Source organism: Halobacillus sp. Nhm2S1, assembly GCF_019599545.1.
GTDB lineage: Bacteria > Bacillota > Bacilli > Bacillales > Halobacillaceae > Halobacillus.
In genome coordinates this window covers 746189-803859 of sequence record NZ_JAIEZV010000002.1, presented here as the reverse complement: position 1 = coordinate 803859, position 57671 = coordinate 746189, and the positions used below count along the sequence as shown (strand labels likewise).

The window sequence follows — 57671 nt, the reverse complement described above, 5'->3', positions numbered from 1 at the left end:
GCGTGTTTCGTTTGAAGTCGGCATGGTTCAGATGGGCGGTCATGCCCTTTATTTAAACACAAGGGACATTCAGGTCGGCCGCGGTGAAACCATTGCGGATACGGCACGTGTGCTCTCTGGATACGTTGATGCCATCATGTTCAGAACGACCTCCCACGGAAGGTTGAAAGAGCTAGCTGAACACGCCTCTGTACCTGTCATTAACGGCTTATGTGATATCTATCACCCGTGTCAGGCTTTAGCTGATATCTTCACCATTTTAGAACTGAAAGGTCGCTTGTGTGGAGTGAAGGTTGTTTACATCGGTGACGGGAACAATGTCGCTCATTCACTGATGATTTTAGCGGCTATGATGGGGATGGAAATGGTCGTCTCAGCCCCTGATGGATATCAGCCTGATCCTTTGATTACCGAGAAATCACAAGCATTGGCGAAGCGGTATGGCGGATCCGTTGTACTAGAGAAGAATCCAGAAAAGGCTGTGAAACAAGCGGACGTCATTTACACGGATGTGTGGACAAGTATGGGGCAGGAAGAGGAGAGTGAAAAACGCTTGTTGGATTTCAAAGACTACCAAGTGAATGAAGCATTGGTGAACAAAGCTAAATCGAATGTCTCCTTTTTGCATTGTCTTCCTGCCCATCGAGGGGAAGAAGTAACAGCAAGCGTCATTGACGGGAGTCATTCGGCGGTCTTTCAGCAGGCTGAAAATCGGATGCATGTCCAAAAGGCCATTTTACAAGCGGTCGTCGGTTGGAAGTGAATTTATGAGCATAATTCAGACGGAACCAACAATAGGATATAGGAATAGGACCTCATAAATAAAATCATGTAAAAAGAAGGTCGAAAGGCTACGAATTTCATCGAACACACAAATTTTACAAGGAAATCTAGGATCGATGTGGAAGTAGTTAGGGAGAATATTCAAAACCAAAAGGAGTGGCCATGCAATGAGTAAGCAATTGACAACCGCTGTGGAACCCCAGGTTGTTCGTAGGTCCAATATCAAGGTCGTGGGTGTCTCTTGTCAAACCATGATGGATGAACGGGAATATAAAATTCCGCGATTGATGGAGCAGTTCCATACGACCAATTTGCCGAAAGTAAGAAACAGGGTCAACGCCCCGCGTTCCATCGGAATGTTCGTCGATCCGCCAAATTGGAATGAGATGACCGATGCCTTTTATTGGATTGCTGCTGTAGAGGTCGATAGCTTCGAGAAAATTCCGCCAAACATGATTACAAAGACCATCCCTGCTCATACGTATGCCATGCTTGAATATGACCCTTCGGTTCATGACTTTAATCCTTACGCTTATCTGCATAAGTGGATCGAGGATGAAGGCTATCAACAGGTGGAAGGATTCGGATTCGAGGAATACAAACCTTATACTGGTGCTGAAACAAGTTACCGCTTATTCCTTCCAATTAAATAGTAAAAAGGAAAGCAAGGGTGCACTTCAGAGTGTATCCTTGCTTTTAAGTGACTTCAAATATGAGTTGGTGCCAGGCACCGGCGAATCGGCTGCATGTACTGGACGTTCTGTTCATAACTTTACAATCATCCATTACTCTTGATTACGCTGATTTCCCAATCGATTCAGTTGGTTGGAAATAAGAATTAAAAGAGCGATTACAGGTATGGCAAAAGCCCCTGTTCCTACTAAAGGGAATAGACCCCAACCTAACATTGAACTGAGAAACACTGTAGACCAAAGGTAAATAGGATAGTCTTTCATTGTGGAACCCTCCCCAAACGTTTCATAATTTTTCGCATGGAAGAAGGTGCGGATTAAATAAAAAGCACTCCCTGACAATAAAGGGAGTGCTTCCTTCTATTTATGCGACATCTGCATTACTGTTTTCTTCGGTTGTTTTTGATTTGCGGCCGAATAAAAAAGGGATGGCCAGAAGAAGAATGATCACTGCAAAAATGGCCATGTTGGAATCAATGAGATTAATCATATTTCCTAAAATGACTCCGATTACACTAAAGTCAGCATCTCCGAAAGTTGTTCCTTGGAAGCCTAAAGATCCCAGTACCGGTAATAATAGAGCCGGAAGGAAGCTGATCATGACACCGTTGGCCATTGAGCCGATCACCGCTCCTCTTCGACCGCCAGTAGCATTACCGAATACTCCGGCAGCGGCACCAGTGAAGAAGTGTGGAACCAACCCTGGAACGATAACTTTCAAACCTAGTAAAGGTAAGAATAACATGCTTACAAGGCCCGCAATGAAGCTGGATAGAAATCCGATGATGACAGCATTCCCTGCGAAAGGGAAGATGGCTGGAGCATCAAGCGCGGGTTTAGCGTTAGGGACGACTTTATCCGCAATACCTTTGAACGCAGGAACGATTTCACCAAGAAGCATACGCACTCCGGCTAAAATAATATAGACCCCGGCTGCGAATGTCAGTCCTTGCATGAATGCGAAGACTAGAAAGTTCTGTCCGGCGCTCAGTTCACCTTCAACAAAAGCGGGACCTGCTGCACCTGCAACAACGAAAAACAGAATGATCATTGTTAAAGATACAGAAACTGATGTGTCTCTTAGAAAACCTAGTGACTTTGGCACTTTGATTTCTTCTGTTGATTTTGATCCTTTTCCGACGCGCTTTCCTACAAAAGAAGCAACAAGATAGCCGATCGACCCGAAGTGCCCGATGGCAAAATCATCAGAACCCGTAACTTTTCGTGTGAAAGGCTGAAGCATGGCAGGGAAAAGAACCATCAATGCTCCAAGGATCATAGACCCAAGGATAATCAGGGTGATGCCTGAAAAACCACCAGTGGATAAAATGACAGAAATCAGGCAGGCCATGAACATCGTATGGTGGCCGGTCAGAAAGATATATTTAAAAGGGCTGACTCTTGCAAGAATAATATTGACGACCATTCCGAATAACATGATCATCGCAGTTTCTGTCCCGAAGCTTTCCTGGGCAAGGGCAACAATCGCTTCATTGTTCGGGATGACTCCATCTACAGCAAAGGCTTCATTGAACATACTGCTGAATTGTCCCAGGGACTGTACGAGAACATTCGCACCAGCCCCCAGGATGACGAAGCCCATGACCGTCTTAAGCGTTCCGGAGACAACATCCCCTGTATTTTTGCGCTGCACCAGGAGTCCAATCAGGGCAAATAAACCGACAAGGATCGCAGGTGTACCTAAGATGTCTTTCATTATTAAATCAATCATGGGAGACGCTCCTTTGTAGTTTAATAGGGTTATGGGACTTTATAAATTCTGCGCTTCCAATGCTTCACGAAGCTCGTTCTTATCCATAAGGTTCCTTAGTTTCACGACATTTTTTTGTCCGTCTTCCAGACTTTCTACGATATCTTCAGAACCTAAATAGACATCTGCTTGTTCCGTTTTGGCTGTTGTTAAATCGGTGTGAGATACTTCTGCTTCTTTCCCCATTTCGTTCAGTGCTGCTTTAATATTCATCTCCACAATCATGCTGCTTCCTAAACCGTTTCCACATACAACTAATACTTTTTTCATTACAAATTCCTCCTCTATGAGTTTAAACTTCTACTGTTTGGTTGATAAGATCTATGACCTGATCTGAGTGATCAGCCTCTATTAAACGCTCTACCTGGCTGTCATCAGACAGCAGTTCTGTAAGCTGCGCTAATGCTTTTAAATGGGTTTGATTATCAATGGCTGCCAGTACGATGACAAGCTGTGCCCTGTGCTTATCTTTGTCAGAAAAATAAACCGGGTCTTTTAGTCTTAACAAACTCATCCCCAGTTGTTCAACGCCCGCTTCCGGACGTGCGTGGGGAATAGCAATTCCTGGCGCAATGACAATATAAGGACCTAGTTCATTCACGTTATCGATCATCGCCTGGACGTATTCCGGACGGATGTGCTGTTGATCGAGCAATGGCTTGGAGGCCACTTGAATCGCTTCTTCCCAATTGGAGATCTGGTCTCTGAACTGTATCGTTTGTGCTGTCAATAATTCATTGAGCATGGGCTTTTTCCGCTCCTTTGTCTGCGGGGTATTTTTTTCTATAAGGTAAGACAATTCTTTTTTTAGTTCGTCCTTTCGATGAACCGTCGCATGGCGTTCAATGACATCCATCAAGTCGTCCGCCGGATCGTTCTCTGTCGAACTCGAACCGAAAAGTTCATTCATTCGCTGAATGACTCGTTCTTTCTCAACATTGGTTAAAATCGCGGGAACATGGACCACAGGAATGTCTTTCGTTTTTATGAACTTTGTTGAAAAAATAACATCCGCCTGATGAGTGTTTCTTTGGTACTCTCTCATGGATAAGGTATCCGTGATGTTCAAGCCGGCAATTAAATTTTCAAGTTGAGTTCGTAACATATTGGATGTGCCGATACCGTTTTCGCAAACGATGATGGCTGTATGCTTTGTCTCCACCTGTTTCTTTTCTTTTGTGAGCCACCCTCCGAAGTGTAAAGTGATATAGGCAGCTTCCTCATCTGGAATCACCTTCCCGACATAAATCTCTAAGTGCTTCACCACCCGTTTTGTCAGGTGGAAGATATCAGGATAGGTCTCTTGGATGGTGTCTGCTAAATCGTTGGCGATTTTCACGCCGTATTTCAATCGGTAATAGGTGGGCTTGATGTGAGAAATCAGGTTTTCTGCCAGTCCTTCCTTATCATCGAACACCACGCAGGAATACAGTTGGAAATCGTGGATCATCTGATAAATGACTTCTTTCAACCCTGATAATTCCTGTTCGGAATATCGGCTGAAGTCATCATGTTGAACTTTAGAACCTAATAGATTCATAGTAATGAAACAAACTTCATCCTCAGGAAAATCGATTTCCCACCATCCTTCAAGGGCGTTTGTAATGAGTAAAGCCCCCTGGTGAGCTTTGGTCTGTTTAAGAACTTGCTTTTCTGCTGTTTGGACGGTGATATACTTCTCATCATCGATTCGTTTTTTTATCATCAATAATTGGAAGCAAAGGATTTCTACCATTTCATCTGTAAGTGTCAATCCTAATTCCTTTTCGGCTTCGAAAAGGATTCTTTTTACTTTGCGCCTATGTTCTGTTTCTTTAGACCAGGTGTCGGATTCCGGCTGAATCATCTGATGAACTTTATTTCTCACGTTTTGCCAGTCGGGTTGTGAGAATATGGTAGCGAGAATATTGGAAAGCACCGTTCTCTTTATATCCTCGGGGCCATTCAGCCGATAACCGATATTTCTTTGGTAATAAAGCTCGAGGCCTACATCTTTAAAGTCCTGTCTGATGGTTTTAATCATTTTGGCGATGGTCCCCCGGCTCATGCTGGTCAGATCCATAAAATGCTGCATCGTTGCTTCGTGTTCTTCCAGTAAGATTTTTGCTTTGATGAGAATCTCACGTTCCTGCCTGGATAGTTGGTACTGCCAGTCATCAAAGCTCTCCTCCTGATTTTCCTTCAGATGGGCTTTTGATGAATGAGGTAGAAACAATCCCTTTCCATGCTTGCTTTGAATCGGATCCAGGTTTTGGGCAAGCAGCCAACTATTGATTTGATCGATATCATAGTAAATGGTCCGCTGGGACACTTTCATTTTATCGACTAGATCCTTTGTGGGAATGGGATTGGTTGTTTGCTGAATCATAGATAATAAGTGCGCGCGTCTTTTATCCAATACCATGGGGATCCCCCTTGTTCGAACTTATTGGTGCATTTTTGCAAAAATATAAATTATGGTTTGTTTTGATGATCATCTTGTGAGTTTAGTATAACCGCTATCCTTGGGTTATGTAAGGGGTTTCAGTGTGTGGTTTTTGTAGTTGTTAATTTTGCAAAATTGAACAGAAAGAAAATGAGGGTATAGATGGGGGCTTTTCAAGATTGTGCGAGTGACGGAAGGGAAGGGTCCTTGAATTGAAAAAAGCCCTTTGGCGGAAGGACTTTTTTTTCGAATTCTATTATAAAAAGAAAGATAAACCAAAATAGAGGACAGAAGCGAACCCGGCCGCAATGAGAGCCGGTTTCAGCTTGAATTTTGCATACTTAATCGGATTCAAATTCAAAATTCCAGCTGTCGTATTCGTATCATCACTTAAAGGAGATGCGAAAGCCCCGAATGTTCCACTGGCAAAAACAGCTCCGATGACAATGGGCAGTGAACTTCCGGCTACAGTGGCGATCGATATTCCAACCGGCATGAGAATCCCCCATGTGCCCCAGGAAGAGCCGATGAAATAAGAAAGCCCGCAACCGACTACAAATAGGATAACGGCTACAAAACCTGCGGGAATCCAATCGAAAGACTTAGAAATGGTATCTGCAAATTTTAATGCTTCGGATCCGCTGCTCAATCCCCATACCATGGCAAGGAGAACGATGACGCTCATCATTTCGTTTCCTCCATCAACAAGGGTATTCATCATTTTCCTAAGCTTCTCGTTACGAAATTTCAAATACACGACAAATCCAATTAAGGTAAGGACAACAGCTAGCACCATAGCATCAAGAACATTGGCATTGATCAGAGCATCAAACCCTGATTTTCCATCTCTGATCCCCACCATATACATAAGAAAGAACGTCAGGGCGATGACACTGATCAACGGAACAATTAAATGCCATGGTTGAGCAGGGAGGTTTTTCGTAACCGCCGGATGGCAGTCTTCCCACTGATCATCATCTTCCTTTTTTTCCTGATCCATGTTTTCTGCATCGGTTGCAGGCTTCTTGTTTTTATGGAAAAAACTCATGTAGAAACCTACAGCCAGCATGGAAAAGGCGAAGAAATTAAACGGAATGCTGCTGATATATAAGGAATAAGCGTCTCCTTCCGTGTTCGCCTGCTGCAAAGACAGCTCAATAACCGAAGTCATGTATCCAACAAATGCCGTGGCAATTGGAATTAAAACAACGAGGGGAGAGGCTGTCGTTTCAATGACAAAACCAAGCTCCTGTTTTGTCATTGGGATGTTCCTTCTCAAAGCTTTCATCACAGGTCCGATGGTAACGATCCGAAAGCTTGGGGCACTGAAAGTCCCTAATGAAGATAACCAGGTGAGGATGAATGCGCCCTTTTTATGATCAATCCGTTCGGTTGCTTCTTTGACGAATCCTTTGATGCCTCCGGACATTTTCACAAGTCCAATGAGAGCGGAGAAGGCATATAGAAAAAGGATGATCTTCAAGTTGGCTTCATCTCTCAATCCTTCAATGATAAACCCTAAGGCGGTCATCATTCCGCCCAGCCAGTGCGGGTCGATAATGTAACCAGCCACGACAACAGCGAATAATAGACTGGGGATAACTTGTTTGGTCCATATAGCTGCAATAATGACCACGATGAAAGGAACGACGGAGATCCAACCCATATACATATACCTCGCTTTTCTTGAGTGCTTCCTTTAGCTTGTGTGTGTTTTGCCAGGATATTCTTGTCACGTAAAAAAGGAGTCGGAGTGTGGAAAGCGAATATAGGGGATAGAGCTTTTTACAGAGGAGGATGTTTATGGCTTTTATGAATCAGTCCATCATCATCAAAAAGCCGGTAGAAGAAGTTTTTGAGATGGCTACGGATTTCAGTAACAGTCCTGAAATTATGGATACAGTCATTGATGTACAACTCTTGAGTGAAGGTCCTGTCAAAGAAGGATACAGGTTCCAGGAAACTCGTGAAATCAGAGGCAGAAAAGCACGATCAATCATTGAGGTCACCGACTTTGATCCCAATCGTAAATACTCTGTCCGCAGTCATCAGCATGGATTGGATTTACGGTATCATTATGATTTCGTTCAAACTTCAGAAGGAACAAGGGTAGACTTCCAAGGGGAGCTTTACACGGAGGGCTTACGAAACAAATTGATGAAACCGCTCATCAAGCAGATTATCAAAAAAGAAGATCAAGACCATCTTCAGCATTTGAAGAAGTTTATCGAATCTTCTTCTTAATGGTGGTATAATAAGAATAAGCTATGGATCATGTATGAAAGGCCTCTCCATTATCCAATATGGAAAGAGGTCTATTTTTTATATACAAAACTCCCTCTTCAACTAAATGGCAGGATTGTAGAAGACTCGATCACAAGAAGTTTCGGGGTTCGTTGCTTTGTTGAGCGTCAGGGGTGGCTGGAAAGCGAGCTATTCCCCGCAGCCCCCACCCACTCAACCAAAGTCTCGAAACTGAGTCTTCCACAATCGGGAGCTTTAATTGAAGGGCGGGGTGGGTAATAGAAGGGTATAGTAGGAATTTAAAGATATATGGAAAGGAAAGATTATAGATGACAGAGATCAATCAATCGTGGTTTGAGGAATTATCCCCATCTACGAAAGAGGCTTGGCAGGTTTCAGGATATGAGAGCTTGACGAAAGTTCAGGAACAGGCCATTCCTTTCATTTTACAAGGAACAGATGTGGTAGCTGAAGCTCCGACCGGCAGTGGGAAAACTCTGGCTTATTTACTCCCGCTCATTGAAAAAGTAGATCCTGAGCAGAAGCATACACAAGTATTAATCATGGCTTCTTCTCATGAATTAGTTATGCAGATTCATCAGGAAGTCCAGACTTGGACAAAGGGAAGCGGCATCACCAGCATGACGATGATTGGTGGAGCGAATATCAAGAGACAGATGGACAAGCTGAAGAAAAAGCCGCACATCGTGGTTGGCACACCAGGTCGAGTGTATGAATTGATACAAAAGAAAAAATTGAAGGCACATGAAATCAAAGCCGTCATTATGGACGAAGCAGATCAACTACTTGTTCCGGAACACATCCATACCGTTGAAGATGTGTTGAAAAGTACGATGCGTGATACGCAGACGTTGTTGTTTTCCGCGACATTGCCTGATGAGGTCATTGAAATAGCTCAAACTTTCATGGATGAAGAAGCAGAAGTGATTCGGGTTACAGAAGAACTAAAAAAACCGGATGTGACTCATACCTATATTGTTTGTGAAGACAGAGAAAAAATCGAGACATTAAGAAAACTGGCGCGTATGGAAGCATTCAAGGGTCTTGCGTTCATGCAGGATATTGCTAAGTTGAACGTCATGGCCGAGAAACTTACGTACAAACACCTGGATATTGGCTTGTTGCACAGTGATGCCAAAAAAGAACAACGTGCGAAGGCGATTAAGGAATTCCGAAAAGGGGAATATCCATTACTACTTGCAACAGATGTGGCTGCCAGAGGACTGGATATTATAGAGATCAACCATATCATTAACCTTGATGTTCCTAAAGATATAACATCCTATATCCACCGTGCAGGCCGGACCGGGAGAATTGGTTCTCAAGAAGGAACGGTGGTTTCCCTGGTGAACCCTGTAGAAGAGAAACGTTTGAAGAAGTTTGCGCGTGATTTGGAGCTGCCCCTCCACAAAGCAGAGATTTATAAAGGGAAATTAAGGTTCTCCCAACGTTAAATATTGCCGTTTGCCTTCAGAGCGATGCCATGGAATACTGGAAGAGAGTACTTCTAGCGTGAAGTAAGGAGAGAATCCATATGATTAAAAAGTTTTTTCTCTTTCTTGTGGCCTTGTTTGTGATCATCGTCATTGCGACACCAGTATCTGCCCAGGACTTTTGGAAAGAAGGCCCGCGGGCTTCCTATGAAAGGGTATCGCAACATGTGCAGGGCTTAGTAGAGAATACAGATATAAAAAATGAGTTTCAAAATTTTGCAGTAGATGTCCAGTCGTTCTTTAAGTTCCTTGAAGATGTGGAATGGAAATACCCCGACGTACCTCCTGAAGAGCAAGCCGCTTCAGATTCCCCGACTGAACGGGTATCAGAGGATTCACTCTCTGGATATGAATTGAAAGAATTCGAACAAGAGGTTGTTGCGCTGGTCAATAAAGAGCGGGAAGAGCGGGGACTCGAGCCATTACAAACGCATAATCGTTTGAGCGCATTAGCCAATGTGAAGTCACAGGATATGGCGGACAAACGTTATTTCAGCCATACCTCACCGACCTATGGCTCGCCATTTGATATGATGGACGAGTTCGATTTCCGTTACCAGGCAGCGGGGGAAAACATTGCCGCCGGTCAACGGACCCCTGAGGAAGTTGTAGAAGGATGGATGAACAGTGACGGCCATAGGGCTAACATCTTACATGAAGACTTCACACATATTGGTGTAGGATACATGGAAGGTGCAGGGCCTTATAAGAGATACTGGACACAATTATTTATGACCCCTCGTTAATGAATGAAAAAAGCCGGATTCCTAATTAAAGGAATCCGGCTTTTTCTATCCTTTTCCTGCATGTCAGAGAAGGCTGTGCAACCCTGTGCTTCCTCAGGTGAAAGCACAGGGGGCAGACTATTCACCAGGATGGCTCTCCGTTTCCCTCGTATCTAACATTGAACAAACGGAAACAGCCTAAACATCTCGCGTTTTTATGTAAAAAGGAAAGCGTTGGGAGATTAGTTTTTGGAGACGGATTTGAAATATCCTTTTACGTTTACAGGATCAGTATTTTTCTCTGCATCGGCCCACTCCATGATTAAGGCGAACAGCTGGATAATCATGATTATCACACCTGTGTAAAAAAAGGCCTCAGATTCATACACGCCATTGAAGTAGGAAGAAGCTTCATGATAGAGCACAAATAATAGGGATGTCAGCATGATATAAAGAAAGCGTCTCATGTAGTTTGGGAGTTTGATGAAAGAGCACTGCAGCAATAAAGGTGCCCAGTAAAAGAAAGACCCGAACCATAAAAGGAAGAGGTGAACATACGGACTAAACGGAAGATGAAAAGCCAAATCGAAGCTTGCGAGTGCCCCCACTACGAAGAGGAATGAACTTAAAATCGGGCGGCGGCTTACTTTTATGACCCAGCGGAGACTGAAACGGAACCAAAGTTGTTTGTCATTCGCATAAAGGATTAAAGCAGGGGCTAATCCGAAGCAAATGATACTCCTGACATATTGAATAGGGGGTGGCGATAAAAGGTGATGAATCGCCGAAGCAGTGAGAATGAATAGGGAGTATAGAAGGAGTGTAAGAACAAAATTTTTAGAGATCTTCATTTGGCTCATCTCCTGAAAGCTTTCGGTTTATTTACCCTCCCCGAATTCAGATAAACCTATGTAGGAAATGATTGTCATTATTGAAATGAAATAAAACACAGGATGTTGGATTTGATGGTCTATTAGAGTATGTAAGGCGGATGATTAAGAAAAATGTAAAAAGTCTGTTTATAAATGGAAGGAAATAATGAACTAGTGTTATAATTTTTTAAGTTAATACATTATTTTCTAGTTCTTTTCACCTTATTTTTTAACAGGAAAGAAGTGCTTATATATGAATGCCATCCATTCCTTAATCAACCAACCATCACTATTAAAAAACATATCTCATCATTTGAGTGATGCGCTAGCCATCATTCAAAAAGTAAAAGGGAAGATGATTTTCACCTATATCAATGCCACGATGCAACGGGTGTATGGAGACTTGGAAGGATATGCTTTAGGTGACCTTTATTGTGAGGCGAAACGGCAACATATTGAGGAGACGATGAAAAGATCGGAGAACTTTAGCGGCCATTTAGCGGAGAGCTCTGACCTTTCCCCTAATCCGTTTCAAATTTCTTATTCTATTCAATCAGTAGAAGTGGGAGAGACTTATCTGCTATACATAAAAATGGAATCTGCCCGGATGATGAAGCTGATTGAAGAGAAAGAACGTCAACGTATAGAAAGCGAAAGTCGTTATGAATCGGTCGTCGAAACTTCTCCGGACTCGATTTTTCTTCATGACGAAGAAGATCGCATCATTTATGTGAATCAGGCAGGAATGGATTTACTGGGAGCGGAGAAAGCTGTAGAGTTACTTGGTCAGGATATAAAAAAATTCCTTTATAATGAGCCGTGTGAAGATGTACGCAAACGTCTGAATACGTTATTGTCAGGTGGATATGTGAAAGGTCCCATCGAACGCCAGATTCAAAGAATGGATGGGTCGATCATTGATGTTGAGTTGAATGGAGGTCTTGTTGAATATCACCAAATTAAGGCCGTGCAGACGATTTGCCGCAATATTTCGGAAAGAAGAAAACAGCAGCATCAACTAAAAGAGATGGCTTACCATGACCAGTTAACAAATATTCCGAACAGGCGGTACTTTTTTGAAAAGCTGGAGGATGAGCTGAAGAGGGTAAAGCATCAAGACTCGATTTTTGCCTTATTGTTCTTTGATCTGGATAATTTCAAACAAATCAACGATCGTTATGGACATCAAATCGGTGATGAATTACTTGTCATTTTCACAAAACGTCTTAGTCAGGGATTAAGGAAAACGGATACGCTCTCTCGTCTGGGTGGCGATGAATTTGTTATTCTTTTATCAGACTTAGCGGACACCGTCCACCCTCGTAAAGTGGCGGATCGAATGCTGGATCGTGTGCTCCAACCCATTCACCTGCAAGGGTGTGAGATTGAAATCAGTGTGTCGATTGGAGTTTCCATATATCCCGAACATGGGATGGATCAGGGAGAACTTCTTACCAAAGCAGATCGAGCACTATACAAGGCGAAAGAAAATGGGAGAAGTTGTGTGTCGGTTTATACTTATGGTTCATGAAAGGAGAGTCAGCCTTGGAAATCCAAGAGCTTCATCAGTTTGATGCCATTGCATTAAAAGCGAAACTAGAAAGCAGAGAATTGAACATATCGGAAGTCATTCATCACTATAAATCAGTCATGGAACGTAAGAATCCTGAATTAAATGCTGTTGTCCACTACATAAATGAACCTGTCAATGCAGACGGGTATTTTCGGGGCCTTCCTTTTCTGGTCAAAGATTTGAATGCTGTCGAAGGACATCCATTGTCTTACGGCTCTAAGATGATGGAAGGTTTTGAGGCGAGTGGGGATGATGAAATCGTCAAACGCTTCAGAAGGGGAGGACTTACCTTTATTGGGAAAAGCAATACACCTGAATTCGGCTTTACGCCTGCTACGGAATCTGTTCATTTAGGGTTTACGAAAAACCCATGGAACAAGAAATATTCACCTGGAGGTTCAAGCGGAGGAGCAGCTGCTGCTGTTGCGTCCGGTATGGTTCCTTTTGCACATGCCAGCGACGGAGGAGGATCGATTCGAATCCCCGCTTCCAACTGTGGTTTGTTCGGATTGAAACCGACGAGGGGGAGGACTCCGTTTTCCATGCATTTGAACAGTCTTGCCGTCAGCCATGGGGTAACGAAATCAGTAAGAGACAGCGCTGCACTCCTAGATCTACTAGAAGGACCTCAAAAAGGTGATCTATTTGCAACCCCGGCCAAAGAGGACCCTTATGCCGGAATTTCTCATGAGGATCTGGGCTCATTGAAAATTGCTTATATGGCAGACTTCGGAGAACGGATGCCCATCCAGGAAGATGTGCAAAATGCCATTCGTAATACGGCGGATCTTTGTGAATCGCTCGGCCATGAAGTAGAAGTTGCGTATCCAGATTTTGACCTCCATCGCTTTATGGATGCATTTGTTACTGTATGGGTCGTAGGTGGCGCATTGGCTGTCAAAGGGGCAGCGAAAATGAACGGGCTTAAGCCTAATGAGCAGAATTTGGAGAAAATGCTTTCGACATTGATTAAAAAAGCGGAAGGCTACACCGCAATGGAATACGAGCAAGCGCGTATGTTCCTAGCCACTGAAAGTGTGAAATTCCACTCGTTCTTTGATCAGTATGATGTGCTCTTACATCCCGTCAATTCCAAGTCCGCTTTACCTTTAGGTTGTTACAATGGGGAAGAAAAAACAATCGATGAGATCTTGGCTGTGTCGGCCGACTATGCCCATCTTTCACCTGTAGCAAACGTAACTGGGCAACCGGCGATGAGTGTTCCTCTCTATTGGAATGAAGAGAATGTTCCGATTGGTTCTCACTTCACTGGGAGGTTTGGGGATGAGCGAACGTTGTTGAAGTTAGCTGCCCAGCTTGAAGAAGCAAGGCCCTGGTGGCACAAATATAACGAAATCATCTAAAAAAACCAGAAGTCCCTGCAACGGGATTTCTGGTTCTTTACTTTTGTCCCTTATTTAACAATTTGGCAGGTTTCTTGAAGACTCAGTTTCGAGACTTTTATTGAGTGGATGGGGGCTCCGGGGAAGAGCTCGCTTTCCGCGGGAGCGCGATGAGCCTTCTCAGGCTGACGCCTTGCGGGGTCTCACCTAGCACTCTTTTCCCGCAGGAGTCTCGCCATTCCCCTCCGCCCCTTTGCTATATAAGTGTCTCGAAACTGTTTCTGGAAAAAAACAGCTTGTATGGTTGATGGAAGTGGATGGTATCACCTCTTCCTAATGGGCATTTAGAACGTAAATGCTTGATGCAGAGCGCTTTATGCCTGCTTAGGCGGGACGAGCGGGAGCCCTACTTCTCGGTACGTCGGTTCGTTTCTCACCTACATTGAATGGGGTGGTTGGGAAGCTGCGAGACTCCCGTGGGAGAAGGAGACAGGCGAGATCCCGCAGGACGCAGTCCGAGGAAGCTCGGCGCTCCCCCGCCACCCCTGACGCGCAACTCGTTCAACGAACTCCCAGGTATGTCGAAACTGAATCTTCTACTATAGGGAGCGTTAGTTAAAAGTGTTTGTGGAGCCAGTTGATTGCTGCTTTTTCAACGTGGTCAAGGTAACCCTCGAAGCTGTGGGGGGCTCCTTCAATAATAGTCAACTGTGAGGAAGGCGGGAGCCATTTCATTCCCTTTTGGGTCAATGGCATTAAAATTTCTTCTTCTCCCTGATCCCCATGCACAATCAGGACAGGGCATTGGATGGAAGACAACATACCCTCCTGATCTACTTGTTCAAAGTCTATTAACATCTGCTTTGATATGACAATCTCTTCACGATAAGGGTCTTGCACGGGTTGTTTCAGATAACCGGTTTCCTTTAGTTCCTCTAGTTGAGAGGAAGTGAATTCTTCTGTCCAATCGTATGTAACAGGACCGGTCCCTGCTCCTGTAAGAATCATGGTTTTAATATAAGTAGGTTGGTAGCTTTCCAGACAGACGCGTGCTCCCAAGCTGTGGCCGTAAAGAGCGATTTCAGCAAATCCCCTGGAAACGGCACCATCAATGGCAGCTGTGAGATCACTGATTTCAGCTTCGAGGGTTAACGGGCGGTCTTCACTTTCTCCACATCCACCAAAATCAAACCGCATCACGTTGTATCCGAGGTGTTGGAAACGTTCTGCAAAACGATCGAATCGACCTCGCGATGAGCGGTTGGAACGAAAGCCGTGGCACATTATGATCAACTTGTCATTTGTCCCCTTTTGAAAAACCCCTCTTAGTTTCAATCCTTGGTTATTTCGAAAAGTAATCTTCTCCATTTCCGTACCTCCAAAGCTTTCTTAACAGTTTACCATAAAATAGTAAATTTGGTTTTTGATTTTAAGGTAATTTAAATTACTTTTTAAAGTAAAAAATGTTGCTTTTAAAGGTAATTTACATTACTGTATAAAGTAACAAAGGAGGTAAATGATGGAATCTATTCACTTGAATGTTGCGCTTTTAAGAAGACGGGTGCCGAACTTAACGAAAGCGGCAAGGTCTGTGGGGTTAAGACCTGCAACGGTTTCGAATCTTTGTACAGGTAAAATTGCGTTGGGTAGAACCGAAGTACGGACGTTAGTCGCTTTGGCAAGCTTAGCGGAGTGTAGTGTGGATGAACTGATTATCAGAGGGGAGAAATTCGAAATGATTGAAACGGGAATCAAGACAGTCGATTTGTTCGCGCCATTGGCTAAAGGTGGAACGGCTGGTTTAGTAGCCAGGCCGGGTATGGGGCAGTTGGTAGTTTTAGCAGAAATCTTTCATCGCTTGAAAAAAGAAGGATACTTCATTGTCATGCTTCAGCCCAAAGGAGATCATCCGGAGGTTTCGGACATTACAGCTGATGTAGATTCCATCCACCTCTCTATAGACGAAGCGGAGAAGGCAGTTGTTCAAGCGGGCAAAACCCATGAAGTCATCTTTGTATCTGATCGTTCTCATGTGCAGAATGGAAGTATCTATCAACTTCAAGAAAAATGGGCAGGGGAGGCGTCCGTTACTACATTCCTCGTGGATTTGAAAGGGGAAGCTGTGGATGAAGATTTGCCATATGGACCTCTTGAGACCTTATGGCAATTTGATATGGACTTGTCTGCGCGTCATATGTATCCCGCGATCCATCCGATCTACTCCACGTCTTCCGTTTTAGAAGGTGCCAACTTGGATCAGGAGCATTTTTCAACTCAACAAAAAGCTCAAAAAATGTTGCGTCGGTACCGTGAATTGAAATCTATCGTCCGTGCGAGTGGGATGGATCCTTTGTCAGATGCAGATAAGCAGCTGTTTAAGCGTGGAGAAAGGTTAGAGTCTTACCTAACGCAGCCATTTTTTGTAGCCGAGGCATTTACAGGTGTGAAAGGGACACATGTTCCAATTAAAAAGATGCTTGCAGACGTAAGGAAAATTACGGATGGGGGCTACGATCACAAAGGAGTCGACGAATTCACTATGATCGGCAGTATGGATTAAATTGAAATATGTGGAGGATAAAACAGTAGCATACGGTAAAATAGAGGGAAGAAAAAAATTTTCATGAAAAAACGTTTACATGAAAAAAGACAGTTTCAGCTATAAATCAGCGGGGAATCTCCTGAAAACGTTCGAAATATAAATCACGTTTCAGGAGGTACCCAAATGACAAAGGGAAAAAGTATACATGCATTAATTATTCTTATGTTCACCCAATTTATTTCGGGTGGTGTAACCAATACAAAAGGAATAGTACTGGATCAAGTAGAAAAGGATCTGGGACTCGATATGAGCCAATTCGGGCTGGTCGTTCTTATTTTCCAACTCGGATTCACTCTTGCCAGTGTTCTCATTGGCTACTACACCGATAAAAAAGGCTTGCGAACGATGACGATCATCGGGTCTATCATCATGGGGCTTGGTTTCCTCGGAACAGGTCTTGCACCTAATATTATGTTCTTCTTAGGATTCTATATGATTGTCGGGTTCGGTTTAGGGGCACTCGGTGTCGCTTCCAATGCAATCGTTCCTGCGGCATACCCGAAAAAGCAAAATCAGATGTTCAACCTTGCCATGGGTGTTTACGGATTAGGAATGGTGCTATTTCCACAGTTTTTAAACTACATGTTCCAATTTGCGTCGTGGCGTTATTTTTATATAGGAATTGCCGTCAGTTTAGTTGCTGTGATCATTTATATTACAAGCGTAGCTTTTCCATCAGGGAAAGCAGAAAAAATCGATCTGAAAGCATTCATCCCTATGTTGAAAGACGCTCAGTTTGTTTTTCTCATGATCTTTCTTGTCTTCCAAGTGTCTGCGGAAGTATCATTCATGAATTTCTTCCCGACGTATTTGAAGTCGCTTGATCTGGGCGGCATTTCAACGGCGGATAAAGAGGACATGGTAGCCACCATTCTGTCTGTCTTCTCCATCTTCTTCATGGCAGGACGACTTGGTGTCGCCTATTTAACCAATTGGATCAATGAGCGGATCATTTTAATTACGTTTTCTGCCGGCGCTTTGTTGATGGTAGGAGCCAGTTTCCTAGTCGCTGAGAATTTCCCTTACTTGTTCGCTGGGGCAGGATTATTTTTCTCAACATTGTTCCCGACCGCGACAGCGTTTGGTACTCAGTTATCTAAAACAGGTGGTTCAGCGCTTGGACTCATTTATATCGCTGCAGGAATCGGCGGTGGTATTGCGGGTTACATTGTCGGATTAGCTTCTGAAGCTTTCGGAATGGCCGGTGGTTTCAGTATCGTCATTGTATTCCTTGCTCTTATGTTCATAACAACGTTCTTCCTGAATAGTAAGAAGTCAAGTCAGACTCAAGCCTAGATGTAAGCACTCCGTCACTATTGGCGGAGTGTTTTTGTGAAGGGCGATCACCCAAAACAAATGAAATGGTTTGCTGTCATTTTGTTATAAATTTCCTTCATCTCTTGTAAAATGGTAGATGTGAGGGAGGATGACGATGAAGAAGCTATTTTTAATAGGTCTTGTATTTTTTATAATTACCGGCTGCAACGAGAAAAATGAGGAAGCTGAAGGACAGGCAAATAAACAATTGGAAGGTCACTGGGAGGGGGGAATTCAAATCCCCAATCAACCATTGAGCATTTTGGTGGACTTTAAGTCAGGAGAAGATTGGCAAGGGACAATCACGATCCCTGCACAGAACGTTACAGATTTTTCATTAACTGAAATAGCTGCCAAGGAAGGAAATGTCTCTTTTCAGATGCCGCTTCCTGGTCAGTCTGTTCAGTTTGATGGGAAACTAGATGGAGAGCAATTGAGCGGAACTTTTACACAGAACGGCCAAACGTTTCCATTTTCACTGACAAAAGGTGAAAAAGAAGGGAAGGAAGAAGAGGGGGAGTTCTTGTCCATCGAAACTTCTACAGGACAATTATATGGCGAATTATTGCTGCCTGATTATGAGGGTCCCCAACCTGTTGCATTAATTATCCCAGGTTCAGGACCGACGGATCGGAATGGAAACTCTCAAGGTGCAGGAAGCAATAATAGTCTCAAACTTTTGGCGGAATCCTTAGCAGACAAAGGGATTGCTTCCTTGAGATACGATAAAAGAGGCGCAGGCAAAAATATGAATGCTGTAACCGGCAACAGTGAAATGAGATTTGAAGTTTTTATTGATGATGCTAAGCAGTGGCTGGAAACGTTAGAAGATGATAAACGCTTTACTAACATAGCTGTGATTGGCCACAGTCAAGGCTCCCTTGTCGGAATGATAGCGGCAGGTGCTGAAACGACAGAAGCGTTCATTTCCTTGGCAGGTGCCGGTCAGACTATTGATCATGTATTAGAAAAGCAACTGGGTGACAGTTTACCGGAGGACTTGTTCAAAGAAAGTCAAACGATCCTTGGGGAAATGCGGGAAGGAAAGACGGTGCCTGAGGTCAGCCAGTCTCTGCAAGGGGTGTTTGCTCCAGATGTCCAACCTTTTCTCCTTTCATGGATGGCATACGATCCTGCTGAGCAATTGGCTGAATTGGATGTTCCGACTTTAATTGTGAATGGTACGAATGATATTCAAGTACCGGAATCAGAAGCACAGCTTTTGAAAAAAGCAGAGCCAGAGGCGGAACTCATGCTTGTGGAAGGGATGAATCATGTGCTGAAGGAAGCTCCTGAGAATAGAGATGAAAACTTAGCCACCTACACAAACCCTGACCTGCCTCTTGCGGATGGACTAGTAGACGGCATCATCGACTTCCTGAACCAACACGGCTTTGAGCAGTAAAGGACTTAAAGCTGAACCTTCGAGACACAGGAGTTTGGATAAAGCAAGAAAAGAGAGGGACCGCCTATTTAGGCGGTCCCTCTCTTTTTGATCGTTCAGCGTCGTAGTTTTTGAAGAAGACGGAGAATTTCGATGTATAACCAGACAAGGGTTACGATTAAGCCGAAAGCTCCGTACCATTCCATGTGCTTGGGCGCGCCACGGTTGACGCCTTTTTCAATGAAATCAAAATCAAGAACGAGATTCAAAGCAGCGATGGCCACGATAAAGAGGCTGATGCCAATTCCGATAGGACCGCTGGAATGCAGATAGGGGACGGTCATACCGAAAAAGTTCAGGATGAAGTTGACTAGATAAACGAGAAAAATACCTAACGTAGCGGAAACGACCATCAGCCGGAAGTTTCTGGTGACCTTTATGACTCTTGTTGCATAAAGAATCAATAAAGCTCCCATCACGGCGAGTGTTAAGCTGACTGCTTGAATGACAATCCCCGAATAAGCTCCCTCGACAAAGGCGGAAATGCCGCCGATGAAGAAACCTTCGAGCGCTGCGTATATTGGAGCAGTGACGGGCGCTGCTTTAGGGAAGAAGGCAGTAATCAAAGCGAAAATAAGCCCTCCAATGGCGCCGATAATCATCATAAGTGTCACATCTACACCCAGTGAGTACTGGTACCATGTGTACGCCGCTGTACCTACCAAAAATATAAACAGGAGGGCTATTTTTGCTGTCGTACCGCCCAGGGTCATCGTCTTTCCTGATGACGCAGAACGCTGAAATGTATCATCTTTTAAAACGGGATTTCCCGATCTCATCTTACCACTCCTTCTCTATGCATCTTCTATGGGTATACCCTTCCTGAACACGAGGGACACTTAATGGGCATACCACTTGTATAGCTTTTTCGGTCGCCCGATCTTCTGATGGCTGACCACTTGCTTGACTTTGCCTTCTTCTAGCAAATGCATGAGGTACCGGTATACGGTAGGATAGGCAAGGCCGATGTCCTTTGAAATGACGTCCACAGGGTAGGCCTCGCGATTTTCCTGTAAGTAATTTGAAATGGAACTTAATGTTCCTTTACTGATTCCTTTGGCAGTGAATACATCATCATCATCTTCCTGCTTGTTTTTCATATTAGCAATTTGGGCATGAAGCTTGATTCTGGAAATGAGATCAGGAGCTTTTACTGGTTTTAAGGCAAAGTCGGTGGCGCCTTCCTCCAAGAAGCGGTCAGCCACTTCCTGCCGTTCATCTACCGTCAGCACGAGAATAGGGACCACGGTGTTGTGTTTTCGAATTTCCCTGACGGTTTGAAGGCCATCCATTTCAGGCATATGATAATCGACAAGGATGACGTCATACGTTCCTTTTAAAAACATATCAACACCTTCGCGTCCGTTCACTGCTGTGTCTGATTCCCACCCGGCATGCTTACAAAACTCTGTCAGCATGTAACGTAAGGATTCATCATTATCCATAATCAGTATTTTCATCTCGTACTCTCTCCTTCGGTAAATGGATCCAGAATGTCGTTCCTACCCCTTGTTCGCTTTCAATCGATAGCTCCGCTCCATGTTCTTGGACGACATTTTTAACGAATGTCAGCCCTACACCAGGATGGGATTTCGTACTGTATCCTGCGTTCCAAATTTTATTGATATTGGATTGGCTGATGCCATGTCCATTGTCTTTTACACCAATCCGTATGCCGGCTTGTTCTACTTTAGTAGCGATCGTCACTTTGGCGTCTTTTTTTCCTTCGACGGCATCACTGGCATTATCAATTAAATTGACAAGCGCTCGTGTCATTCTAATTTTATTAATATAGATTTCAATATTTTCATCGGCGGTCAAATCGAACGCATAGATGGTGGCTGAATCTGAAAGTTTATTTGCGCGTACATATTCGATGAATGTTTTCAATGTGCACCAATTCTTCTTCTCGTGATACAAGATTTCAGAAACCATATCGCTGGTTGCTTGAATAGAAGAAGAAATTTTGTTGGTGTACTGAAGGATTTCATCGTCCTTTGTTTTCATTTGAATGAGGCTGTTCAGTCCCTCCATAAGGGATAAGGGAGTTTTTAAGTCATGAACAAGGTGGAGGGCTTCTCTACCAGAACGTGACTCTACCATGTCAAGCCGGGCGATATCCAAGTCCTGTCTCATTTTTGCTTTTTGTTCTGCAACAGTTAAGTACACGGCAAGGAAGGTTGCATTTACAATGAATACCGCAAAAAAGACGAGGCTGTAGAAACTTAACGTACTTCCGAACCCTAACTCCGCGGCCATTCTTTTCACTTCCATGGAAATTTCCCCACCGCCAAATCCGAAAGCGCTTAGGAAAAGTACCGTATCCAGCCATTGGAAACCGAAAAGTAACTGGGCGAGAATGAAAGCTTTGAATACTGGGCGTAATTGACCATTTCCTAAAAAATGAAGAACGGCGATCGATAATAAAAGAAAAATGGCCGGCCCGCCGAAATGATAGTTGATTGAATTGTACCCGTTAATCATGGCATAAACCAATGGGATGATCACTACCGGGACGGCAACCTTCAGCCATGGCCGATTCAACTTCACTCCGAGCTCATCTCCGAGAAGAAGGGCCCCGATGTAATGGGGGAGGGCTCGTACCGTGTTTAACATGACGAGGCCGAATGCAGCCATCATTAGTGTAGCCCCTGCTGGAGCGGCCTGAAGTCTCTCGATGACAGCGGCTAGACCCGACCTCTCAACGCTCAGCCAGAGCGGCATCGTCATCCCGATTAATATGAGAACGATTTTTATCCATATACTCTTCGACTTTAGCAATTCCGATATCATGGCAGTCACCCTAACGACGAGATCTTTCTATATATTCTAATATATGAGACTGATATTTTCGATTCTTTTTTCCTTTGAAGCACTACAAAGTGATGATTTTCCATTCTTATCATCTATGGAAAACCTGGTGCGCGGTAGTATAATAGACATATATTTAAGGATGAAAGGTGTCCGCAACTATGATTATAATCATTGATAACTATGATTCATTCACCTATAATTTAGCGCAATATTTTAAACAGATGGATTCAGAAGTGGTGGTGAAACGGAACGACGAATGGCAGATTGAAGAGATTCGTTCGCTCGAACCCAGCCTTATTGTCTTATCTCCAGGACCAGGGAGGCCGGAGGAATCAGGGATCTGTAAGGATGTCCTGCACCATTTTGGTGGAGAAATCCCCTTATTAGGCATTTGTCTCGGCCACCAGCTGATGGTCGAACATTTTGGGGGTTTCGTCGTCAAATGCAACCAACCTATGCACGGGAAAGTGACAACCATTACGAATGATGGTCGGATCATGTTTTGTAACCTCCCCGGATCATTTCAAGTCACCCGTTACCATTCTCTTCAGGCAGATTTCCGTTCATTACCGGAAAAGCTCGAAGTTACTGCCCTTTCTGAAGATGGTGTCATTATGGGGGTGCGCCACCGGGACAAAATGATGGAAGGCATACAATTTCATCCTGAGTCGATAATGACGGAGTACGGGTATGATCTGCTTCAAAACTTTTATGACCGGGCTGTTCGATACAAGGCAAGCAGAAGAGAGGGAGTGGGCGTATGACATCCTCACCTTTTTTGCAATTTGAATTCTCAAATGCTCAGGGGAATCGGGATCCAAAAGTGTTTCAACACCCGGTTGAGGTCCTTACCACTGATGAATTGACCGAGGTAAAGTCAGTTTTCAACCGAGTGGAAGAATGGCTCGACGAGGGTTACTATGTAGCTGGTTATGTATCCTATGAAGCTGCCTCTGCTTTTGATCACGCCCTTCGTGTTCATTCTCATCCAGAATGGCCACTTGTGTGGTTCGGGGTGTTCGATAGATTCCAATCAGATTGGGAAAATGAAGGTTCTGAGACATTTCAAGTATCAGACTGGGAGTTGCGTGGGGATTATGCTTCCTATCAAAAAGGGATAGAAGAAGTGAAAGTGGGAATTGAACGGGGCGATACGTATCAGGTGAACTTTACAACCAGAATGGAAGCCTCTTTCTCGGGGGATGATTACTCTTTTTATAGAAAGCTTGTGAGAAATCAGCAGTCCTCCTATAGTGCCTACTTAAACATGGGAGAAAGGCGGATTCTGTCTGCTTCTCCAGAATTGTTTTTCCGAGTCGATGGAAACCAATTGAAAACAAAGCCGATGAAAGGTACAGCAGCAAGAGGACGTCATGGCGAAGAGGATGTATCCATGCGCCGGCATCTTCAGTCATCAGAAAAGGAACGGTCCGAGAACCTCATGATTGTCGATTTGTTGAGGAATGATCTAGGCAGAATCGCTGTGCCTGGGAGTGTCCAAGTCCCCAATCTGTTCGAAGTGGAAACTTATCCGACAGTCCACCAGATGACTTCGACGGTGGTAGGCCGTTTACCGGAGAATTACACGATGTACGAATTATTTCAAGCATTGTTTCCGTGTGGCTCGATTACAGGAGCTCCAAAAGTGAGGACCATGGAATACATTCAAAGATTAGAAGACTCGCCACGCGAGGTGTATTGCGGCGCCATCGGTTATATGACGCCGGATAAAGAAGCCGTTTTCAATGTCCCTATTCGAACAGTGATGATTGATCAAAAACAAGAAAAAGCTGTTTATGGTACAGGTGGAGGCATTACATGGGACTCCACTTCAGAGGGAGAGTTTGAGGAATTGAAGACGAAGGCGCGCCTTCTCACAGAAGATCGGCCTAAATTTCAACTTTTGGAGACAATGAAGCTTGAAAATGGCACGATTGATTTACTCGATGATCACCTGGACCGAATCATGGCATCGGCTTCGTATTTCGCTTATCCCATTAAAAGAAATGATTTAGAAGATAAATGCTCTCAAGTAACGGCCGCTTATCCAAGTGGACTCTATAAAACACGCATGCTTGTTGACGAAGAAGGGAAAGCTGAACTAGAAGTCCATGGTTTAACACCATGCGCTTCTTGTGTTACAGGCACATTATCTGAAAATCCAGTAAACGAAGAGGATCCTTTTCTGTTTCATAAAACCACTCATCGGGAAGTCTATCAACGTCATCAATCCGAAGAAGCGGAAGCGACGTTGCTATGGAATCGAAGAGGTGAGTTGACGGAATTCACCATAGCTAATCTCGTCGTACATTTTAACGGTCAATACTATACGCCTCCTGTTGATTGTGGATTACTCTCGGGAACGTACAGGAAAGATTTATTAAGGTGTGGAAAACTGAAAGAAAAGGTTCTTTATAAAGAGGATATCCACAAGTTCGATGAAATATGGATGATTAACGCTGTTAGAGGCTGGGTGAAGGTTGAACTCCAGGAGAACGCTCAATAAATCAAAGGAGTGTTTGGTCTTATGAAAAAACATATTGTTTTTTATGACGCACAATGTCCATTTTGTTTTTATGTGAAGAAAACGTTCCGAACGTTCGATTGGCTTCACCAAATTAAATGGGTAGCTGTCCAGGAGACAGAAGGAACGGGGAAGTACCCTTACTTGGAAGGCCGGAATACGCTGGATGAGATTCATATGCTTACAAAAGAAGGAGAAGTGAAACAAGGTTTTGAAACCATTCGGAAACTACTTCTTTCTCTGCCTTTATTCACTGTGATCGGCATTCTTCTCTCAATCCCGGGAGTCGACCGGATTGGGTCCCCGTTGTATCGCTGGTTTTCTGATCACAGACACCAATGGTTCGGCCGCTACGACCTTCCCAGATACGCATAAAAACCCTCATCAACGAGGGTTTTTATTATGGTAAATGGCAGGATTGTGGAAGACTTGATTTAGAGATGTTTCCGGGGTTCGTTGCCTTGTTGCGAGTAAGGGGTGGTCGGGAATCTACTCGCTTTCCTGCGGGGATGACGGCAAGCCTCCTCGTGCTTTCGCACTGTGGGGTCTTGCCAGTCAATCCATTCCCGCGGGAGTCTCGCAGCTTCCCAACCACCCCTTTCGATGTAAGAAAGAAACGAATCCCTGTACGAAGTTAGGCTCCCACTATTCAACTGTTAGAGGTGCAAAGCGCTCTGGATCAAGCTTTTACTTCCTGTGGGAGGGTTCTAATGATCCACTTTCCTCAATCATACGAGCCGATTATTCAGAAGTGGTTTGAGAATCTCTCATGGCAAAGTGAACTATTCTGGGGAAGGGTTATTTGCGGTTTTTTCTTAGCATGCTGTATGACCCAAGAGCAACGACGATGATGGCAAAGGTTAGGGATGTCCACTGGCCGTTCGAGATGCCTTGATAAAGACCGTGAGAAAGAAACAATAAACATAAAATAAGGAACAATACCAAAGATACTTTATTCATAATGTCCTCCTATGCGTAAACTTCCTTTATCATACCGGACGACGTTCGTTTTATCTAGTGTTCTGTGTTACATTATTATTGGATAATAATTTGAGCTGAGGGGTATCCAAGATGAGAGAAGAAATTACATATATCGGTGAAAAAATCGAGAAACACTCGGACCAATTAGCTGAACGAGTGCGAGAGTTGAAAGCAGAGGAGTTCGGGGCAGCTACCATTCGAACAGCAAATTGGGAAGAACTATTCTCCTATATCGGTGGCGTAATCATCGGTGATGGCGCTTCTTCCATGCAGCACATTGAAATGTGGGCAGATCGGGAAGGAGAGCAAAAGGTAGAGGCGGAAGTTGAGTTGGATCAATCCATTCGAACGATGAACTTTGTTCGTCGAGCTATTTGGGGGATATTTTCTGATGAGTTATCCAACGATAAGTTTTCTTCTTCCACGGTGGTCCACGTCTGCAAAACCGTTAATGAAGTATTAGATGAAATTACGAAACATTTTAGTCAAACCTACTCCCGGAATATCCGTATGGAGTGGGAAAGAAAAGAAATGCGGATGGCTGAACTGTCTGTGCCCGTTGTCCCAATTACAAAGGGGGTAGCTGTGCTTCCATTGATCGGTGAAGTGGATACCAATCGTGCACAGTTAATCATGGAAACTTCCTTAAATAAGAGTTCGGAATTTGAATTGGATTACCTTTTTATTGATGTATCCGGTGTTCCGGTGATTGACACGGTCATTGCTAACTACATTTACCAGGTCGTTCATGCTCTTGAACTTGTTGGTGTTCATGCGACTCTAACAGGATTAAGACCGGAAACAGCAAAATCCCTTGTAGATATGGGTGTAGATTTCGCTCAAGTCCATACGAAGGCAGGTTTGCATCAAGCTCTAGAAGAGATTGGCATTTACATTCATCATGGTGATTCCTAATGTGATAAAGAAAAGGACTGAGAAATAACATTTCTCAGTCCTTTTTAAGTCTATTTTTCAAAGACCATTACTTTTGAGAGGGTTCTGCAACTTTGACAAGTTGTTTACCAAGGTTCGCACCTTCAAATAACCCAAAGAATGCATCAGGGATATTTTCAAACCCTTCTGTGATTGTTTCTTCATATTTTAAACGACCTTCCTGAAGCCATTGAGCCAAGTGAGAGAACCCTTCTTTGAATCGATCTTGATAATCACCGACTGTGAACCCTTTAATGAGCGCACTGGATTTAATCAAGTGCATCTGCATCCGTGGTCCTTGGTCGTTCGGGACATTGTAGGATGCGATGGCGCCACACTGGGCGATGCGTGCGAATTTGTTTAATAATGGATAGACTGCATCTGAAATATCGCCACCGACATTATCAAAGTAAACATCTACGCCGTTTGGACACGCTTCTTCGAGACGTTCCGGTACACTTTCTGATTTGTAGTTGATGACTTCATCAACGCCAAGTTCATTTTTTAAGTACGCTAATTTTTCATCCGAACCGGCAATACCGACCACATGGCAGCCTGATATTTTACCGATTTGGACAACAGCAGAGCCGACTGCTCCGGCAGCTCCTGATACTACTAATGTTTCGCCTTCTTTTGGCTGCCCGATATCCATCAGTCCGAAATATGCAGTTAATCCAGGCATGCCAAGAATTCCGAGAGATGTAGTGACGGGTCCAAGGCTTGGATCTACTTTTCTGAGTGTGTCTGCTGGAGCTGCTGCATACTCTTTCCACGGAAGCATGCCTGTGACAACATCACCTTCTTGTAGAGCATCCGCTTTCGATTCCACAACTTCCCCGACGACTCCACCTTCCATCGGTTCGTTCAGTTGGAAGGGAGCGATATACGATTTAGCGGCGCTCATACGGCCTCTCATGTAAGGATCCACGGAGACATAAAGCAGTTTGACGAGTACTTCCCCTTGAGATGGAACAGGACGCTCAGCTTCTACCATTTTAATATGTTCATGCGTAGGAGCGGCTTCTGGACGTTTGACTAATTGAATTTCTTTGTTCATTTTTATCACTCTCCTTGCTTGTATCATAACGGGTCTCATCCTTTATTGGGAAATGATATGTTTGAAGATGTAAGGTAGGATAGAAAAAAGGAGGCGGTAGTATGAAGGATGGACTTTACAAAAAAGTGAAATTCGTCGAAGGGGAAAACTTCGTAACCATTGAAGATACACGGGATCTTACAGATGAAGAACTGCAACAATTGGCTCTCAAATTTTTAAAAGACCCAACGTATGATGGAGTGAAAAACCGGACAATCCTTGTTCCCTCCACTTTCAAAGAAGAGACTAGAGTTTACATAAAAGGTCTTGGATTCAATCAACATGATGAGGTTTATTTTTTTCGGTGTGACCTGGGTGAGGTAGGTAAGGTGGTTGGAGAAGCACAATTTTTTGAATTCATTTCGCTTAGAAAGGAAGAGGAGGTCTCTTTTAAAGAGACGTGGCGCAGATCGATGGAAGGGTCCTTGAACGCTCCCCAGTCCTTGAACATGGAGGAACAAATGAAAAGCGTAAAGAAAGAACTGGGGCCAGGTTATGTGGATACCTGTTTGACTGCTTATGAAAATGGCACCCCTATAGGAGTGGTCATGCCGCACATTGAACCAGGTACAAAGGAAGAAGGAAGGATTTTCTACTTTGGCTTGGTTCCGGAAGAACGAGGGAAGAACAAAGCGGCTGCTTTGTATAAAGAGGGATTGAACCTACTTAGAAAGCATTTCAAAGCTTCCTATAGTATTGGTGCGACAAGTGTTCATAATGTCCCGATGCTAAAAGTTTTCGAGAGATGCGGGTGTACTGTAACGGAAAGGGTTGGCGTATATAAATACTCCGAGTGAGTGGACCATCCGGCTTATTTCATGGAGTAATAGATAATTCATCCAAAGAGTAGATAAGGGATCTGTTCGGAATAAGAAAAACGCCCAGGAACCCCCTGGACGTTTTTCTTTACGACTCTATACTTTCTTTCAGTTCTTTGTACTCCTCATCCGTAAAGGCGCGCGAGCGAGTGAGGAACCTTTTTCCTTCGACTCCTTCAAGGGAAAACATCCCACCGCGTCCCTCCACGACATCAATGATTAGTTGGGTGTGCTTCCAGTAATCATACTGCTTTTTATTGATATAAAAAGGAGTGTCTCCAATCCTTCCAAGGAACACATCTTGACTGCCAATCATGAGGTCACCTTCTTCGTAACACATCGGAGAGCTGCCGTCACAGCATCCACCCGATTGGTGGAAAAGTAGAGGACCATGTTTCTCTTTCAGCCTTTCAATTAAATCAAGAGCAGCGTCCGTTGCTTTTACACGTTCAACCATCTTTTCAGCTCCTTTCGTTATGCCGAAAATCAAGGAGTTTTTACGCGCTTATATTAAAAGAATCCAAGCTTCTGCGGGCTGTAGCTGACGAGCATGTTTTTCGTTTGTTGATAATGGCTGAGCATCATCTTATGGTTCTCACGGCCGACCCCGGACATTTTGTATCCGCCGAAAGCTGCATGGGCAGGATAGGCGTGATAACAGTTTGTCCAAACGCGGCCGGCTTCAATGCCGCGGCCGAAACGGTAAGCTGTATTCATATCACGTGTCCACACACCAGCACCCAAACCATAAAGGGTGTCATTGGCGATTTCCATTGCTTCTTCTTTATCTTTGAACGTCGTTACAGACAGGACGGGACCGAAGATTTCTTCCTGGAAGATTCTCATACTGTTATCGCCTTTGAATACTGTCGGCTGTACGTAGTATCCGTCTTTGAAATCACCTTCCATTTGATTCTGTGCTCCTCCAGTGAGGCACTCGGCACCTTCTTCTTTACCGACTTCAAGATAAGATAAGATTTTCTCCAGTTGTTCCGATGAAGCTTGAGCACCCATCATCACTTCAGGATCAAGTGGATTCCCTGTCTTGATCTCTTTCACGCGTTTAATGGCACGTTCCATAAACTCATCGTAAATCGACTCCTGAATGAGAGCCCTGGAAGGACATGTACATACTTCCCCCTGGTTTAGAGCGAACATGACCATTCCTTCAATCGTTTTATCTAAGAAATCGTCATCTTCCCGCATGACATCCTCAAAAATAATGTTCGGTGATTTTCCACCAAGCTCTAAAGTAACAGGAATGATGTTTTGAGAGGCATACTGCATGATCATTCGTCCGGTTGTCGTTTCTCCTGTGAAAGCGATTTTACTGATGCGAGGGCTTTGGGCTAACGGCTTACCAGCTTCTAAACCGAAGCCGTTAACGACATTCAATACCCCTGCAGGAAGCAAGTCTTCAATTAATTCCAGCAGATACATGATCGATGCCGGTGTCTGTTCGGCAGGCTTCAGGACAATCGCATTTCCGGCAGCGAGAGCGGGAGCTATTTTCCACGTAGCCATCAACAGTGGGAAGTTCCATGGAATGATTTGACCAACGACTCCTAATGGCTCGTTGAAATGATAAGCAATCGTATCGTTATCGATTTCGCCGATGGATCCTTCTTGGGAACGAATGACCGAAGCGAAATAACGGAAGTGATCAACGGCAAGCGGAAGGTCAGCATTCAGAGTTTCACGGACAGCTTTTCCGTTCTCCCACGTTTCCGCAATGGCCAAATTCTCGAGGTTTTCCTCCATGCGGTCTGCAATACGGTTAAGGACCAAAGAACGCTCCGCCACGGACGTTTTCCCCCAGGCATCCTTCGCTTTGTGTGCAGCATCAAGGGCAAGCTCAATATCTTCCTCCGTCGAACGTGCGACCTGACAGAACGTTTGTCCTGTTACAGGTGTAACATTATCGAAATATTGTCCTTTGACAGGCGCTGTCCACTCTCCGCCTATGAAGTTGTCATAGCGTTTCTTGAACTGAACTTTAGATCCTTCTGTATTAGGAAAAGCATATACCATAAAAAACATCCTCCTAGTGATTTACTTTGCAACCGCTTACAAAAAATTTTATGTAAGTAGGCGCGCTTACTTTTTAAATTATCACTTGTGCAGAATATTGTCAATTTACAGACAAATATGTGAAAATTTCTAGTACGAACAAAGGGGAAAGATTGTTATAATGGAATTATTCATAGGCAAAAGGAGTTATTTGATAATGACAACGACTAATCGAGTGATGCTTATTGATGGCATGGCGCTGCTTTTCCGTGCGTTCTATGCTACAGCTATGAGCAATTATTATATGATCAACAGTAAAGGTATTCCCACCAATGGAGTCTATGGCATGATGAAACACATGTTTACGGCAATAGAAACCTATCAGCCCACACACGTCATTTGCTGTTGGGATATGGGGAGTAAGACGTTCCGTAATGATCTTTTTCCCGATTACAAAGCGAATCGGGGAGCTCCTCCAGAAGAATTGATTCCACAATTTGATTTAGCTAAAGAAGTCGTAGAGGCTCTCGATATTCCTAACGTTGGTCAAGTTGGGTATGAAGCGGATGATTGCATGGGGACGCTGAGTCGGGCGTACAGTGAACATTCCCAAGTCTTCCTATTAACAGGGGACCAGGACCTTCTTCAACTGTTGCAGCCGAACGTGCATGTCGTCTTATTAAAGAAAGGGTATGGCAATTATGCGGAGTATCAAGAGGGCACCTTTACAGAAGAAAAAGGAATTACGCCGCAGCAAATGATTGATTTGAAAGCTCTCATGGGAGACTCTAGTGATAACTATCCTGGTGTGAAAGGAATTGGAGAGAAAACTGCTCTTAAGCTCCTTCTTCAATATGGATCCATCGAAGGTATCCTTGAGAATATTGAAGAACTGACAAAGGGGCAGCGTACGAAGATTGAAGACAGCCTGGAAATGCTGCACTTGTCCAGAAAACTAGCGGCCATTCATTGTGAAGCAGATGTGGATTGTTCATTAGAAGAGGCCCTTTTCTATATCGATGACGAAAAGATGAGCGCCAAGTTTGATGAACTTGAATTTAAAAACTGGGAAAAAAATATCGTACGGATGTAAAAAGGTCGGAGGCGCGTGCCCTCCGACCTTTTTATAATAAATCCTTTTTTTGTGTTTTCCGGTAGTTATTAACCTCTTTAAAATAGATGGCTGCTTTTTTGTACATTCGCTTTTCATAATAAAGGTTGCCGAGCATTTCACAATAGTTTTTATAATCTCCATACTGGTTATTTTCTCTAGAATATGGGATGATTTCATTTTCAAGTTTTTCTAAGAAATAATCTTCATGCGTTTTTTCCAACATGGTATTTTTAAGGATGAAAAATTTATATATATACGTTTGATTATCATATTCTTCGGCTTTCTTTTCGCCGATTTCGATATACCTCCATGCCTCTTCTTTATTACCGGCATAATAATGAGTTGAAGCAAGGAGGCGAGTGGTGTTCACATAGTAGTATCCATCATTATTTTCTAGTGCAATCTTGTGGGCACGTTCTAGTAATTCAAGTGCTTCAGCATACCTCTCTTGGTTAGCATAGACGTATCCCAAGTTATGATAAACTCTTATCTCATCTATGGATGTCAGATGGTACTTGGAGATCTTTTTCAATTTCAAGAAATATTCTTCAGCGATTGGAAATATTTCCAGTGCTCTATAATTAAGTGCAATAGTCATGTAAGTGTCTACTATACGGCTATAGTCAAAATCTTTTATATATCCCTCCAACGCTGTTTGAGCATAATAATTTGACTCTACAGCTGCTCTGGATTGCGAATAAGTGAGAGCTAAGTGAAAGTAGGTTTCACTGTCGGTGAAAGGAAGCTTTTTTAAAAGCTCTTCTGTTTTGTGGAAATGATGAAGGGCATTTTTTAGTTGGTGGTTTTTCAAAAGATAATGGATCCCGACCGTTTTATGATAAAAGAATTTATATTCATCATTTGTATATGGATATAAATCATCAATCTCCTTTAAATCTTCGTCTGAGAGCGGTCCTTCATTCAACTTCATGGTGTGCCGAGCTTTAACGATCGTATATAAATGATTGAGTTCTGTATTTTGGTTTGATTCTAATGCTTCTGTACATTTTTGGACGTATTCTTCCATTAATTGGAGGTCTCGACGTTGAATAATTTCATGCCATTCCAGCAGCTGCTGATGAATGGATTCATCGAATTCCTGGTTAATATCAGTCAACTTGATATTCAACCGCTCTCCTAACAAACGGTAAATTTCATCACTGGCGTTAATGGTATCATGTTCGATTTTACTCAGATAGGAGACAGAGCAAATACCTGATGCAAGTTCTTCTAAGGTTAAATTCTTAAATTTGCGATGTTGTTTAATTAACGAGCCTTTCATATTCACTACTCCTTTAAAGCGCCAATTACTTACATTATAGCAAAATATCGTTGCATTCAATGGTTATCTTTTACTTTTTAGGGTTTTATAGGTATATGGGGGAGAGAGGAGATATGTAAAAAGCTCAACCACATGAAGTGGTTGAGCTTTTTGATCAAGAAAGTGTCTTCAGGGCTTCTTCGATTTGAGTATCTCCTGAAATCATTTCAAATGTTTTATGATAAGCGTTTGGTTCTTGTAGGGCAGCGATCATTGTTTTGGCTACGTCTGCACGAGGAATGGTGCCTCTTTCAACCGTTTCGCCTACCTGAATTTTGCTTGTTCCTTCATCGTTCGTCAAGCCGCCAGGACGTACGATGGTGTAATCAAGCTCAGTCGATTTCAGGAAATCATCTGCTTCCCCTTTCATTTCAAGGTAATGCTTCAATTCTTCAGGGCCTCTTTCTGGATCGCCCGCACCCATACCGCTCAACATAATGAATTTCTTTATGCCAAGATTTTCTGTGGCTTTTGCAAGGTTGATGGCTCCATCACGATCAACGGCTTCGGTTTGGTCCGCACCTGTACTTGAGCCTGATCCAGCGGCGAACATAACAGCGTCCATCCCTTTAACCGCATAACCGACATCCTTCGTCAGATCTGCGAGTACTGGGGTTCCGCCCAATTTTTCAACCGTCGCTTTTTGTTCTTCTTTACGGATCATGCCGTATGGTTCATGACCATCGGCCTTTAAATGTTGAATAAGTAGTCGTCCTGTATTTCCGTTTGCTCCTGCTACGAGTACTTTCATCTATCATCACGACTCCTTCTGGGAAATAAGATTACAATACTTATTTAGCCCGTTTCCGTGACTGGTAAACATACAGACCTGTCTTCAAGAGGGGAAGCAAAGCTCCTGATAGTTACAACGCGCGCAGAATCTAGGGTCATCCTGCATAGGGAATTGTTCGATAGAAAGGGGTTCGTTTTTCCCTGTATCCTCTAAATAGAGTTTCATCTGCTCCATACTGATCTGGTACAAGTGTTGGACATTGATGAGGTCCTGCTCTGTTAAATGATGTTCGACGTGTGTACCATCCACTAAATATTCGTTTCGTATGATGATATCGTCAAGAGATTCAATTCCATGCTCGTGTCTTAAATAAAGAGCATAGAGAGCAAGTTGGTTCCGGTCCTCATCTGAAGATTTTCCCGTTTTCCAATCCACAATAATCCACTTCTCATTCTCAAGATCCTTATACACAAGGTCCATTACAATATAAACTTTTGCCTCGTCCGTCTTAAGGAAGCGGAAGGTTTCGGATTCCATAAACTTCATCTGTTCCTTGTTACGTACTTCATTGAAAGTTTTACTGGAGTAAAAATTTGCGACCGTTTTTTGGAGGCGGTCCGTTATTTTGCGCACTTTCGCTTCAGGGAGAGTGGCTGTCTGACTGTAATAAATTTCGTGAAGCATCGTATAGTGTTTCGGTCGGTTCATCCATAAATGTTCTTTCTTTGTGGATTCAATGAATCCACGGTTTAAATGATGGCGGACTTCATCTAAGAATTCTTGTTCCGTCATGACCGGTTGGTTCTTTAATACACATTGAATGGTTTGATAGATCAAATCGTGGACCACACTTCCGAAGTGCATTTCCAAGTTGGTCATTTTTTTTAAGCGGTACGCTTGTTTGGCCAATGTATCAGCTGAACGGAGCCACCCATTATGGGATACATAATAATCGTACGCATATTTCCTTAGGCAGGATAACATCGTTTTATGCCTGGAAAGAGACCAGGATAATTCCGGATAGGGTTTCACTTCAAACATGAGTAACATCCTTCGTTAGTTTCATAGATTTAGTGTTCCAATTCTATTCTTCAAAACAGAGAGGATCATCGTGTTGGTATTCTCTCATTGTTATTTTATCATGAATGACAACAACGCCTTCCTTTTCTAAGAGCTGACGTTGTCTAAGAGGGTCTTTCACAGCAATTTTTCCTTTTGCATTGACTACACGATGCCAAGGGAGTTCATGCTTCTCACTCATACTGTGAAGCGCACGGGCGACTTGTCTTGCCGCCCTGGGGTTACCGGCGCATGCCGCAATTTGTCCGTATGACATAACACGCCCTTTTGGAATACTAAGGATGATTTGAATAATCCGTTGTGTGAATGGTTGCATAAATTGGCCTCCTTACTTAAATTTTACAAGATGGCGGGGCTTTGTGAATAGAAGCCTCCCTCTATTACTGATACAATTTCTATAGATGACAGAGAGGAGACGACTAGGATGCGCATACCTAAAGTATTAACAATTGCCGGTTCTGCTGCACAGGGGAGTGCCGGCATTCAAGCAGATCTTAAGACGTTCCAAGAATTCAATGTTTATGGCATGAGTACGGTTACTGCCATTGTAGCGAATAATAAACAAACAGAACGAGGGATTTTCACCCAGCCAATCGATGCCATAGAAGCCCAAATCTATGCTTCATTCGAACATGTGGGAGTGGATGCCCTTAAAACGGGCATGTTGTTCACCGACGAAATTATAAAAAAAGTGGCCGGTCTTATTAAAGCGTCTGAAGTCACGAATGTAGTGGTAGATCCTGTGATGATTGGAAAGATGGGATCTCAGTTATTAAAAGATGAGGCGATTGAATCCCTGACAAAAGAACTTGTCCCTCTAGCAAAAGTCGTAACCCCTAATTTACATGAAGCGGCAAGAATGCTTCAATGTGAAGTCCCTGAAACTCCTGAAGATATGAAGGTTGTGGCAAGGGACCTTTATCATCTTGGGGCAGAGTATGTGCTTGTAAAAGGAGGCAGTTTAAAAGGATACCCAGCGGTCGACATGCTCTATGACGGATCAAGCATTACCGAACTTGAAACCGAAAGAGTGGAAACCATTCATACGAGCGGAGCAGGGTGTACGTATTCCGCTGCAATCACAGCAGAACTTGCCAATGGTTATTCTGTCGAAGATGCGGTCAGACGAGCCAAGTCCTTCGTAACAAGCGCCATTCGCCACGCCTTATCCTTCGACCGCGGTATAGGCTCCACCTACCATGCCGCTCATAGAATGATCAGTGATTAGAGTATATGGCAAAATCGAAGAAGACTTGATTTGGAGATAGTTCGGGTACGTTGCTGAGTTGAGCGATAGGGGTGGTCGGGAACCCGCTCGCTTTCCTTTCTCCCACGGGAGTCTCATAGCTTCCCAACCATCCCATTTATTTTATGTGAGAAACGATCGCTTCCCTGTGCGAGGGGGCTTTACACTATCCTGGTGTTATAAGCATAAAGCGCTCTATAATAAGTTTTAGGCATGCAGAATAGCGTCCGTGGGAGTTGGTTTCCCTCCAATTACCACGGCATAAAAGCAGCTTATTCCGAAGTGGTTTCGAGATACTTATATGACAAAGGGTGCGTAGGGGAATGGCGAGACTCCCGCGGAAAGCGAGCTATTCCCCGCAGTCTCCATCCTCTGAGTAAAATTCTCGAAACTGAGTCTTCAAGAATAGGAAGCGTATGGATGATATAAGAAATCCCCTCTTCACAAATGGTGAGAGAGGGGATGGGAATTAACCGTTGATGCGGTCGTATTTATCAATTTGTTTCTTGCGGACAACGTCCCAGCGGTTTTCTGGGTGTTCTTTACATTCTGCTGTACATGCGGCATGTTGCTCTTCTTCACATTCTTTACAGCATACATATTGACGGTTACATACCGGATTACTGCAGTTGATCATACGATCTTCTGCTTTCCCGCAATGTTCGCACTCAGCAATAACCTTTTCTTCCACTTGGTTGATCGGAACAGAGATACGCTCGTCAAATACATACATTTTTCCATCGAAGAGCTCACCTTTGACTTCTGGGTCTTTGCCGTAAGTGGTGATTCCACCTTCAAGCTGATAGACGTCTTCGACTCCGTTCTTCTTAAGAATACCTGTCAGTTTCTCGCAACGGATTCCGCCTGTGCAGTAGGTAAGGACTTTCTTATCCTTCCACTGGTCAGCATTTTCGGCAATCCATTCAGGGAATTCACGGGAATGGCTGACATCCGGCTGAATCGCATTGCGGAAGTGGCCGATACGGTATTCATATTCATTACGGCCGTCAATGACAATGGTATCTTCATCTTTCAGCATTTCATTGAATTCTTTTGGTTTCAAATGTTTACCACCGAATGTTTTCGGGTCGATATCATCTTCTTCAATACTCCAGTTGACCAGCTCAGGCTTCACGCGGCAATGCATCTTCTTGAAAGCGTGTCCTTCATGCTCATCAATTTTAAAGTGGATATCTGCAAAACGCTCGTCGGAGCGTACATAGTCCATATATTCTTCAACTTGTTCAACGGTACCTGAAACCGTTCCGTTAATCCCTTCGTGAGAAACGATGATTCGTCCTTTCAAACCAAGGTCTTTACAAAATTTCAGGTGATTTTGGCAATATTCTTCATAGTCAGGAAGGTCGACATACTTATAATACAGCAGAACTCGATAATCTTTTGAGCTCATAAGTGATTCCTCCTATATTTATATCTATACAGTAGTAAATAACAGAAATGTCCATACTCCATCTTATTCGATTTGGGACCGGATTTCAAATGTCAGTTTTTTGAACAAATTCCATGCGTCTGATCCTGTATGAATAGAGGCACAAGACGATGATGGAAGCCGTCATTAAGACAATCAATGAACCGAACGGTAAAATGAAATTGCTGGCACTGTAAGGCTGAGAACTAAACTCTAATAGTATACCGGCAAGAACAGAACCGGTCGCACTTCCGATGAATTGCATCTGTTGTTTTAGGCCGATCCCGGCACCGATCTGCTCTTTAGGCAGTATTCGTGAAACTTCATTGGTCGAACTCGAAGATAAACTAGAGAACCCGAAACTTGTAAACATATAAGCAATCATAATCATATACGGACTCTTTCCAGCCAGGAAAAAGAAAATCAGGGCTGAGATCATGAGTAGAATTTGGGATAAAAATAAGATTTTGATGTTTCCGTAGGCATCAATCAGTCGTCCGACATAAATGGCAGCTGCAGCTGAAAGCATAGCGCCGGGGAAAATGATAAATCCAATAGCGGCTGCCCCGCGTCCATATACTTGTTCAAGCATGATCGGCATTAAAAACAGAACAGCGAAGTGTAGAGTAAAACCGATATAACTTGTAAAAACAATTCGGCGGTAATGGCTGTTCTTTACAAGTTCAGGCTGGATAAAAGGCGCATTCGTCCGATTGACTCTCCACCAAAGGAGAGAAGCAGCCAAGAGCCCGCACAGCAAGTAGTATGGAGTTAACGTTGAAATGTATAGTAAAAACATGGTGGCGCTGATACCGGATAGAAAAGCCCCGATTACATCAAAACGCCCTTTTTCAGATTTTTCAACAGGCATAAACTTGTAAAGGACCGGGATTACGAGGAAAACCATGATGGTCACGATGAACAAGTAGTTCCAATCAAGGTAGTCGGTAATTAACCCACCGATCACGGGGCCAAGTCCAAAACCTAAGGATGTTGCAGAGGCAATTAATGCATAGGCGCTTCCTCGTCTTGTCATAGGGATGTACCTTCCGGCGAAGACCATGGATAAACCTGGGATTGCTGCCGCTCCTGCCGCCTGACATAGCCGAGCGATCAACAGCCAAATGTAACTGTCCGCTAGAAATCCGATGATGGAAGAAAGGCTGAAAATACAGATTCCTATCGTTAATAATGTCCGGATAGGCATATAGTCAGACAAGCGCGTAAAGGTAATCGTGAAAATCGCTAACACAATCGAGTAACCTGAAACAATCCAGGCTCCTTCAGAAGGCATAAGCGAGAAATCTTTCAATATATTTGGTAAAGCGATGTTGAACATCGTTGTGTTCATAACAACAATCAAAATTGTGGCTGCTAAAATGAATACCGTACGAAAATGTTCCTGGGAAGGACGAGAGGTCAGTGGCATATCGTCTCTTCTTCCTTTCTATTATTTCATTAGACACTCGAAATACTATACCACAAGTTTCCTAGAGAGAAAAATGACAAACGTAAAAACTCCCGTTGACGGCTGCAACGGGAGTTTATTTATATTCTGAAGTAGGGTTGGGTTCAGAGGTAAATCAATTGTCACATGGAGCAACAACCACTCAGTGCCTTCCGTGTTATAGAATTGTTGCGCCAAGGGTGGTTTCAAAGTGTGATAAAGCCCATGTATGCCCAGTTTCATTAAAGCTTGCGACTCCATCTTTGTGTACGTGGATGTGATAACCAAGGTTATATGCATCGATAGCTGAATGGAGCACACAGATATCTGTACAGACTCCAACAAGATGGAGGTCGGTGATCCCGCGTTCTCTCAGCTTCAAATCCAAGTCTGTTCCGGCGAAGGCACTGTAACGGGTTTTATCCATGTAAAGGGTATTGGGCTTATGCTTATTCTCTTCGTGAAGATTTTTTAGTGATCCGTACAACTCCCGTCCTTTCGTTCCCCGGATGTTGTGAGGGGGGAAAAGGTCTGTTTCAGGATGGTAAGGGTCACCTTTTTCGTGAACGTCGACTCCAAATACGACAAGGTCTTCCTCATTGATAAATGTCTCCGTTACATCATGAATGTACTTTTCCAGCGCTTGAGCGGTTGGTCCGCAGGTCAATGCCCCTTCATTTCCTACAAAGTCGTTCGTGTAATCGATGACAATTAATGCACGTTTCACTATATCCCCTCCCGGTGTCTTTACACTTATCTTAACAGAAGGGAGGGGGAAGCGCGCACTTAAAAGCCGGGAATATGCTTAGCGGAGGTCACTTTTCGATTCATAGCCATGAACAATAGTGCCCCTGAGAAAACAAGGAGAGCACTCGTAACGAAAAACACAGTAGAAAACCCGTAAACTCCAGCAATCATACCGCCCATAGATGGACCAATGATATTCCCGAGGAAACGGATGCTCGTGTTATAACCTAATACTTCCCCCTGCATGGCGACTGGGGCTTCTTGGCGGATGTAAGCGGTGCGTACAGGAATAATGCCGCCAATGGATACTCCTAACAAAAAGCGGAGGACAACCAGTTGCCAAATGTTCGTTACGAAGGCGGCAGGGAGATAAACGATTCCTGCCATGAATAAAAGGAAAACGAGAATTTTCACATAACCGATACGATCGGCGATTTTCCCCCACTGTTTGGCCATCATCAAGTTCCCTAGTCCTGCCGCTGAAAAGGCGATTCCTGAGAACAATGCTAAATTTTCCGGGCCGTGTAAATCACCAACAAATAATGAAAGGATCGGTTGAATACTGAAATGGGCAATTTGCACAAATAAAGAAACAATCATAACCATGAATAGCACGGGGTGCTTGAAGATATGGGCAAGCACCTCTTTGGATTGATAGCTTGTTTTCTCATGGTCGCCTTCTTTTCTAATTCGCTGTTCATGAATCCCAAAGAAAACGATGAGAGCAGACAGAGCGATTGTGATGGATACATATTGAAAAGTAGACGCATATCCAATGGAATCTGCAATCCAACCACCGAGCAACGGTCCCATTAAACTCCCAGTGATACTACCTGTCTGCAATGAACCTAGAACTTGGCCGGCGATATTTTTAGGAGTCTGAGTAGAAATCAGTGCTTGTGACATGGGAATGAATCCTGTGAAGATACCCATGAATAAGCGCAGAAGAAAGAGTTGCCACACGGAAGATACGTTCCCCATAAGAAACACAGAGAGTGCAAGTCCTGCAGCAGAGATGATTAAAATGTTCTTTCTCCCATATTTATCTCCAATTTTCCCCCAGATTGGAGAACATAGAAAAGCGGATACGAACGTGATGCCGAACACCCATCCAGACCAGGTTTGAACATAGGCATCTGAATAATTTCCGAGTTCTTCTATATATAAAGATAAAAACGGCAGGACCATTGTAATACTGCCAGCTATAAAAAAATTGGCAAACCACATGATCCACAGGTTCCGTTTGGTCTGAGATTCGTTAGTAAGGATAATATCCCTTCTTCCATATTATTTCGACACCCTAAATATATAACACAATTCCATATAAAGGGGAACCATGGACATCTAAGTTCCAGCATTTTTTTTGCAGTTATAAGTTTTTTATTGGTAAGGAAGGGAATTCCAATTATATCTCCTCGTTGTTAACGGTTGCAAAACATGTATATACAAATTATAATCATAGATAATTGATGTATATACAAGTTACAAAGGCTTCGATGAAAGCGTTTGAGGAGGAGAAACATATGTTTAAGAAATTGTTTGGAAATAAAGAGACAGAATTGAAAGTGGCTTCACCATTAACAGGAAAGAAGGTAACTCTGGAAGAAGTGCCAGATCCCGTATTCTCACAGAAAATGATGGGGGAAGGAATTGCAGTAGAACCAATAGACGGCGAAGTACTTAGCCCTGTAGAAGGTACGATTGTTCAATTGTTCCCAACGAAGCATGCAGTAGGTTTGGAAACCAAAAGTGGTGCAGAAATTCTAATCCATATTGGTCTTGAAACCGTTGCAATGGATGGGGAAGGCTTTGAAGCTTTTGTTTCTCAAGGGGACAAAGTGAAAGTAGGAGACAAACTGATTTCCTTTGACCTGGACCTCGTGAAAGAAAAGGCGAAGAGCACAGTAACACCGATCATTGTCACGAACAGTGATGACTTTGATGTGCAACTGGCTGAAGAAGTTGAATTGAACGCAGGTTCTACACCATTAATGACGGTGAAGAAAAAGTAAAAAACACTTCAGGAGGTAGAGAAAATGAACCATAAGAAACAGGCCGAGCAGATTTTAGAAGCCATCGGCGGGAAGGAAAACTTGTCTGCTGCAACCCACTGTGTCACACGTCTTCGTTTGGCGTTACATGATGAAGGCATAGTTGATCAGGAAAAGCTGAATAATATTGATGCGGTAAAAGGGTCATTCTCAACAAATGGTCAGTTTCAAATTGTCGTCGGACAGGGGACTGTTGATAAAGTTTATAAAGAGTTCGTAGCTCTTGCTGGAGTCGGTGAATCTTCCAAAGAAGAAGTAAAAGAGGCTTCTAAAGGAAATATGAACCCTCTTCAAAGAGCCATTAAAACGCTTGCTGATATTTTCATTCCTATTTTACCAGCAATCGTAACCGCTGGTTTGCTGCTTGGTATCAATAATATTTTAACAGCAGAGGGTATTTTCTGGGACGAACAGTCCATCATTGATGTGTATCCGCAATGGTCTGGAATAGCGAACATGATCATTATCATAGCTAACACGGCCTTTGTGTTCTTACCAGGACTCATCGGTTGGTCCGCGGTTAAGAAATTCGGAGGTAGTCCGATCTTAGGTATTGTCATAGGTCTCGTGCTTGTACACCCTGATCTATTGAACGCGTGGTCATACGGAGATGCCGTAGCTGAAGGATCAGTACCGACCTGGGATTTATTTGGATTAACCGTTGAGAAAATCGGTTATCAGGGACAAGTTCTGCCCGTTCTTGTTGCGTCTTATTTATTGACTAAAATAGAACTATTTTTACGTAACCGTATCCCTGATAACATACAATTGCTGTTTGTTGGTCCTATTTCTTTGTTAGTAACTGGGTTCTTGACGTTCATCATTATTGGACCGATTACTTTTGCTATCGGTAACTGGATCACAGATGCCCTTGTTGCAACATTCGATACTTTCGCGTGGTTAGGCGGTCTTATTTACGGTGGTTTATACGGGGTGCTCGTCATTACAGGTATGCACCATACATTCCTTGCTGTGGATATTCAGTTGGTTGGGAGCACGGGAACAACATTCTTGTGGCCGATGCTTGCTCTATCCAATATCGCTCAAGGTTCTGCTGCATTCGCCATCTGGTTAGCTTCAAAAGATGATAAGCTCAAAGGTTTGGGTCTATCTTCTGGTATTTCTGCATGGTTGGGGATTACAGAACCAGCATTATTCGGGGTGAACCTGCGCTTTAAGTATCCATTCATCATTGCCATTACTTCCTCTGCCATCGCCGGTCTTTATATCTCTGCACAAGGAGTATTGGCAAGCTCTATCGGAGTCGGTGGTGTCCCTGGGATCTTCTCAATTGTTGCGGAGTACTGGCTGGATTTTGCTATCGGTATGGTCATCGTCATTGTCCTTCCGCTCGTTGGAACGTATCTCTATGCGAAGCGTAAAAAAGACGTATAAAAATTAATAAAACGGTGGTGCTACAATGATTGAACAACCTTGGTGGAAAAAAGCTGTCGTTTATCAAATTTATCCGAAAAGCTTCAACGACACGACAGGAAATGGTGTCGGTGATATCCAGGGTATTATTGAGAAATTGGATTACTTGCATAAACTCGGGGTCGATGTCCTTTGGCTGACCCCGATGTACAAGTCTCCTCAAAACGATAATGGCTATGATATCAGCGACTATTATGACATCCATGATGAATACGGAACGATGCAGGACTTTGAAAGGCTGCTTGAAGAAACACATAACCGTGGCATGAAGCTCATCATGGACATCGTGGTCAACCACACGTCTACGGAACATCAATGGTTCCAAGAAGCTAAAAAGTCGAAAGACAATCCTTATCGTGATTATTACATCTGGCGTGATCCTGTGAACGGGGAAGAGCCGACGAATTGGCAATCTAAATTCGGCGGTAATGCGTGGGAGTATGACGAGCAAACAGGGCAGTACTACTTGCACTTGTTCGACGTTACTCAGGCCGATTTGAACTGGGAAAATGAACAGATGCGTGAAGACATCTATGAAATGATGCGTTTCTGGGGTGAAAAAGGTGTGGATGGATTCCGCCTTGATGTGATCAACCTCATTTCCAAAAACCAGGAGTTTCCGAATGATGATGGAAGTGTTGCACCAGGAGACGGGCGGAAATACTATACGGACGGACCTCGTGTGCATGAATTCATGCAGGAAATGAACCGTGAAGTTTTTAAACCCTACGACTTAATGACCGTTGGAGAAATGTCATCAACGAGTATTGAGCACTGTATCAAATATACGGCTCCTGACCGTGAAGAGCTGAGTATGACATTCAACTTCCATCACTTGAAAGTGGACTATCCAAACGGTGAAAAATGGACGGTCGCTGATTTCGATTTCCATGAGTTAAAACAGATTCTTTCCAAGTGGCAACGGGAAATGAATAAAGGAAATGGATGGAACGCCTTGTTCTGGTGTAACCATGACCAGCCTCGTGTATTGTCAAGATTCGGAGATGATGAAAACTATCCCGAAGAATCCGGCAAAATGCTTGCTACGACCATTCATATGATGCAGGGAACACCTTACATTTATCAGGGAGAAGAATTTGGGATGACCAATCCTAAGTTCGAAAGCATCGACCGTTACCGGGATGTCGAATCTCTGAATATGTATGAAGAGTTCAAAGCAAAAGGGGTAAGTGAAAAGGAGATCATTGAGATCTTAAAACAGAAGTCTCGTGACAACTCTCGTACTCCTGTACAATGGAATAGAGAAGAAAATGCCGGCTTTACTGAAGGAACCCCATGGATTGATGTAGCGGATAATTATAAAGAAATTAATGCAGAAGTGGTCATGAACAAAGAAGATTCCATCTTCAACCACTATCAAAAATTAATTGAATTACGTAAGTCTCACGACATCATCACACACGGAGATTATCGTTTGTTGACACCAGACCATAACCAGGTGTTTGCTTATCTACGTGAGTGGAACGGGGAACAGTTGCTTGTTGTGAATAACTTCTACGGTGAAGAAACGACGTTCACACTGCCAGAAGATGTCCATGTATCCGGTGAGGCTGACATCCTTCTAAGCAACTATGATGATTCTACAAAAGCTTACCGTGAAATCAGCCTTCGCCCGTACGAGTCGGTCGTTTATCATCTTACCGATGAATAGGTGAGGGGGCGCAGTATGAAAAACAAATATGTCGAGATCTATCATAATCTCGTCAAAGATATTCAGAAGGGAGAGTACGCAGCAGGAGGTACTCTCCCTTCTGAGCACGAATTGTGCGCGCGATTTGAGACATCAAGAGAGACCATCCGTAAAGCTTTAAACCTGCTTTCTCAGAATGGTTACATTCAAAAGGTGCGTGGAAAAGGGTCGGTTGTTCTTGACCGGGATAAATTTGAGTTCCCGGTTTCAGGGCTGACGAGCTTTAAAGAGCTCTCGGATCGCTTGGGCCAGAGCTTTCAAACGCATGTTCATGAACTCACCCTCGTGAAAGAGGCAAAAGTTTGTCGTCAACTTAATTGTCAGGAAGGATCTTATCTTTGGAAGGTCGTCCGTTCAAGAGAAATTGGCGGGGAGCGAATCATTTTGGATAAAGATTACCTAAGGCAGGACCTTGTGCCTGACCTTACCAAAGATATTGCTCAAACGTCGCTTTATCATTATATAGAAAATGAACTGGGACTCGATATCAGCTTTGCAAAGAAAGAGATTGTGGTCGAGCCCGTGACGGCTGAAGATGAAGAATTTCTGGATTTGAATGGTCACGACCAAGTCGTTGTCATTCGCAGTTATGTCTATTTAGGAGATACAACCGCCTTTCAGTTTACAGAATCCAGACACAGACCAGATAAATTTCAATTTGTCGACTTTGCACGAAGAACAAAGGTGTAAGGGGAAGGGGGACCATGTTGGGTCCCTCTTTGTTTTTTTAACATTACACGTTAAAATAGGAATATCGAATAGTAAGGACGAGGTGGGCGAAATGTTCGTAATCGGGGCAACAAAAAAGTTACAAAATGAAATCGACCAACCAATTGAAGACGTAGAGGATTATAAGGATGTACCGGAAATATACCAGTGGCATGCAAACGTCGTCACAATCAATCGTCGGAAGTGTCTTCTGTTGATGAATAACGCAACGGGATTGAATCTGACGTTGTTCGGTTTGAGAAAGCAGCAATTTCAACATCTCGACAATGTCATTAAAGGCTCATTAAAGCAATTGTTTCAACTGTTAGGGATAGAGAAAAAGATCACCGATCAAATGTTAGAGGCGGCGGATGAAATCGTTTATACCAAAACCAAAAGCCGGAAAGTACTCGGTATGCTGAACGAAATTAAATTTTTCTCTGAGGATAAGGTAGCAGGCAAGGCATACGAAGATATCGATGCTGCTGAAATAAATGAATTTAATAATAACCAACTTGTATTTTCTAATTTGGATCAGATTACTCCTTATAAAGAATTTACTCGTTACTTTGAAAAGCAGTAGTGTTAAGGCACTGCTGCTTTTTGTTTTCCTTACCATTGTTCAGGAATTTGAATACATATCCTTTATGAAGGATTTTATAGCTTGGGTGGATAATAATAATAAAAGGTCATGTTTCTTTGATACACATGAGGGTATATTACATAATAAGGATTTCTTATAAATGGAGGGTTATCGAATGTTTTTCAAATCTTTTTTTGATGAAGAATTAGCGCAGATGTCTTACATGATTGGCTGTCAAAAGACAGGAGAAGCCATGGTCATTGACCCTGCTCGAAATTTATCTCCCTACTATGAAACAGCTGAAAAAGAAGGATTTCATCTGTCAGCGGCCGCAGAGACACATATCCATGCAGATTTTCTTTCAGGTGCAAGGGAGCTTGCGAACGAAAAGGACCTCAAATTGTACCTTTCTGATGAAGGTGATGAGGACTGGAAGTATCAATACCTGAATGAAATCAATTGTAAGCTTGTAAAAGATGGCGATGAAATTTATGTAGGAAATGTGAGACTTGACGTCATCCATACTCCTGGTCATACACCTGAAAGCTTATCATTTTTGTTAACGGATGAAGGAGGAGGTTCTTCTGTACCCATGGGAGTCTTTACCGGAGACTTTGTCTTCGTTGGCGATGTAGGGCGACCGGATCTACTTGAAAAATCTGCCGGCGCAGAGGGTACAGCAAGTAAGGGAGCAGCGGATATGTACCAATCCCTTCAACGTTTTAAAGAAATTCCCGATTATGTACAGGTATGGCCTGGACACGGGGCAGGAAGTGCTTGCGGCAAATCACTGGGAGCTGTCCCTTCTTCAACGGTAGGCTATGAGAAAGAAAACAACTGGGCATTAAAACACACCGATGAAAAAACTTTCACCGAAGAATTATTAGAGGGGCAACCTGAACCACCAAAGTATTTTTCCATGATGAAAAAGCTGAACAAAGAGGGACCATCTCTGGAAAAGGGTCGAGATGTAGAACATATTTCGGTTTCGGATTTGGAAGGATATATTTCTGATGAGTATATGGTGGTGGATACAAGACCATCATCTGAATTCTCAAACGGACACTTAAAAGGAACAATCAACATCCCTTATAATCGTTCATTTACGAATTGGGCAGGCTGGTTGATTGAATATGACCAAAAGGTTGTAGTCATCGCGTCTAACGAAACTATCCCGGCAATTAAGCGATCCTTAGAGTCGATTGGATTGGATGACCTTGTTGGTTACGTGGATGAATCAGAAGTTAATGACTATGGTGGGTTAGAAACCTATACAAGCATTACAGCAGAAGAGCTCGAAAACAAATTCAGAGGACATGAGGATTATGTCATCATCGATGTCAGAAATGATAGCGAATGGGACGATGACCATATCGACGAAGCTCAGCACATCATGCTCGGGAAGCTGAAAGAGAGCATGGAAGATGTACCTTCCAATAAAACACCGATTGTCCATTGTCAGTCAGGCATGAGGTCGGCGATTGCTGCAAGTTTATTGCAGGCCTATGGATACAAGGATGTATTGAACTTGAAAGGCGGATTTTCAGCCTGGAAAGAGCATAAAGAAAAAATAAACGCTTAGTTACTCAAAAACCTGCCCTGAGATCTCAGGGCAGGTTTTTTCAGCAAAAAAAAGACCTCTACCATAAAGATAGAGGCAAAAGTTTGTATAGGTATAGGATTAGGGGAGGTGTTAATTATATAAAAATTGAATTAACACACAAAATTAAAACTAAAAATCAATGTTGCAGAAAATTAAATCTCATCCACAACTAGTGGTCTAGGATAAGTTTCATCCATAGCACTGTCGGTGTAGGTTACACCTGCTGAAAGAGAAACAGCAAGGCCAACTAGTGCAATTAAGCTTAAAAGCTTTTTCATAAAACAGTCCCTCCTAAATTAGAGTATTTATTTAACAAATCAATTGCTAACCTAAGGTATTTTGTTGATTTTTTATAGCTTCTCTCTCCTTCTAAGAGTTCAGAAACTATAATCGAATATCTGATAACAAATCTAGGCAATTTTTTATTTTGAAAGTGAGGGATCACAACATTTTCCAGGTAATCAATGGTGTGGTTGTCCTTTTCAATAAGCATGGAATATACGTTTAAATGAATTTCATCCGTTGTAGTATCCAACTTTGAGGACCTTAAATGGGTATATCCTCTTTGAATCCATTCTTTACAATCGTCATAATTGCTTAATTTATAGTTTTCTAATATTAAGCAATGAATAGTTTCAAAGATTTCCAAATCGGATGCTGTATCAGTACGGTAGGGTAAGCTTCTCTTGTAGTTTAAAAGAGCCGTTTCATACTGTCCTCTACGAGCTTCTATAACACCGATGTTGTGATAAATCACACCTAATTGATAGTGATTGTTAGTTTGCGTAGCTATTTTGCTAACTAGATGGTAATTTTCAAGTGATTTAGCATAGTTTTTCAATCGACCATAATTAATCCCTAAAAGGATATGACAGTCAGCACTTTTACCAAGGTTATATTGTTTTTGGTAAAGGGATAAAGCTTGATCTGCATAAAATATAGATGCAGAGATATGGTTGGATTGGGATGAACTTAGTGCGAGTAAATAGTATAGATCGCTTTCTTCCCACTCTTTTACCTCGACTGAAACACTGTAGTTTTTAGCTTCCATTAATTGTTGGAAGGAATCTTCAAAATCCCCACGGTAATATTTGAGTAATCCCGTGCTTAAATGGAAATAATACCTCATCTCTTCATCAAATGTATCCTCATGCTGACGGATATTTTTCCATACATCGTAAGCCTCCTCCACCTCATTTTCTAACAATAGATGGCGAATGCGGAACAACTCGAAAAATATATACAAATGATGATTATTCAGCGTATCTTTTTGTTGTTTAAGTTCTTCCTTTAACTCCCTGGCCTCTTCTTTCCGTTTAAAGACGATCATTTCATACCATTCCTTCAATTTTTCTTTGGAAGGGTGATGATAAGAAGAGTCATGGAAATCGAGCCCTAGACGTTCATAGAGGTGCTCAAGTACCTCGAACGCGGGAACGGTTTGATCGTTCTCAATCTTAGACAAATACGCCGGCGAGATTATCCCATCTGCGAGCTGGTTTTGGGTTAAACCTTGCTTCACGCGATGGAATCGAAGCACTTTACCATATTCCATTTTTCTCACACCTAGTTGATCAACTGTTGATTTTTCAGAGTGTTTGCTCTTTCAAATCTATATTTAGAATACATGTTCGTTCTGGGATTTTCAACAAAATTCACTAGTTTCCCAAGTCGGGAAAAATTTGTGGCTTAAAGGGGACTTTGGGAGGGGGACTTTCATAGATTTCCATTTTATGGTTTTATTTCCCCTTCAAAGAGGAACTTTTTGGAACCTATGAGTAATCATACAACATTACGGGTATAAAAGGTATAGGAATTTTATAAAAAGTATCATCAAGACCGTCATTAACTACAAGTGAGAAGGAGGAATAATTGTGGGATATAACGTCACACAAAAATTGATTAAGGATCACTTGGTAGAGGGGGAGATGAATCCTGGGTCGGAAATTGGACTGAAAATTGATCAAACGCTTACACAGGATGCGACCGGGACGATGGTTATGCTTGAACTGGAAGCGATGGGCATTGATCGGGCAAAAACGGAAGCTTCCGCGCAATATGTGGATCACAATTTAATCCAGGAAGATAGCAAAAACCCGGATGATCACCTTTTTCTCGAGAGTGCCGCAAAGCGATTCGGCTTGCATTTCAGTAGACCGGGAAATGGAGTGAGCCACCCTGTTCATATGCAGCGGCTTGCGAAGCCTGGAAAGACGCTGCTTGGTTCGGACAGTCATACATGTGCCAATGGTTGTATGGGGATGCTTGCCATGGGCGCCGGCGGTATTGATGTAGCCATGGCCATCGCTGGTGAGCCTTTCTATGTAAAAATGCCGAAAGTCTGGGGAGTAAAAGTGACTGGAGAGCTTCCAGACTGGGTTAGTGCAAAGGATGCCATTTTAGAGATGCTCAAAAGGCATGGGGTCAAAGGCGGGGTCAACCATGTCTTTGAATACTATGGTCCTGGTTTGAAAAACTTAACGGCCATGGATCGTCACGTGATTGCCAACATGGGGGCTGAGCTTGGAGCCACAGGTACGGTCTTCCCATCAGACGAAGAAACGAAGCGTTTTATGAAGCTACAAGGAAGAGAAGATGATTGGATAGAACTAGTTGCAGATGATGATGCGACGTATGACGTACATGATGAGCTGGATCTTTCTTCATTAGGACCAATGGTGGCCAAACCATCAAGCCCTGGAAATGTCGTTCCGGTAGAAGAAGTGGAAGGAGAGCCCATTTACCAATCGTATATAGGTTCATCAGCGAACCCTGGATACCGGGACTTCGCAATTGCTTCGAAAATTGTAGAAGGAAAGCATATTGCGGATGGTGTATCCTTTGATTTGAACCCTACTTCTCGTCAGATGTTGATTGATTTGTCTCAGGAAGGTCATATCGCTAACTTCCTTCAAGCGGGGGGAAGGTTGCATCAGGCCGGCTGTAACGGATGTATTGGAATGGGACAGGCGCCAGCGACAGGCAGAAACAGTTTGCGTACGACACCAAGGAACTTTCCAGGACGATCAGGTACAAAAGAGGACAGTGTTTTCTTATGCGGTCCTGAAACGGCTGCCGTCTCAGCTTTGACAGGAAAGATTACAGATCCGAGGAAATCAGACTTCGATTTTCCAAAAGTGAAGGATTTGGACAAACCAACGGTGGACACAAGGTTACTTGATAAACCTTTACCTTTTGAGGAAGCGAAGGATGTAGAGCTAGTCAAAGGTCCAAACGTGGCCTCCATTCCTGAGATGGGTGAACTTCCAGATGATATGGAACTGCCTATCTTACTTAAGATGGGTAATGATATTTCCACAGATGAAATACTAGCAGGTGGAGCTCGTGTCCTTCCTTATCGAAGCAACCTACCTGAAATCAGTAAATTCACGTTTGAAATTGTTGACGAAACGTATTACGATCGCGCAATGGAAGCGAGAGAGGACGGCGGTCACGCTGTCGTGGCAGGGGCAAACTATGGGCAAGGATCCAGTCGTGAGCATGCGGCTCTCGCACCGAAATATCTCGGTCTTAAAGTGGCCATTGTGGAAGACTTTGCACGGATTCACTGGCAGAACCTTGCTAACTTTGGAGTATTGCCATTGACCTTTACCGACCCATCCGACCTCAATGACTTGGAGCAAGGAGACGTCCTTGTATTCAAAGGTTTGAGAGATAAAATTAAGCAGTCTCCTCAAGTGGAAGTCGAAGTAAAAGGAAAAGATAAAACCTTGAAACTTGAGCATGCCCTTTCTGATCGGCAGATTGAAATCATGCAAATGGGTGGCTTAATCAACTGGGTGAAAAATAGATTGGAATCATAAAGAAGCTCCGGCTGGGTTTATCCCGCCGGAGTCTTTTTTATAAATCACTTTTATATTCTTGTGGTGTCCAGTGGAGTCAAGCTTTCTTCAATCTCCTTACGTTTGTGCTCTAAAAACGGGGGAAGAGCAAGACTCTCTCCAAGATGACCCACGTCCTCATCTGTAGCGAAACCGGGTCCATCTGTAGCCAGTTCAAAAAGGATGTGGTTGGCCTCCCGGAAATACAGAGACTTGAAGTAGTAGCGATCGACAAGGCCAGAGTTAGGATAACCTGCGGCTTGGATAACTTCCTGCCATTTTTTTAGTTCATCCTCATCATTTACACGGAAGGCTACATGGTGAACGCTCCCGCGTCCTGGTTTTTCGGGCTTGCCATCGGGATCTTCTTCCACATGAACTTCTGCACCGGTTCCTCCCTCGCCGGTTTCAAAAACGATCCATTGCTCATAAGCTCCTTTTTTTTGAAATCCTAAGATCTCGGTAAGGACTTTTTCTGTTTTAGCTGCATCGTTTACGGTGAGGTGAATGGGACCAAGCCCGGTAATCCCATATTCCTCAGATACAGTAGAATGTTCCCATGCTTTTCCGGCTTCTACACCGCTATTATTTTCATCAGATATGAGGATGAGCCGTTGTCCTTCGGGATCACGGAAGAAGAGCGTGTTTCGACCGTATCTTTCTTTAATCTCATCTTGTTCAACAGAATGTTCTTCGAAGCGTTTCTTCCAATACTTCAAAGCTGCATCGCTTTTTACACGAAGCGATGTGGTGGAGATGCTTCGCGTTCCGGGATACGTATGGCCAGCTCGGTGAATTTCAAAAAAGGTTAAGTCTGTTCCAGGTCGACCTTTCTCATCCGCATAAAAAAGGTGGTACATGGAGGGTGCATCCTGATTGACTGTTTTCTTGACTAAGCGCATGCCCATAACTTTTGTATAGAAATCATAATTGCTTTTGGCATTAGCGGTAATAGCTGAAACGTGATGAATGCCCTTGAGTTGCATGGTCATTCCTCCTTGTTTTCAATAATCTTGAATTCGAGATAATTGTATTATTTTTTGTATATCACTGTCAAAGGTTCTGTTTCAGCCTTTTCTTTCAAAAGGAAAGATTCTCGTGTGCAGTGACTTGGAGAAATATGTGATGGGCTTTGTTTTAAATATAGAAGGGGGGAGGAAATCCACAAGTTGGTTCATTTGGATATCGGCCTCCGCCTTTTGCAGTCTCCAGTTCTTATGGAGAATAGGGCCCTTGTAAATCTTAGAACGTTTCACCACCCATAAGGCATACCTTTCTGTTAACCAATAAATGAGGGACCCTGGCTGAGCATGTACAGGGTTAGATACCGTATGGAAGCTTGCGTGAAAATGAGAAGCAGGGTAATTTTTATGGACCCGTCTACTCGTAAACTGATAGCCCGTCTCGGTTTGATCCATTCTCATTTTCGCATGGACATAAGGCAGTCCAAACAGGGTACGGGCTAAAAACACACCAAGGGGGTGATTGGCATCGAGAGTGATGAAATAAACCCCTGGTTCACCTTTGAACGTAACGTATGTGCGAACATTTAATTCAAGCAGTTGATTTCCAAATGGGAGAGAGGGGAGAGCACGGAAGCGGATATTTTGCATGCGGAAGGGGACGATGGCAATCCAGGCTGAATTGTTATACTGGTCGATAGTAAAGGCAGAAGGAATGAAAGGGCGTAATACTTCTGCCGGGACAGGCCAATGCATAAAAATCAAGTCATTCCACTCTTGATGCATAATCCAATGGTTTCGGTCCATGTATATCACCTCTATCATGGTTTACCCTGAGGATCATTGAATCATACATCTCAGTGTTTTCATTATGATGGAGTTACAAATTATAGTTTTTTAATTAATTTCTCTTCCTTTTCTCTTTTAGAGATTTCCTCTTTCAACATATAAATGAATTCGTCTTCAAGCTTCAAGTCTATAGCTCTTAGGAGTGTATCTTTTAATAACCTAGAAGAGAGCTGTTCAATGATCATTTTTATGGCCCCCTACACGTGCGGTTTCATCATTTCCATCGCAACACTTGCCGTTCCAATGATGTTGCCATTGGAATCATAGATCGGCTGGCAGAATATATCATAGACGATCGATCCCTCTGAGAGTGGGAATGATACCACTTGTCTTATTGGTTTCTTTTCTAACACCACTTTTTTCTTGATGTTCAATAACTCCTCTGTGGCATCATGTTGATAAATTTCATCCACCCTTTTCCCAATGACTTTACTCATAGTAAAGTCAGGATGGCTATTGAAAAGCCAAGTATAACGGTGCTCAAGGTCACAATGGGCGATTGTAATGGGGGAACCTGTGAGTGCTGCTTCAAAAGGTTCACTCAAATGTTCGGAAAAAAAGAGTGAAGGGTTGATATGAAGGGAGGAAGAGATGCGAGAAGCGACCGTCATGCTTGGATTTCTTGTGCCATTCTCAATTTGAGCATAATAGGCACGGTCAATGTGGGCTCCTGCTGCAACTTCTTGTTGTGTTAATTGTTGTTCTTTTCTTAATTGAATTAGCCATCTTCTCATATTTTTCCACATCCTGATTTCTATTTTCATATAATTAGTTCGTTTTTCTTAGCTGGATTCCTTGTGGCAGATTGCTACAATATCATGGATTTCCCTTAAATTTATCGTTACACTCTCCATTCAAGGTGATACAAGGGCCATACGGGGGTGTATCCTCATACATTCTCTCTCTAGCATTATTATTCTAGCAGGAATATAAAAAAACGCCTATTTTATTGGTGAGAATTTGTTATAATCAATCAGTCTGAAATAAACGGAAAGAATTACAAGGAAAAAGCTTCTACAGGGAGGGGGATCACAATGACATGGGATATATTGAACATACTAGCCGTGGCGGCGTTTGCTTTTAGTGGGGCTATTGTCGCGTTAAATGAAAGATATGATATATTTGGCACGTTTATTCTTGGTATTGCGACACCATTCGCTGGAGGAATCATCAGGAATATTGCTCTGGATGTACCGGTCGTCCATGTTTGGGAACAAGGCTACCTCTTTTATGTAGCACTTGGTACGATTGCCATTGTCTATTTCTTCCCTAAGACGTGGGTTATGACGTGGGACCGTTGGAATATATACCCGGATGCGATTGGTTTATCTGCATTTGCTCTTCAAGGAGCATCTTTTGCTATAGAAAATGGTTTTCCTCTTGGGGGGATTATATTCGCAGCCATCCTGACAGGCGTCGGGGGAGGGGTGACAAGGGATGTTCTGGCTCAACGCAGACCCATGGTCATGCACCAGGAGATTTACGCCGTGTGGGCATTAATGGCTGGGCTCCTTATTGGATTAGGATGGATCGATATCGAAAGCGCCTGGCAGACCTATATGATTTTCTTGCTCGTCATCATCTGCCGTGTCGCTTCCTTCCACCTAGGCTGGCATTTACGTTTCAGAGACCTATACCGTCTGTAAATTACTGAAGAGGGTTATCTTGTAGGATATGGCAGGATTGTGCAAGACTCCATTTCGAGACTTTTATTAAGTGGATGGGGGCTACGGGGAATAGCTCGCTTTCCGCGGGAGCGCGATGAACCTCCGTTCCTTTGCTATATAAGAGTCTCGAAACTGAGTCTTAAAGTAAAGGGAGCTTTAATGGAAAAAGGATATAAAAAGCACTCAGAGGTTTAGGTCTCTGAGTGCTTCGTTGTTTTTAATAGCGGAATAAGTCACCTGAGAGGTAACGCTCTCCGGTGTCTGGTGCGATACATACGATCACTTCTCCCGGCTTTTTCTTTTTTGCAACCTGAATGGCTGCCCAACAGGCGGCTCCACAGGAAGTCCCAAGGAGTAAGCCTTCTTCACGAGCAAGCCTGCGGGTGATGTCATAGGCATCTTCATCTGTCACTTGGAAAATTTCGTCATATACTTCCTGGTTCAAGATGGATGGAACGAATCCCGGGCTTGTCCCAACAAGCTTATGCTTTCCGGGTTTTCCACCGGAAAGTACAGGGGAGCCCGCGGGTTCTGCTACATGGATGGTCACGTCTTCATACCGTTTTTTCAGCTCTTCACCTGTTCCTGTAATGGTACCGCCTGTTCCAGCAGTAGAAACGAAAGCGGATAGAGGTTTGCCGAGCTCCTCCATAGCTTCTATAATTTCTGCCGCCGTTGTATGGCGGTGGGCGTCTGGATTAGCCATGTTTTCAAATTGCATAGGCATAAAGCTTCCTTCAATTTCATTGACCAATTCTTTCGCTTTGGCGATGGCTCCTGGCATTTTTTCATCTCCAGGTGTCAGAACGATCTCCGCACCGTAGGCCTTCAAAAGGTTGATCCGTTCTTGAGTCATCGTATCCGGCATGACAAGAATGGCTTTGTATCCTCTTGCGGCAGCGTTCATAGCGATTCCGATCCCCGTGTTTCCACTGGTCGGTTCGATGATCGTTGCTCCTTTTTTAAGGTGCCCATCCTTCTCTGCCTGTTCCATCATGTTGAAAGCGGCGCGGTCTTTGACACTTCCGCTCGGGTTGTACTTTTCCAACTTCATATAGATATCGGCTCCGCCTTCTGGCGCAATACGATTCAGCTTAACTAAAGGTGTATCTCCAATTAGATCGGCAATATTGTTAACCACACGCATATCTGTCACTTCCTTATTATTGGGAATGGTAGTCCAATTTTATCATAATTGCATGGACGCCTTCATCTGCTTTGCTTATCACTCCATATGTTCGTTTACAACTCGTTGTGCAAATTGGAAAGTGTTGCTTGGGACAGCAATTTTAAATGCAAGTTGGTTGGAATTTAAATTGAAGCGGTCAACTTTCACATTGAAATTACTTGCCGTGTCCATTTGAGTGACAGCAACATAAATGTTTTCTTCATTAGGGTTTACGATGACCCATTCAGGTAAGTTATAGTTGTCTTTCACGAATTCCAATACTTTTTTATTAGGTAGGGGGAGTTTCCCTAAGGAAATTTTCTCTTGCCTTAAAACAAGATCACCATTTTCCTGCACTTCAGGGTGCAGCTCTACATTTATAGGGATGACCTGATCGAAGGCTTTAATGTTCCCTGATAACGTAACATTTCGGTCTAAGGTGATGGAATAGTCGAAAACGGTCTGGGTTGAAAGTTCTGAGAGGTATTCATTGGCGAGTTGCTCCATGTTTTCTTTCGTAGAAACGATGGTGAACTCTGCATCAGGGCTTTCTTTTTCCTGATCCACATTAACGATGGTATAAGAGCTTGGCAGGAAAACTAAAGCGGCAAGCCAAATGACAACTCCTAGATTGATCAGAGCTAAAAGCCAAAAGGACGTTCTCCATTTATTATTTAACAATAGTCGTTTCATCTTATACATTCCACCTGTTATTGTTCGATGTCTTCTCTAATGTATTGTAACACGCGTTCCGCCATCTTTTTATAACCTCTTTCATTGGGATGGAACAGGTCTTCTTCCCAAAGGAGCTCTTCTTCGTTTCCTTCGAACAAATCTCTAATGGGAATGAACGTGGCCTGTTCGTAGTCATTGGTGACTTGACGACTAATGTCATTCCAATCCCCCATAATTTGTCCGAGTTCGGGGATGTTCGTAAAGTATTGGTTAAAAGGGTTGTAGAGACCCAGCAGATACACAGGGGCATCTGGATTCAATTCTTGAACACGGCTGAAGATCTCACGCATACGGTCTTCATAACCCACTTGTTCCTCAACAAAGTCCTGGTAATTCAAACTTGTAAAATTATTCTTCACTACTTTCATGACATCATTGGCACCTATGGTAATTAAAATCAAATCTGCTTCTTGGAGGGAATCAGCGATTTGTTCATCTTCCATCCGTTCGAGCATATGGTCTGTCCGATTTCCTCGTTTTCCATAGTTTGTTATATCTAAGGTTTCTGTATTCGGGTTGGCATTGAAAGTTTCTTCAAGGATTCCAATATAACCACCATTTTCTGTCGAGTCTCCGACACCTTGGGTCAGAGAGTCACCAATAGCTACAATCTGAAGGTCATCTTTAAGGAACACATTCCGGGCATTTTCAATCACACCAGTAAAGACCTCACGTAATCCTTCACTTAGTTTCCCTTCTTTTGCTTCACTTTCCTGTTCATCCTCTTCCGGTTCAATCTGTTGTTGAGCGGGATTGGTTT

Annotated in this window: 56 protein-coding genes (2 of these 56 running past the window's edge); 25 read left to right on the top strand and 31 right to left on the bottom strand. The window is 43.2% G+C overall.

The window, feature by feature from the left end:
* Both argF and K2225_RS10270 read left to right on the top strand, forming a co-directional pair.
* Positions 1-763, top strand: the 3' portion of a protein-coding gene (gene argF / locus K2225_RS10275; RefSeq protein ID WP_220584649.1) for an ornithine carbamoyltransferase. It extends 194 nt beyond the left edge of the window; the window shows 763 of its 957 coding nt (coding positions 195-957); its start codon lies off the left edge, out of view; the stop codon is at positions 761-763.
* 187 nt (positions 764-950) lie between these two features.
* Complete coding sequence (locus K2225_RS10270) at positions 951-1436, top strand: GyrI-like domain-containing protein (RefSeq protein WP_146814938.1); 486 nt, start codon at positions 951-953, stop codon at positions 1434-1436.
* 132 nt (positions 1437-1568) lie between these two features.
* On the opposite strand, the gene K2225_RS10265 is transcribed toward K2225_RS10270, so the two are convergent.
* The 5 genes from K2225_RS10265 to K2225_RS10245 form a co-directional block, all read right to left on the bottom strand.
* A complete protein-coding gene (locus tag K2225_RS10265; protein ID WP_220584648.1) occupies positions 1569-1739 on the bottom strand; it encodes a hypothetical protein in 171 nt (56 codons plus the stop codon).
* Positions 1740-1839: 100 nt separating this feature from the next.
* Positions 1840-3207: a PTS ascorbate transporter subunit IIC gene (locus K2225_RS10260; protein WP_220584647.1), complete on the bottom strand. Its 1368-nt coding sequence runs from the start codon at positions 3205-3207 to the stop codon at positions 1840-1842.
* A gap of 39 nt (positions 3208-3246) precedes the next feature.
* The gene (locus K2225_RS10255) at positions 3247-3516 is read right to left on the bottom strand and encodes a PTS sugar transporter subunit IIB (RefSeq protein WP_220584646.1); all 270 of its coding nucleotides are present in this window, start codon (positions 3514-3516) and stop codon (positions 3247-3249) included.
* A gap of 22 nt (positions 3517-3538) precedes the next feature.
* On the bottom strand, positions 3539-5650 hold the full coding sequence (locus K2225_RS10250; protein ID WP_220584645.1) for a BglG family transcription antiterminator: 2112 nt from the start codon (positions 5648-5650) through the stop codon (positions 3539-3541).
* A gap of 277 nt (positions 5651-5927) precedes the next feature.
* A complete protein-coding gene (locus K2225_RS10245; RefSeq protein ID WP_220584644.1) occupies positions 5928-7343 on the bottom strand; it encodes a Na+/H+ antiporter NhaC family protein in 1416 nt (471 codons plus the stop codon).
* A gap of 131 nt (positions 7344-7474) precedes the next feature.
* Between K2225_RS10245 and K2225_RS10240 the strand changes: the two genes are divergently transcribed.
* From K2225_RS10240 to K2225_RS10230, 3 genes are all read left to right on the top strand, one after another.
* Entirely contained in the window at positions 7475-7915 is a 441-nt protein-coding gene (locus tag K2225_RS10240) for an SRPBCC family protein (protein WP_220584643.1), read from the top strand.
* A 329-nt stretch (positions 7916-8244) separates the two neighbouring features.
* The gene (locus K2225_RS10235; RefSeq protein WP_220584642.1) at positions 8245-9390 is read left to right on the top strand and encodes a DEAD/DEAH box helicase; all 1146 of its coding nucleotides are present in this window, start codon (positions 8245-8247) and stop codon (positions 9388-9390) included.
* An 80-nt stretch (positions 9391-9470) separates the two neighbouring features.
* A complete protein-coding gene (locus K2225_RS10230; RefSeq protein WP_220584641.1) occupies positions 9471-10175 on the top strand; it encodes a CAP domain-containing protein in 705 nt (234 codons plus the stop codon).
* Positions 10176-10396: 221 nt separating this feature from the next.
* On the opposite strand, the gene K2225_RS10225 is transcribed toward K2225_RS10230, so the two are convergent.
* A complete protein-coding gene (locus tag K2225_RS10225; protein ID WP_220584640.1) occupies positions 10397-11005 on the bottom strand; it encodes a hypothetical protein in 609 nt (202 codons plus the stop codon).
* 274 nt (positions 11006-11279) lie between these two features.
* Here K2225_RS10225 and K2225_RS10220 point away from each other — a divergent pair, with 274 nt between their 5' ends.
* Together K2225_RS10220 and K2225_RS10215 are read left to right on the top strand one after the other, a co-directional pair.
* Positions 11280-12557 carry a sensor domain-containing diguanylate cyclase gene (locus K2225_RS10220; protein WP_220584639.1) on the top strand — a complete coding sequence of 426 codons (1278 nt, stop codon included), beginning with the start codon at positions 11280-11282 and terminating at the stop codon, positions 12555-12557.
* Positions 12558-12571: 14 nt separating this feature from the next.
* A complete protein-coding gene (locus tag K2225_RS10215; RefSeq protein ID WP_220584638.1) occupies positions 12572-13963 on the top strand; it encodes an amidase in 1392 nt (463 codons plus the stop codon).
* A gap of 594 nt (positions 13964-14557) precedes the next feature.
* On the opposite strand, the gene K2225_RS10210 is transcribed toward K2225_RS10215, so the two are convergent.
* A complete protein-coding gene (locus K2225_RS10210; RefSeq protein ID WP_220584637.1) occupies positions 14558-15310 on the bottom strand; it encodes an alpha/beta hydrolase family protein in 753 nt (250 codons plus the stop codon).
* 151 nt (positions 15311-15461) lie between these two features.
* Between K2225_RS10210 and K2225_RS10205 the strand changes: the two genes are divergently transcribed.
* From K2225_RS10205 to K2225_RS10195, 3 genes are all read left to right on the top strand, one after another.
* On the top strand, positions 15462-16502 hold the full coding sequence (locus K2225_RS10205; RefSeq protein WP_220584636.1) for an ATP synthase beta subunit C-terminal domain-containing protein: 1041 nt from the start codon (positions 15462-15464) through the stop codon (positions 16500-16502).
* Positions 16503-16667: 165 nt separating this feature from the next.
* Positions 16668-17840, top strand: a complete 1173-nt coding sequence (locus K2225_RS10200; protein WP_220584635.1) for an MFS transporter — start codon at positions 16668-16670, stop codon at positions 17838-17840.
* Between the two features lie 136 nt (positions 17841-17976).
* On the top strand, positions 17977-19266 hold the full coding sequence (locus K2225_RS10195) for an alpha/beta hydrolase (protein WP_220584634.1): 1290 nt from the start codon (positions 17977-17979) through the stop codon (positions 19264-19266).
* A gap of 95 nt (positions 19267-19361) precedes the next feature.
* On the opposite strand, the gene K2225_RS10190 is transcribed toward K2225_RS10195, so the two are convergent.
* From K2225_RS10190 to K2225_RS10180, 3 genes are read right to left on the bottom strand one after another with little or no spacing between them, the layout of a single operon-like run.
* Positions 19362-20084: a Bax inhibitor-1/YccA family protein gene (locus K2225_RS10190; protein WP_220584633.1), complete on the bottom strand. Its 723-nt coding sequence runs from the start codon at positions 20082-20084 to the stop codon at positions 19362-19364.
* Between the two features lie 60 nt (positions 20085-20144).
* Positions 20145-20765 carry a response regulator gene (locus K2225_RS10185; protein WP_220584632.1) on the bottom strand — a complete coding sequence of 207 codons (621 nt, stop codon included), beginning with the start codon at positions 20763-20765 and terminating at the stop codon, positions 20145-20147.
* Positions 20743-22098 (bottom strand): sensor histidine kinase, encoded by a 1356-nt coding sequence (locus tag K2225_RS10180; protein ID WP_220584631.1) that lies wholly within the window; start codon positions 22096-22098, stop codon positions 20743-20745. The genes K2225_RS10185 and K2225_RS10180 overlap by 23 nt, the downstream gene beginning before the upstream one ends.
* 179 nt (positions 22099-22277) lie before the next feature.
* Here K2225_RS10180 and K2225_RS10175 point away from each other — a divergent pair, with 179 nt between their 5' ends.
* From K2225_RS10175 to K2225_RS10165, 3 genes are read left to right on the top strand one after another with little or no spacing between them, the layout of a single operon-like run.
* The gene (locus K2225_RS10175; RefSeq protein ID WP_220584630.1) at positions 22278-22883 is read left to right on the top strand and encodes an anthranilate synthase component II; all 606 of its coding nucleotides are present in this window, start codon (positions 22278-22280) and stop codon (positions 22881-22883) included.
* Positions 22880-24625, top strand: coding sequence for an aminodeoxychorismate synthase component I (gene pabB / locus K2225_RS10170; protein ID WP_220584629.1), 1746 nt, complete (start codon positions 22880-22882; stop codon positions 24623-24625). The genes K2225_RS10175 and pabB overlap by 4 nt, the downstream gene beginning before the upstream one ends.
* Positions 24626-24646: 21 nt before the next feature.
* Positions 24647-25018, top strand: a complete 372-nt coding sequence (locus K2225_RS10165) for a thiol-disulfide oxidoreductase DCC family protein (RefSeq protein ID WP_220584628.1) — start codon at positions 24647-24649, stop codon at positions 25016-25018.
* 423 nt (positions 25019-25441) lie between these two features.
* On the opposite strand, the gene K2225_RS10160 is transcribed toward K2225_RS10165, so the two are convergent.
* Positions 25442-25603: a hypothetical protein gene (locus tag K2225_RS10160; RefSeq protein WP_220584627.1), complete on the bottom strand. Its 162-nt coding sequence runs from the start codon at positions 25601-25603 to the stop codon at positions 25442-25444.
* Between the two features lie 111 nt (positions 25604-25714).
* Here K2225_RS10160 and K2225_RS10155 point away from each other — a divergent pair, with 111 nt between their 5' ends.
* Entirely contained in the window at positions 25715-26539 is an 825-nt protein-coding gene (locus K2225_RS10155; protein ID WP_220584626.1) for an STAS domain-containing protein, read from the top strand.
* A gap of 67 nt (positions 26540-26606) precedes the next feature.
* Here the strand turns inward: K2225_RS10155 and K2225_RS10150 are convergent, their stop codons facing one another.
* Entirely contained in the window at positions 26607-27614 is a 1008-nt protein-coding gene (locus tag K2225_RS10150; RefSeq protein ID WP_220584625.1) for an NADP-dependent oxidoreductase, read from the bottom strand.
* Between the two features lie 101 nt (positions 27615-27715).
* Here K2225_RS10150 and K2225_RS10145 point away from each other — a divergent pair, with 101 nt between their 5' ends.
* Positions 27716-28450, top strand: a complete 735-nt coding sequence (locus tag K2225_RS10145; protein WP_220584624.1) for a GNAT family N-acetyltransferase — start codon at positions 27716-27718, stop codon at positions 28448-28450.
* Positions 28451-28559: 109 nt separating this feature from the next.
* Here the strand turns inward: K2225_RS10145 and K2225_RS10140 are convergent, their stop codons facing one another.
* Both K2225_RS10140 and adh read right to left on the bottom strand, forming a co-directional pair.
* Positions 28560-28928: a DUF779 domain-containing protein gene (locus K2225_RS10140; protein ID WP_220584623.1), complete on the bottom strand. Its 369-nt coding sequence runs from the start codon at positions 28926-28928 to the stop codon at positions 28560-28562.
* 53 nt (positions 28929-28981) lie between these two features.
* The gene (adh, locus tag K2225_RS10135; protein ID WP_220584622.1) at positions 28982-30502 is read right to left on the bottom strand and encodes an aldehyde dehydrogenase; all 1521 of its coding nucleotides are present in this window, start codon (positions 30500-30502) and stop codon (positions 28982-28984) included.
* A 196-nt stretch (positions 30503-30698) separates the two neighbouring features.
* On the opposite strand from adh, the gene K2225_RS10130 reads away from it, so the two are divergent.
* Entirely contained in the window at positions 30699-31574 is an 876-nt protein-coding gene (locus tag K2225_RS10130; protein WP_220584621.1) for a 5'-3' exonuclease, read from the top strand.
* A 31-nt stretch (positions 31575-31605) separates the two neighbouring features.
* Here K2225_RS10130 and K2225_RS10125 read toward each other — a convergent pair whose 3' ends face one another.
* From K2225_RS10125 to K2225_RS10110, 4 genes are all read right to left on the bottom strand, one after another.
* Complete coding sequence (locus K2225_RS10125) at positions 31606-32877, bottom strand: tetratricopeptide repeat protein (RefSeq protein WP_220584620.1); 1272 nt, start codon at positions 32875-32877, stop codon at positions 31606-31608.
* A 154-nt stretch (positions 32878-33031) separates the two neighbouring features.
* The gene (locus K2225_RS10120; RefSeq protein WP_220584619.1) at positions 33032-33667 is read right to left on the bottom strand and encodes an SDR family oxidoreductase; all 636 of its coding nucleotides are present in this window, start codon (positions 33665-33667) and stop codon (positions 33032-33034) included.
* An 84-nt stretch (positions 33668-33751) separates the two neighbouring features.
* On the bottom strand, positions 33752-34690 hold the full coding sequence (locus K2225_RS10115; protein ID WP_220584618.1) for a PD-(D/E)XK nuclease family protein: 939 nt from the start codon (positions 34688-34690) through the stop codon (positions 33752-33754).
* A gap of 43 nt (positions 34691-34733) precedes the next feature.
* Positions 34734-35045 (bottom strand): MGMT family protein, encoded by a 312-nt coding sequence (locus tag K2225_RS10110; RefSeq protein WP_220584617.1) that lies wholly within the window; start codon positions 35043-35045, stop codon positions 34734-34736.
* Positions 35046-35153: 108 nt separating this feature from the next.
* On the opposite strand from K2225_RS10110, the gene thiD reads away from it, so the two are divergent.
* Positions 35154-35957: a bifunctional hydroxymethylpyrimidine kinase/phosphomethylpyrimidine kinase gene (gene thiD / locus K2225_RS10105; protein WP_220584616.1), complete on the top strand. Its 804-nt coding sequence runs from the start codon at positions 35154-35156 to the stop codon at positions 35955-35957.
* Positions 35958-36444: 487 nt separating this feature from the next.
* On the opposite strand, the gene trhO is transcribed toward thiD, so the two are convergent.
* The 4 genes from trhO to K2225_RS10085 all read right to left on the bottom strand — a co-directional run bounded on the left by trhO (position 36445) and on the right by K2225_RS10085 (position 40825).
* Complete coding sequence (gene trhO, locus K2225_RS10100; RefSeq protein ID WP_220584615.1) at positions 36445-37386, bottom strand: oxygen-dependent tRNA uridine(34) hydroxylase TrhO; 942 nt, start codon at positions 37384-37386, stop codon at positions 36445-36447.
* 85 nt (positions 37387-37471) lie between these two features.
* Positions 37472-38833 (bottom strand): MFS transporter, encoded by a 1362-nt coding sequence (locus K2225_RS10095; RefSeq protein ID WP_220584614.1) that lies wholly within the window; start codon positions 38831-38833, stop codon positions 37472-37474.
* Between the two features lie 196 nt (positions 38834-39029).
* The gene (locus K2225_RS10090; protein ID WP_220584613.1) at positions 39030-39578 is read right to left on the bottom strand and encodes a cysteine hydrolase family protein; all 549 of its coding nucleotides are present in this window, start codon (positions 39576-39578) and stop codon (positions 39030-39032) included.
* A 59-nt stretch (positions 39579-39637) separates the two neighbouring features.
* Entirely contained in the window at positions 39638-40825 is a 1188-nt protein-coding gene (locus K2225_RS10085) for an MFS transporter (protein ID WP_220584612.1), read from the bottom strand.
* Between the two features lie 296 nt (positions 40826-41121).
* Here K2225_RS10085 and K2225_RS10080 point away from each other — a divergent pair, with 296 nt between their 5' ends.
* The 6 genes from K2225_RS10080 (at position 41122) to K2225_RS10055 (ending at position 47667) form a co-directional block, all read left to right on the top strand.
* Positions 41122-41610: a PTS sugar transporter subunit IIA gene (locus tag K2225_RS10080; protein WP_220584611.1), complete on the top strand. Its 489-nt coding sequence runs from the start codon at positions 41122-41124 to the stop codon at positions 41608-41610.
* A gap of 24 nt (positions 41611-41634) precedes the next feature.
* Positions 41635-43044 (top strand): PTS system trehalose-specific EIIBC component, encoded by a 1410-nt coding sequence (gene treP, locus K2225_RS10075; RefSeq protein WP_220584610.1) that lies wholly within the window; start codon positions 41635-41637, stop codon positions 43042-43044.
* A 25-nt stretch (positions 43045-43069) separates the two neighbouring features.
* Positions 43070-44755, top strand: coding sequence for an alpha,alpha-phosphotrehalase (treC, locus tag K2225_RS10070; protein WP_220584609.1), 1686 nt, complete (start codon positions 43070-43072; stop codon positions 44753-44755).
* A 15-nt stretch (positions 44756-44770) separates the two neighbouring features.
* On the top strand, positions 44771-45484 hold the full coding sequence (gene treR / locus K2225_RS10065) for a trehalose operon repressor (RefSeq protein ID WP_220584608.1): 714 nt from the start codon (positions 44771-44773) through the stop codon (positions 45482-45484).
* A gap of 91 nt (positions 45485-45575) precedes the next feature.
* Entirely contained in the window at positions 45576-46085 is a 510-nt protein-coding gene (locus tag K2225_RS10060) for a DUF6933 domain-containing protein (protein WP_220584607.1), read from the top strand.
* Positions 46086-46260: 175 nt separating this feature from the next.
* The gene (locus K2225_RS10055; protein WP_220584606.1) at positions 46261-47667 is read left to right on the top strand and encodes an MBL fold metallo-hydrolase; all 1407 of its coding nucleotides are present in this window, start codon (positions 46261-46263) and stop codon (positions 47665-47667) included.
* 173 nt (positions 47668-47840) lie between these two features.
* On the opposite strand, the gene K2225_RS20055 is transcribed toward K2225_RS10055, so the two are convergent.
* Positions 47841-47966, bottom strand: coding sequence for a hypothetical protein (locus K2225_RS20055; RefSeq protein ID WP_255574376.1), 126 nt, complete (start codon positions 47964-47966; stop codon positions 47841-47843).
* Positions 47963-49243: a helix-turn-helix transcriptional regulator gene (locus K2225_RS10050; protein WP_220584605.1), complete on the bottom strand. Its 1281-nt coding sequence runs from the start codon at positions 49241-49243 to the stop codon at positions 47963-47965. Before K2225_RS10050 ends, K2225_RS20055 begins: the two co-directional genes overlap by 4 nt.
* A gap of 319 nt (positions 49244-49562) precedes the next feature.
* On the opposite strand from K2225_RS10050, the gene K2225_RS10045 reads away from it, so the two are divergent.
* Positions 49563-51512: an aconitate hydratase gene (locus tag K2225_RS10045; protein ID WP_220584604.1), complete on the top strand. Its 1950-nt coding sequence runs from the start codon at positions 49563-49565 to the stop codon at positions 51510-51512.
* Positions 51513-51562: 50 nt separating this feature from the next.
* Here the strand turns inward: K2225_RS10045 and K2225_RS10040 are convergent, their stop codons facing one another.
* From K2225_RS10040 to K2225_RS10025, 4 genes are all read right to left on the bottom strand, one after another.
* Complete coding sequence (locus K2225_RS10040) at positions 51563-52516, bottom strand: ring-cleaving dioxygenase (protein ID WP_220584603.1); 954 nt, start codon at positions 52514-52516, stop codon at positions 51563-51565.
* Positions 52517-52597: 81 nt separating this feature from the next.
* On the bottom strand, positions 52598-53299 hold the full coding sequence (locus K2225_RS10035) for a YqjF family protein (protein ID WP_220584602.1): 702 nt from the start codon (positions 53297-53299) through the stop codon (positions 52598-52600).
* Between the two features lie 80 nt (positions 53300-53379).
* Positions 53380-53526, bottom strand: coding sequence for a sporulation histidine kinase inhibitor Sda (gene sda / locus K2225_RS10030; RefSeq protein ID WP_255574375.1), 147 nt, complete (start codon positions 53524-53526; stop codon positions 53380-53382).
* 12 nt (positions 53527-53538) lie between these two features.
* Positions 53539-54075: a helix-turn-helix domain-containing protein gene (locus tag K2225_RS10025; RefSeq protein WP_220584601.1), complete on the bottom strand. Its 537-nt coding sequence runs from the start codon at positions 54073-54075 to the stop codon at positions 53539-53541.
* 300 nt (positions 54076-54375) lie between these two features.
* Here K2225_RS10025 and K2225_RS10020 point away from each other — a divergent pair, with 300 nt between their 5' ends.
* Positions 54376-54987 (top strand): trimeric intracellular cation channel family protein, encoded by a 612-nt coding sequence (locus K2225_RS10020; RefSeq protein ID WP_220584600.1) that lies wholly within the window; start codon positions 54376-54378, stop codon positions 54985-54987.
* Positions 54988-55225: 238 nt separating this feature from the next.
* On the opposite strand, the gene cysK is transcribed toward K2225_RS10020, so the two are convergent.
* From cysK to K2225_RS10005, 3 genes are all read right to left on the bottom strand, one after another.
* Positions 55226-56155, bottom strand: coding sequence for a cysteine synthase A (cysK, locus tag K2225_RS10015; protein ID WP_220584599.1), 930 nt, complete (start codon positions 56153-56155; stop codon positions 55226-55228).
* A 78-nt stretch (positions 56156-56233) separates the two neighbouring features.
* Positions 56234-56869 carry a YpmS family protein gene (locus K2225_RS10010; protein WP_220584598.1) on the bottom strand — a complete coding sequence of 212 codons (636 nt, stop codon included), beginning with the start codon at positions 56867-56869 and terminating at the stop codon, positions 56234-56236.
* Between the two features lie 17 nt (positions 56870-56886).
* A protein-coding gene (locus K2225_RS10005) for an SGNH/GDSL hydrolase family protein (protein WP_220584597.1) crosses the window boundary here: on the bottom strand, positions 56887-57671 show its 3' portion. The gene runs 130 nt beyond the window's last position; the window shows 785 of its 915 coding nt (coding positions 131-915); its start codon lies off the right edge, out of view; its stop codon occupies positions 56887-56889.

What these genes read in the sequence shown, in the direction of transcription:
- K2225_RS10255 (WP_220584646.1), bottom strand. Translation starts at nt 3,516, where the DNA reads ATGAAAAAAGTATTAGTTGTATGTGGAAACGGTTTAGGAAGCAGCATG.
- K2225_RS10250 (WP_220584645.1), bottom strand. Translation starts at nt 5,650, where the DNA reads ATGGTATTGGATAAAAGACGCGCGCACTTATTATCTATGATTCAGCAA.
- K2225_RS10230 (WP_220584641.1), top strand. Translation starts at nt 9,471, where the DNA reads ATGATTAAAAAGTTTTTTCTCTTTCTTGTGGCCTTGTTTGTGATCATC.
- K2225_RS10130 (WP_220584621.1), top strand. Translation starts at nt 30,699, where the DNA reads ATGACAACGACTAATCGAGTGATGCTTATTGATGGCATGGCGCTGCTT.
- K2225_RS10260 (WP_220584647.1), bottom strand. Translation starts at nt 3,207, where the DNA reads ATGATTGATTTAATAATGAAAGACATCTTAGGTACACCTGCGATCCTT.
- K2225_RS10205 (WP_220584636.1), top strand. Translation starts at nt 15,462, where the DNA reads ATGGAATCTATTCACTTGAATGTTGCGCTTTTAAGAAGACGGGTGCCG.
- K2225_RS10055 (WP_220584606.1), top strand. Translation starts at nt 46,261, where the DNA reads ATGTTTTTCAAATCTTTTTTTGATGAAGAATTAGCGCAGATGTCTTAC.
- thiD (WP_220584616.1), top strand. Translation starts at nt 35,154, where the DNA reads ATGCGCATACCTAAAGTATTAACAATTGCCGGTTCTGCTGCACAGGGG.
- K2225_RS10245 (WP_220584644.1), bottom strand. Translation starts at nt 7,343, where the DNA reads ATGTATATGGGTTGGATCTCCGTCGTTCCTTTCATCGTGGTCATTATT.
- K2225_RS10185 (WP_220584632.1), bottom strand. Translation starts at nt 20,765, where the DNA reads ATGAAAATACTGATTATGGATAATGATGAATCCTTACGTTACATGCTG.
- K2225_RS10125 (WP_220584620.1), bottom strand. Translation starts at nt 32,877, where the DNA reads ATGAAAGGCTCGTTAATTAAACAACATCGCAAATTTAAGAATTTAACC.
- K2225_RS10025 (WP_220584601.1), bottom strand. Translation starts at nt 54,075, where the DNA reads ATGAGAAGATGGCTAATTCAATTAAGAAAAGAACAACAATTAACACAA.
- K2225_RS10200 (WP_220584635.1), top strand. Translation starts at nt 16,668, where the DNA reads ATGACAAAGGGAAAAAGTATACATGCATTAATTATTCTTATGTTCACC.
- K2225_RS10060 (WP_220584607.1), top strand. Translation starts at nt 45,576, where the DNA reads ATGTTCGTAATCGGGGCAACAAAAAAGTTACAAAATGAAATCGACCAA.
- cysK (WP_220584599.1), bottom strand. Translation starts at nt 56,155, where the DNA reads ATGCGTGTGGTTAACAATATTGCCGATCTAATTGGAGATACACCTTTA.
- K2225_RS10150 (WP_220584625.1), bottom strand. Translation starts at nt 27,614, where the DNA reads ATGAACAAAGAAATTCAATTAGTCAAACGTCCAGAAGCCGCTCCTACG.
- K2225_RS10165 (WP_220584628.1), top strand. Translation starts at nt 24,647, where the DNA reads ATGAAAAAACATATTGTTTTTTATGACGCACAATGTCCATTTTGTTTT.
- K2225_RS10160 (WP_220584627.1), bottom strand. Translation starts at nt 25,603, where the DNA reads ATGAATAAAGTATCTTTGGTATTGTTCCTTATTTTATGTTTATTGTTT.
- K2225_RS10110 (WP_220584617.1), bottom strand. Translation starts at nt 35,045, where the DNA reads ATGCAACCATTCACACAACGGATTATTCAAATCATCCTTAGTATTCCA.
- K2225_RS10120 (WP_220584619.1), bottom strand. Translation starts at nt 33,667, where the DNA reads ATGAAAGTACTCGTAGCAGGAGCAAACGGAAATACAGGACGACTACTT.
- adh (WP_220584622.1), bottom strand. Translation starts at nt 30,502, where the DNA reads ATGGTATATGCTTTTCCTAATACAGAAGGATCTAAAGTTCAGTTCAAG.
- K2225_RS10140 (WP_220584623.1), bottom strand. Translation starts at nt 28,928, where the DNA reads ATGGTTGAACGTGTAAAAGCAACGGACGCTGCTCTTGATTTAATTGAA.
- K2225_RS10050 (WP_220584605.1), bottom strand. Translation starts at nt 49,243, where the DNA reads ATGGAATATGGTAAAGTGCTTCGATTCCATCGCGTGAAGCAAGGTTTA.
- sda (WP_255574375.1), bottom strand. Translation starts at nt 53,526, where the DNA reads ATGATCATTGAACAGCTCTCTTCTAGGTTATTAAAAGATACACTCCTA.
- K2225_RS10145 (WP_220584624.1), top strand. Translation starts at nt 27,716, where the DNA reads ATGAAGGATGGACTTTACAAAAAAGTGAAATTCGTCGAAGGGGAAAAC.
- treR (WP_220584608.1), top strand. Translation starts at nt 44,771, where the DNA reads ATGAAAAACAAATATGTCGAGATCTATCATAATCTCGTCAAAGATATT.
- K2225_RS10265 (WP_220584648.1), bottom strand. Translation starts at nt 1,739, where the DNA reads ATGAAAGACTATCCTATTTACCTTTGGTCTACAGTGTTTCTCAGTTCA.
- K2225_RS10155 (WP_220584626.1), top strand. Translation starts at nt 25,715, where the DNA reads ATGAGAGAAGAAATTACATATATCGGTGAAAAAATCGAGAAACACTCG.
- K2225_RS10240 (WP_220584643.1), top strand. Translation starts at nt 7,475, where the DNA reads ATGGCTTTTATGAATCAGTCCATCATCATCAAAAAGCCGGTAGAAGAA.
- K2225_RS10195 (WP_220584634.1), top strand. Translation starts at nt 17,977, where the DNA reads ATGAAGAAGCTATTTTTAATAGGTCTTGTATTTTTTATAATTACCGGC.
- K2225_RS10010 (WP_220584598.1), bottom strand. Translation starts at nt 56,869, where the DNA reads ATGAAACGACTATTGTTAAATAATAAATGGAGAACGTCCTTTTGGCTT.
- K2225_RS10175 (WP_220584630.1), top strand. Translation starts at nt 22,278, where the DNA reads ATGATTATAATCATTGATAACTATGATTCATTCACCTATAATTTAGCG.
- K2225_RS10085 (WP_220584612.1), bottom strand. Translation starts at nt 40,825, where the DNA reads ATGTGGTTTGCCAATTTTTTTATAGCTGGCAGTATTACAATGGTCCTG.
- treP (WP_220584610.1), top strand. Translation starts at nt 41,635, where the DNA reads ATGAACCATAAGAAACAGGCCGAGCAGATTTTAGAAGCCATCGGCGGG.
- K2225_RS20055 (WP_255574376.1), bottom strand. Translation starts at nt 47,966, where the DNA reads ATGAAAAAGCTTTTAAGCTTAATTGCACTAGTTGGCCTTGCTGTTTCT.
- K2225_RS10095 (WP_220584614.1), bottom strand. Translation starts at nt 38,833, where the DNA reads ATGCCACTGACCTCTCGTCCTTCCCAGGAACATTTTCGTACGGTATTC.
- K2225_RS10040 (WP_220584603.1), bottom strand. Translation starts at nt 52,516, where the DNA reads ATGCAACTCAAGGGCATTCATCACGTTTCAGCTATTACCGCTAATGCC.
- K2225_RS10115 (WP_220584618.1), bottom strand. Translation starts at nt 34,690, where the DNA reads ATGTTTGAAGTGAAACCCTATCCGGAATTATCCTGGTCTCTTTCCAGG.
- pabB (WP_220584629.1), top strand. Translation starts at nt 22,880, where the DNA reads ATGACATCCTCACCTTTTTTGCAATTTGAATTCTCAAATGCTCAGGGG.
- trhO (WP_220584615.1), bottom strand. Translation starts at nt 37,386, where the DNA reads ATGAGCTCAAAAGATTATCGAGTTCTGCTGTATTATAAGTATGTCGAC.
- treC (WP_220584609.1), top strand. Translation starts at nt 43,070, where the DNA reads ATGATTGAACAACCTTGGTGGAAAAAAGCTGTCGTTTATCAAATTTAT.
- K2225_RS10225 (WP_220584640.1), bottom strand. Translation starts at nt 11,005, where the DNA reads ATGAAGATCTCTAAAAATTTTGTTCTTACACTCCTTCTATACTCCCTA.
- K2225_RS10220 (WP_220584639.1), top strand. Translation starts at nt 11,280, where the DNA reads ATGAATGCCATCCATTCCTTAATCAACCAACCATCACTATTAAAAAAC.
- K2225_RS10270 (WP_146814938.1), top strand. Translation starts at nt 951, where the DNA reads ATGAGTAAGCAATTGACAACCGCTGTGGAACCCCAGGTTGTTCGTAGG.
- K2225_RS10080 (WP_220584611.1), top strand. Translation starts at nt 41,122, where the DNA reads ATGTTTAAGAAATTGTTTGGAAATAAAGAGACAGAATTGAAAGTGGCT.
- K2225_RS10190 (WP_220584633.1), bottom strand. Translation starts at nt 20,084, where the DNA reads ATGAGATCGGGAAATCCCGTTTTAAAAGATGATACATTTCAGCGTTCT.
- K2225_RS10180 (WP_220584631.1), bottom strand. Translation starts at nt 22,098, where the DNA reads ATGATATCGGAATTGCTAAAGTCGAAGAGTATATGGATAAAAATCGTT.
- K2225_RS10210 (WP_220584637.1), bottom strand. Translation starts at nt 15,310, where the DNA reads ATGGAGAAGATTACTTTTCGAAATAACCAAGGATTGAAACTAAGAGGG.
- K2225_RS10020 (WP_220584600.1), top strand. Translation starts at nt 54,376, where the DNA reads ATGACATGGGATATATTGAACATACTAGCCGTGGCGGCGTTTGCTTTT.
- K2225_RS10235 (WP_220584642.1), top strand. Translation starts at nt 8,245, where the DNA reads ATGACAGAGATCAATCAATCGTGGTTTGAGGAATTATCCCCATCTACG.
- K2225_RS10035 (WP_220584602.1), bottom strand. Translation starts at nt 53,299, where the DNA reads ATGGACCGAAACCATTGGATTATGCATCAAGAGTGGAATGACTTGATT.